Below are 42497 nucleotides of genomic sequence, written 5' to 3'. Positions count from 1 at the left end.
GCTGTCGGTAAAGCGGGACTGCTTCATGGAACCTCCTCGGGAAAGACTACGAGAAAATTCCACCTATGGCGTCAGCTAACTGGCGGGGGGATTACCGAGCTACCGCGATCTGGACGCGCGCAGTGATGCGATCGCGGCCGGGCTGGCGCAGCACGGCATTGTCCGCGGCACGCGCACGGTGGTGATGGTGCGACCGTCGCCGGAGTTCTTCCTGTTGATGTTCGCCCTGTTCAAGGCCGGCGCGGTGCCGGTGCTGGTCGATCCGGGCATCGACAAACGCGCGCTCAAGCAATGCCTGGACGAGGCGCGACCCGAGGCGTTCATCGGCATACCACTGGCGCACATCGCCCGCATCCTGCTGGGCTGGGCGAAGTCCGCCCGCATCCGTATCACCACCGGCGCCCGCGCGTGGCTTGCCGAGGCCACGCTGGCGCAGGTCGAGCGCGAGGGTGCGCAGGCCGGTGCGCAACTGGCCGACACGCAGCCCGACGACGTCGCCGCGATTTTGTTCACCAGCGGCTCGACCGGCGTGCCCAAGGGCGTGGTGTACCGGCACCGGCATTTCGTCGCGCAGGTGGCCATGTTGCGCGACGCGTTCGGCATCGGTGCCGGGGGCGTCGACCTGCCGACGTTCCCGCCGTTTGCGCTGTTCGATCCCGCGCTCGGATTGACCTCGGTGATCCCGGACATGGACCCGACCCGGCCGGCGCGGGCTGATCCGCGCAAACTGCACGACGCCATCGCGCGCTTCGGTGTCGACCAGCTGTTCGGCTCGCCGGCGTTGATGGCAGTGCTGGCCAACTTCGGCGCGCCGCTGCCGGGCGTGAAGCGCGTGACGTCCGCGGGTGCGCCGGTGCCGTCGGACGTGGTCGCGAAGATGCGATCGCTGCTGCCGGAGGACGCGCAGTTCTGGACGCCGTACGGTGCCACCGAATGCCTGCCGGTAGCGGTGATCGAAGGCCGCGAGCTGCAGGCCACGCGCGCGGCCACCGAACACGGTGCCGGCACCTGCGTTGGCCACGCGGTCGCGCCGAATGTCGTGCGCATCATTGCGATCACCGACGCGCCGATCGCGGAGTGGAGCGACGCGGTTGAAGTGGGCGAAGGCGTCGTCGGCGAGATCACGGTCGCTGGCCCCACCGCCACCGACAGCTACTTCAACCGCGACGCGCAGACGGGCGCAGCGAAGATCCGCGAGTGCACCGCCGACGGCGAACGCATCGTGCACCGCATGGGCGATGTCGGTTATGCCGACGCGCAGGGGCGCTTGTGGTTCTGCGGTCGCAAGTCGCACCGTGTCGAAACCGTCGACGGGCCGCTGTACACCGAGCAGGTCGAGCCGGTGTTCAACACACACCGCGCGGTGCGACGCACCGCACTGGTCGGGGTGGGTGCGCTGGGCCGGCAGACGGCAGTGCTGTGCGTGGAACTGGCGGCCGGCGTGCCCGGGCGGGAGTGGCCGCGCATCGAGCGCGAGCTGCGCGCGCTGGGCGCTGCACATGACCACACGGCAGGTGTCGCACACTTCGTCCGGCACCGGGGGTTTCCGGTCGACATCCGCCACAACGCCAAGATCGGTCGTGAAAAACTCGCGGCCTGGGTCGAGAAGAAGGGAGTGCCTGCATGAAGGTCCTGGTCACCGGCGGCGGCGGTTTCCTCGGTCAGGCTCTGTGCCGCGGCCTGCGCGAACGCGGGCACGAAGTGGTCAGCTTCAATCGCGGCCGCTACGCCGCACTCGATGCGATCGGTGTCGCGCAGGTGCAGGGCGACTTGGCCCAGCGCGACGCAGTGATCGCCGCCGCGCAAGGTTGCGAGGCGGTCTTCCACAACGCCGCCAAGGCCGGCGCCTGGGGCAACTACGACAGTTACCACCGCGCCAACGTGGTCGGCACGCAGAACGTCATCGACGCCTGTCGCGCGCGTGCCATCGGCAAGCTGGTCTACACCTCCACGCCCAGCGTCACCCATCGCGCCACCCACCCGGTGGAAGGCGGTACCGCCGACACGGTGCCTTACGGCGAACACCTCAAGGCGCCGTATGCGGCCACCAAGCTGATCGCGGAGAAAGCCGTGCTGGCCGCCAACAGCGCGCAATTGGCCACGGTCGCGCTGCGCCCGCGCCTGATCTGGGGCGTGGGCGACAACCAGTTGCTGCCGCGCCTGGTCGAGCGCGCCCAGGCCGGTCGCCTGCGTTTCGTCGGTGACGGCGAGAACAAGATGGACTCGACCTATGTCGACAATGCCGCGCAAGCGCATTTCGACGCGTTCGCGCACCTCGCGCCGGGCGCCGCGTGTGCCGGGCGCGCCTATTTCATCAGCAACGGCGAGCCCAGGACCGCGCGCGAGACCGTCAACGGCCTGCTCGCAGCGGTCGGCGCGCCGCTGGTGACCCGGACGGTGCCGTTCGCCGTGGCCTACGCCGCGGGCGTGATCTGCGAAGGCCTGTGGCATGCGCTGCCGTTGCGCGGCGAGCCACCGATGACGCGCTTCCTCGCCGAGCAACTGGTGACCACGCACTGGTACGATATGGCGCCGGCTCGGCGCGATTTCGGCTACGTGCCGCGGGTGTCCTTTCAACAAGGGCTCACCCGGCTGCAGGCGGCCTGGGCGCGGCGCGAGACCGGTACCGGCTGACGCAGCGCAAGCGGCCCGGACTGAGCGACAGCCCGGCCGTTGCGTGCTGTGCCGGGTCGGCCCTCGGGGGGAGGCTACAATGCGCCATGCCTGCTCCGACTCCCTCCGCGTTCTCCGCCTTGAAACCGCTGGCCGGGCGCGCGCTCGAGGCCGCGCTCAACCGCGCGCTCGCGCTCGACCCCGAGACCCAGGGCAGCCTGCGCGCGCTCGACGGTCGTCGCGTCGCCCTGCGCGTGGCGTCGCCGCCGCTGGCGTTGCAGGTGCGCGTGGCCGGCGAGCGGCTCGAGGTCGGACCGGTTGATGACACGGTCGAGCCCGACCTGTCGGTGCGCAGCACGCTGGGCGGCCTGATTTCGCAGCTTCCTTTCCTGCGCAACGACGATGCGCCGCCGGTGGGCAAGTTGCGCATCGAGGGCGATGCCGATCTCGCACGGCGCCTGCAGAAGCTGGCCGAGCGTTTCGATCCGGATTGGCAGCAGCCGTTCGCGCAGGTGTTCGGCGACGTGCTCGGCGTGCAGATCGCCAACGCCCTGGCCGGCGGCCTGCGCCATGCGCGCGATGCCGCCGGCGCGTTCGCCGTCAACGCCGCCGAATACGTCACCGAGGAGTCGCGCGACGTGGTGCCGCGCGACGAACTCAATGCCTTTCACGACGATGTCGACGCCCTGCGCGACGACGTCGAGCGCCTGGGCGCCCGCGTCGCCGGTCTGAAGCACGCGACCGCCGCCAGCCGCGCGCCCACGGAGGGCTCCGCATGAGGTCGGCGTTGCGGGCTTGGCGCATCGGTCGGGTATTGCTGCGCTACCGCCTCGATGACCTGCTCGACGACACCCCGGTCGAGCCCTGGCTGAAGCTGGCGCGCCCGTTCGTGCCGCGCGCCTCGGCGCAGATCGCGGCGATGTCGCCGGGCGCGCGCCTGCGTTTGGCGCTGCAGGAGCTGGGGCCGATCTTCGTCAAGTTCGGCCAGATCCTGTCCACGCGTCGCGACCTGGTGCCACCGGACGTGGCGACCGAGCTGGCCTTGCTGCAGGACCGGGTCGCCCCGTTCGACGGACAGGCCGCGCGCGCGATCGTCGAGCGCGCCTTGGCACGTCCGGTCAGCGAGGCGTTCGAGTGGTTCGACACCGAGCCCTTGGCCTCGGCTTCGATTGCGCAGGTGCACGCGGCGGTGCTGTCCGGTGGGCGCGAGGTCGTGGTCAAGGTGCTGCGTCCGGACATCGAAAAGCAGATCGCCGGCGACATCGCCCTGCTGAAGACGATTGCCGGCGTGGTCGACCGCACTCACCCCAGTGCCGACAAGATCCGCCCGCGCGAGATCGTCAACGAGATCGAGAACACGCTCGCCGCCGAACTCGACCTGCAGCGCGAGGGCGGCAATGCCAGCGTGCTGCGCCGGTTCTGGCTCGACAGCGACGACCTGTACGTGCCGGAAGTGATCTGGTCGCACACCGCCGAGCGCGCGCTGACACTGGAGCGCGTGCGCGGCATCCCGTCCGACGACATCGCCGCGCTCGACGCCGCCGGCATCGACCGTCACGCACTCGCCGCCAAGGGCGTGCGCGTGTTCTACACCCAGGTGTTCCGCGACAACTTCTTCCACGCCGATGCGCACGCCGGCAACATCTGGGTCGACAGCGACCCGGCGCGGCGCAGCAATCCGCGCTTCATCGCGCTCGATTTCGGCATCATGGGCCAGCTCTCCGACGAGGATCAGTACTACCTCGCCGAGAACTTCATGGCGATCTTCAACCGCGACTACCGCCGCATCGCCGAACTGCACGTGCAGGCCGGCTGGATGCCGGCGCACATCCGCATCGATGAACTCGAGGCGGCGACGCGTTCGGTGTGCGAGCCGTACTTCACTCGGCCGCTCAGCGAGATCTCGCTGGCCGAAGTGCTGATCAAGCTGTTCCGCACCGCGCAGCGCTACGAACTGACGTTGCAGCCGCAACTCATCCTGCTGCAGAAGACCCTGCTCAACATCGAAGGCGTCGGTCGCCTGCTCGATCCCAAGCTCGACATCTGGGCGGTGGCGCGGCCGGTGCTTTCGAGGATCCTGGTCGAGCGCTACAGCCCGCAGCGCCTGGTCAGTGAGTTCCGCAAGCGCCTGCCCGAATTCGTCACCCACGCGCCGGAGATGCCGCACCTGTTGCACGCCTGGCTGACGCAGCAGGTTGAAGGCAGGCATGAACTGAGCCTGCGCTCGCGCGATTTGAGCGAACTCACCCATGTCGTGAAGGACGCGCATCGCCGCACCGTGGCCGCGATCCTCGGCACCGGCCTGCTGATCGTGGCCGCAGTGCTGTACGGCCTGGAAGCCGGCGGCCCGCGCGTGTGGTCGGTGCCAGCCTCGGCCTGGATCGCCGGGCTGGGCGGGATCTGGGCGCTGCTCGCGGCGTGGCCACGGCGGCGCTGAGTCATGGACCTGCCTGAAGCCGTCGCGCCGCTGCCGGCGCTGGACGTGCTGTACCTCGATGACGTGCTGGCGGTGGTCAACAAGCCGGCCGGGCTGATGGTGCACGACAGCGCACTGGCGCGCGGCGAAACCGATTTCGCCGCCGACCGCCTGCGCGAACAGTTCGGAAAACCCATTTTCCTGGTGCACCGGCTTGACCGGGCCACCAGCGGCTGCCTGTTGCTCGCATTCGATCGCGACACCGCGTCGGCGCTGGGCAAGGTGCTGATGTCGCGCGAGGTCGAGAAAGACTACTGGGCGGTGTGCCGCGGCTGGCCCGATGAAGCCTTCACGGTCGACCACGACCTCGACGGCGGGCCCGGCAAGTCGCTGAAGAAACCGGCATTGACCCGCTTCACCCGGCTGGCGACGTGCGAACTGGCGTTGCCGTCGGCCGGGTTCGAGACCTCACGTTATGCGCTGCTGCGCGCGCAGCCCGAGACCGGCCGCTTCCGCCAGATCCGCCGCCACCTCAAGCACATCTCGCATCACCTGATCGGCGACACCAGCCACGGCGACGGCCGCCACAACCGCCAGTTCCGCATGCTCGGCGTGCACCGCATGCTGCTGCACGCGCAGCGGCTGGCGTTCGTGCATCCGCGCAGCGGCGCGCGCGTGGAAGTGCATGCGCCGCTGGATGCGGAGTTCGCGCGGGCGCTGGCGTTGTTCGGTGACGTGCCCGCGCCGTCGCCGGCGATCATGCCCGACGTACCGGCACGGCAAGGGCAATAGCGAGCGCCCGCAGCATCTGCGGCCTTCAGGCGATGATCTGCGAGTGCCCCGCCCCCTACAATCGCGGCATGCTGCAGATCACCGACACATTGACGATTCCCGATGCCGAGCTGGTCGAGCGCTTCGTGCGTTCGGCCGGGCCGGGCGGGCAGAACGTCAACAAGGTCGCGACCGCGGTCGAGCTGCGCTTCGACCTGGCCGGATCAAAGTCGCTGCCCGAGCCGGTGCGCGCGCGCCTGCTGGCCAAGCGCGACCGTCGCATCACCGACGACGGCGTGCTGGTGCTCAGCGCGCAGCGTTTCCGCACCCAGGAGCGCAACCGCGAGGACGCGCGTGAACGGTTGGCGGCGTTCATCACCTCCGGCCTGGCCGCGCCCAAGCCCCGGGTGGCGACCAAGCCCACGCGCGGATCGAAAGAGCGCCGACTGGGCGCCAAGCGCGAACGCAGCACGGTCAAGCGCAACCGCGCGACCCGGGACTGGGATTGATCCACGGCGGGATGGTCAGCGCCGAGTACGCGCCCGATGCGGCAGGGATTGATCCGCCCGCCACGATCAAGCAAGGTCGCACGACACCGCCCGCCGGGATCCGCGAAGAGGACGCATGACCACACCCGCCACCGACGACCTCGTGCTGCCGCTGCCACCGAACGCGCCACGGGTGCGGCCCAATGCCTTCACCCGTTGGCTCGGCCGCACCCTCCTGCGTCTGGGTGGCTGGCGCATGGTCGGCGAGTTTCCGGACATCCCCAAGCTGGTGTTGATCGGCGCACCGCATTCGTCCAACTGGGACGGGATCTGGGGCTTGCTGGTGAAGATGGCGCTCGGCCTGGACATCAAGATCCTCGGCAAGGATGCGCTGTTCAAGGTGCCGGTGATGGCGCACTTCCTGCACCGGTTGGGGGTGATCCCGATCGACCGCAGTGCCGCCCACGGCGTGGTGGGACAGATGACCGCGACGATCCGTGACGCGGACCGGCTGTGGCTCGGGATCGCGCCGGAAGGCACGCGCAGGAAGGTCGAGCGCTGGAAGACCGGCTTCTGGAAGATCGCCCACGGCGCCAACGTGCCGGTGCTGCCGGCCTATTTCCATTACCCCGACAAGGTCATCGGCATCGGCCCGCCGTTCCACCTGAGCGACGACATGGCCGCCGACATTACCCGCATCCGTGCCTGGTACCGGCCGTGGAAGGGCAAGAACCACGACGTGTAGGGCGGGTTTCAACCCGCCGCTTTCCAGGCTGCCGGTGGGCGGGACGCGCGTGTGCTTCCAAACAGCGGCGGGTTGAAACCCGGCCTACCGGTCCGACTGGCCGGTGGCGTCGTAGTCGCCGCGCTCGAACAGCGCCGGCTGGATCAGTTCGGTGAAGGCCCGCGCCTGCGGTGACAAATACTTGCCCTTGCGCACCACCACGCCGTAGCTGCGCGAGGGGAAGTACTCGGCCAGTGAACGCGCCGCCAGGCGCTCGCGGTCGGCCTCGGTCAGGCAGATCGCGGTGACGATGCTGATCCCCAGGCCCATCGCCACGTACTGCTTGATCACCTCCCAGCCGCCGACCTCGAGCGCGACCGTGTACGGGACGCGGTTCTGCTGGAACACCAGGTCGACCATGCGGTAAGTGGTCAGGCGCTGCGGCGGCAGGATCAGGCCGTACGGCGACAGGTCCTGCAGGCTCAGGTCGGGCTTGCTCGCCAGCGGGTGGTCACGCGGCGTGATCAGCATCGGCTCGAACCGGTACACCGGCGCGTAGCTGAGGTCGCCGGGCACGTCGAGCATCGACCCCACGGCCAGGTCGACCGCGTCCGAGCGCAGCAGGTCGAGGCCGCCGGCGCCGGTGACGTTGTGCAGGCTCAGGCGCACCTCGGGGTGGGCGGCGCGGAAGGCTTCGACGATCTTCGGCAGCAGGTAGAGGATGGTCGAGCTGCCGGCGGCGACGTTGAGCTCGCCCGCGTCGAGCCCGCGTATGCGCTCGCGGAACACCCCGTCGAGCCCGTCCAGGCCCTCGACCAGTGGCCGGGCCAGCTCGTACAGCTCCTGGCCCTCGCGGGTCAGGGCCAGGCGACGGCCGCTGCGTTCGAGCAGGCGCGCCCCCAGTTCGCGTTCCAGTGCCTGCAACTGCAGGGTCACGGCCGGCTGACTCAGGTACAGCGCCTCGGCCGCGCGCGACACCGAGCCCAGCCGCGCGGTCTGGCAGAACGCCCGCAAGGGCTTCAGGCGGTCGCCTTTGTAGGCAAAGCGGGGGCTGCTGGCGGGGGTCCGGGGCAATCGGTTTCAATGTGTATAAGTTTTACAAATGATATGCATTGAAAAAACTTGATTGTCAAATACCACACGTGTCCGCATGGTGCTTCGCAAGCCGTAAGGCGAATTACAGACGGGAGCATGGGCATGTCGGCAGTGGTGTCACGAGTGCAGGACCTGGGCGGCGGTACGCCGGAGCGAATCGAGCTGGGCGCGCACGTCCCCGGCCAGGAGCAGCTGCTGACCCCGGCCGCGCTGGCGTTCCTGATCGGCTTGCACCGGCGCTTCGAGCCGGCCCGCCAGGCCCGCCTGGCCGCCCGCCGCGAGCGCCAGCGGTTTTTCGATGCCGGCGGCCTGCCGGACTTCCGCGCCGACACCGCCGCGATCCGCGCCGGCGACTGGCAGGTCGCGCCGCTGCCGGCCGCGCTGCTCGACCGCCGCGTCGAGATCACCGGCCCGGTCGACCCGAAGATGGTCATCAACGCGCTGAACTCGGGCGCCAACTGCTTCATGGCCGACTTCGAGGACAGCACCGCGCCGACCTGGGGCAACCTGATCACCGGTCAGCGCGCGCTGAAACAGGCCGTTGCCGGCACGCTGGAGTTCACCGCGCCGGCCGCCAACGGCACGCCCGGCAAGCACTACGCGCTGAAGCCGTTCGCGCAGCAGGCCGTACTGATGGTGCGGCCGCGCGGCTGGCACCTGGACGAGAAGCACGTGCGGGTCGACGGCGCGCCGATGTCCGCCAGCCTGTTCGACCTGGGCCTGTTCGCTTTCCACAACGCGGGGGCGCTGACGACGTTCGACCGCGGACCCTATTTCTATCTGCCCAAGCTGCAATCGATGGAAGAAGCGCAGCTGTGGAACGACGTGCTCGATCACGTCGAGCAGGCATTGCACCTCACGCCCGGCCAGATCAAGGTCACCGTGCTGATCGAGACGTTGCCGGCGGTATTCGAGATGGACGAGATCCTGCACGCGCTGCGCACGCGCATCGCCGGGCTCAACTGCGGCCGCTGGGACTACGTGTTCTCGTACATCAAGACCTTCCGCAAGCACCGCGACAAGGTGCTGCCCGAGCGCGGCCAGGTGACGATGACGCAGCCGTTCCTGCGTGCGTATTCGGAGCTGCTGATCCAGACCTGCCACCGTCGCGGCGCGCATGCGATGGGCGGCATGGCCGCGCAGATCCCGATCAGCGGCGATGACGCAGCCAATGAAACCGCGATGGCCAAGGTCCGCGCCGACAAGCTGCGCGAGGTCACCGCCGGCCACGACGGCACTTGGGTCGCGCACCCGGCGCTGATTCCGCTGGCGCGCGAGATCTTCGACGAGCGCATGCCCACGCCGAACCAGCGCCATGTGCTGCGCGAGGACGTGCTGGTGGTGCAGGCCGACCTGATCAAACCCTCGCTTGGCACGATCACCCGCGCCGGTTTCGAGGGCAACGTCGAGGTCTGCGTGCGTTACCTCGCGGCCTGGCTCGACGGCAACGGCTGCGTGCCGATCCATTGGCTGATGGAAGACGCCGCCACCGCCGAGATCGCGCGCACCCAGCTGTGGCAGTGGCTGCACAGCGATGGATTGCACCTCGACGACGGCACGCAAGTCGACTTCGCCCTGCTCGAACGCGCCTTGATCGGCCTGCCGAGCAAGTTGGCCGACCGCATGAAGCTGCCCGGCGCCAGCCGCATCAACGAGGCGATCGGGATGCTCGACCGCCTCACTCACGCCGATGACCTGGCCGAATTCCTGACCCTGCCCGCGTACGCGCGCCTTGATTGAGACGAGACGCAAAACACCGCCCCTGCCTCTGCCGTTGTTGTTGCTGTTGTTCGTCATTCCCGCGAAGGCTGGAATCCAGTGCCTCGGTTCTTGCATGTGCCAGGCAACGGCGAAAGACGCTGGATTCCCGCTTTCGCGGGAATGACGGAATCGAATCCCCAGACCATCCAACAAATACTCAACAGGATCCGCCGCCATGACCGCACTGCCGAACGCCGACCAACTCCGCCACGACTGGGCCAGCAACCCGCGTTGGGCCGGCATCACCCGTCCGTATTCGGCCGAAGATGTGGTGCGCCTGCGCGGCACCGTGCCGGTCGAGCACACCATCGCCAAGCTCGGTGCGGCCAAGCTGTGGAACTTGCTGCACACGCAGGATTTCGTCAACGCGCTCGGCGCGCTGACCGGCAACCAGGCCATGCAGCAGGTCAAGGCCGGGCTCAAGGCGATCTACCTGAGTGGCTGGCAGGTCGCCGCCGACGCCAACATCGCCGGCGAGATGTACCCGGACCAGTCGTTGTACCCGGCCAACTCGGTGCCGCAGGTCGTGCGCCGCATCAACAACACGCTGCTGCGCGCCGACCAGATCCAGTGCGCCGAAGGCACCGGCGAGATCGACTTCCTGCAGCCGATCGTGGCCGACGCCGAGGCCGGCTTCGGCGGCGTGCTCAATGCGTTCGAGTTGATGAAGGGCATGATCGAGGCCGGCGCCTCGGGCGTGCACTTCGAGGACCAGCTCGCCTCGGTCAAGAAGTGCGGCCACATGGGTGGCAAGGTGCTGGTGCCGACGCGCGAAGCCGTGGAAAAGCTGGTCGCCGCGCGCCTGGCCGCCGACGTCATGGGCGTGCCGACGCTGATCGTCGCGCGCACCGACGCCGAGGCCGCCGACCTGCTGACCGCCGACATCGACCCCAACGACCAGCCGTTCACCACCGGCGAGCGCACCACCGAGGGCTTCTACAAGACCAAGAACGGCCTCGACCAGGCGATCAGCCGCGGCCTGGCCTACGCGCCGTACGCCGACCTGGTCTGGTGCGAGACCGGCAAGCCCGACCTGGAGTTCGCGCGCAAGTTTGCCGAGGCGATCCACGCCAAGTTCCCCGGCAAGCTGCTCGCCTACAACTGCTCGCCGAGCTTCAACTGGAAGAAGAACCTCGACGACGCCACCATCGCCCGGTTCCAGAAGGAAATCGCGAGCTACGGTTACAAGTTCCAGTTCATCACCCTGGCCGGTTTCCACAGCCTCAACTACGGCATGTTCAACCTGGCCCACGGTTACGCGCGCCGCCAGATGAGCGCCTTCGTCGAGCTGCAGGAGGCCGAGTTCGCCGCCGCCGATCGCGGTTTCACCGCGGTCAAGCACCAGCGTGAGGTCGGCACCGGCTACTTCGATGCGGTGACCCAGACCATCCAGGGCGGCCAGTCCTCGACCGTCGCGCTCAAGGGCTCGACCGAAGAGGAGCAGTTCCACGACAAGGTGGCGGCCTGAGTGCCCGCAGGACGGGAGCCGGGGTCATCAAGTCCCGGCGCCCGGCCGCCTTTGCGATTAGCACATGACAATATTTCTGGCTAGTACTATGTTTGGCTTCATTTTTTACGAAGCCAAGGGGCAATGTCATGCGCAGTATGTTGTTGCTGTTGCTTGCGATGTGTTCGGCTGTGGCCGCGGCGTCCGAGCGCGAGCCGCCAGTGATCCCCGACATCCTGCAGAACCAGGAACAGATCCGCGACGACGCCAAGGCCGGTGAAGGCATCTACAAGGACATGCCCGAGCGCACGCGCGACGACCTGCTCTCACGGTCGACGCAGTTGAGCACCCTGCTGGAAGGCAAGCAGTGGACCGAGCTGAACGACGAGCAGCAGATCGAGGTCTTCAATTCGCTGGAGTGGATCAACGCGGCGGTGATGAAGGCCGAGGACGAACGCCTCGTATGCGAACAGAAAAAGCGGCCCGGCAGCAACCTGACCTTCAAGGTCTGCAAAACCGTTGCAATGCGGCGCAGGGAGAGCGAGGGCGCGAAGAAGATGGTCGACTCGCTCGGGCAGTGCACTGTCGGCAGCGTCTGCGGCCGCGGACAATAAATTCGGACCGCCCTAGGCGGTAGAGGCAGCCGAGGGCGGCTTGGCCGCCCTGCATCGGTTCCTGCGTTAGCTTCCCTGTTCAGGTGCTATCCTCCTGCTTCTCCACGGACCGGGGGTCGTGGGATGAACCGCGATAACGCAGGGCCGGCCTCGGTCTGCGAATTAACCAAATCTGGCAGTCCCAGCGCGGCGCCGTCCGATGTGGCGACGGCCGTGCTTACCGATGCCGAATACGAACTGTTCGCCGAGCTCGGGCGGCCGCGCCGTGTCGATGCCGGCCAGGTGCTGTTCCGTCGTGGCGAACTCGGTACCACCTTGTTCGTGATCGCGCGCGGTGCAATCGATCTCGACTTTGGCGAGGATCTCGTCAGCAAGCGTCTGGGGCCCTGCGAATTCTTTGGCGAACTCGGCCTGTTGATCGGCGACCACGCCCGCAGCGCCGATGCCATCGCCGCCAGCGACGGCCTGCTGATCGAGTTGCGTCATGAGGAATTCGAACGCCTGGTCGAGCGCGATCCCGGCTTGACCTCGCACTTCCTGCGTCGCGCGATCCTGCGCGTTGTGCTCAACGAGCAGGGCCTGATCCGGCGTCTGCGTCGTCGCAACCAGGACCTGCAGGCCGCGCTCGACAGCCTGTACGCGACCACGCACCAGCTCAACCAGACCGAAGAGCTGATCCGCACCGACGAACTCACCGGCCTCTACAACCGTCGCGGCCTGACCTTGCACCTGCAGGAATGCCGCACGATCGGTGCGGTGCAGGGCATGGGCCTGCTGCTGATCGACTGCGACCGCTTCAAGCAGGTCAACGACGAGCACGGCCACCTGGCCGGTGATCGCGTACTGCAAAGCGTGGCCAGCATCCTGCGTTCGGTGGTCGGCCCCGACGACATCGCCTGCCGTCTCGGTGGCGACGAGTTCTGCCTGCTGGTGTCGGCCGGGCACCGCGATGACGTGATGCGTTTCGCCGAGTTCATCGTCACCACGGCGCAGGGTCTGATGCACGTACCGCGCCATGGCGATGCGGTGCAGCCGCCACTGATCTGCCCGGTCAGTGTGGGCGCCTGCCTGGTCGACCTGGGGGCGGACTGGAACGACTGGTACGCTCGCGCCGACGCTGCGCTCTATCAGGCCAAGCGCTCGGGCGGTAACCGAGCGCAGTGGCAGGATGCGGGACTGGTGCCGGTCTGAGCGCACATGCAGATGGAGGCCTCACGATGAACGAGATGAGTCACCGCGCCCCCGTCGATGTGCCGCAACTGCGCACGCTGCTGCTGACCGACCTGTGCGACTCGACCTCGCTGGTCGAACGCCTCGGTGACGGGCCCGCCGCCGAGCTGTTCCGCGAGCATGATCGGCTGGTGCTGAAGTTGCAGCAGCAATGGCGCGGGCGACTGATCGATCGCTCGGACGGGCTGCTGCTGCTGTTCGAGCGTCCGATCGATGGCCTCGGTTTCGCGCTCGATTACGTGCGCGGCCTGCGCGAGCTCGGAAAATCGCGCAAGCTTGAGCTGAAGGCCCGCGCCGGCCTGCACGTCGGCGAAGTGCTGACCTGGCGCAACAGCGACGAGGCCGTGAGGGTCGGTGCCAAGCCGCTCGAAGTCGAAGGTCTGGCCAAGCCGATGGCCGCGCGCCTGATGGCAATGGCGCGGCCTGGGCAGATCCTGCTCTCGGCCGTGGCCGAACCGCTCGCCCACCGCGCCGCGCGCGAACTCGGCGAACGCGGTCAGCACCTGCTGTGGAAGTCGCACGGCCGCTGGCGCTTCAAGGGCGTGCCCGACGCGCAGCACATCTACGAAGTCGGCGAGCCCGGCATCGCCCCGCTGCGTGCGCCGCCCAACACGGCCAAGGTCTGGCGCGACATCCCGTTGTGGCGCCGCCCGGCGGCTTTGGCGGCCGAGGTGGCGGTGCTGGCCGTGATCGGCGTCGGCGTGTGGTTCATGACCCGGCCGCAGCCGGCCATCGCCTTCAACCAGCGTGACTGGGTGGTGGTGGCGGACCTGCGCAACCTGACCGGCCAGGCGGTGCTCGACGATTCACTGGAGCAGGCGTTTCGCATCAGCCTGGAACAGTCGCGGTACGTCAACGTGCTCAGCGACCTGAAGGCCCGTGACACGCTTGCACGGATGCAGCGCAAGCCCGACACCGTGCTCGATCGCACCATCGCTTCCGAGATTGCGCTGCGTGACGGCGCGCGCGCGGTGATCCTGCCGACGGTGGCGGAAGTCGGCGGCCGCGTGCGTGTCAGCGCCGAGGTGATCGATCCGCATACGCAAACCACGGTATTCGCCGAGACGGCTGACGGCACTGGTGCGGTCTCGGCGCTGGGTTCGATCGATACCGTTACCGCTGCATTGCGCGAAAAGCTGGGCGAGGCGATCCAGGCAATCGAACAGGATTCCAAGCCGCTGCCCCAGGTCACCACGCGGAATCTGGATGCGTTGAAAGCCTATGCATTGGGTAATCAGGCGATTGCACAACGGCTCTATGACGAGGCTGCGCAGTATTTCGAGGCCGCGGTCCGGCTGGATGCGAAGTTCGCGCTGGCCCATGTCGGACTGGTGCGCATCCATGCCTCGGATGTCGACTGGAAGCGTGCCAGGCTTTATCTGGATCGGGCCCTGCAGGCGAAGGAACATCTGACCCGCAGGGACCTGCTGTACCTGGACGCCTGGGAAGCCGAATTGGGCCCGCGATCGGACCTGCTGGCGCCGGCCAAGTGGAAGATGCTGGCCACGATGTATCCGGATTTCCATGCGGGTCACTACAACTATGCATGGGGCTCTTTCTATGCCAGTCGCTTCGACGAGGCGCTGAAGCATGCGCGCGCGGCGGCGGCTCCGCAGAACCCATTGCGAAGTCGCAGTCATGAATTGATTGGCCGGGTGTACCTGGCCCAAGGGCAGCACGCCGAGGCCCTGGTGGAGCTGAAGCGGGCTGAGGCCATCGGGGCATACGGTCCCAGCCGGCGGCGTGCCGCCGCGCTGGCCGCCATGAAGCGATTCGACGAGGCCGAAGCGGTGCTCGCCAGCATGCCGCCTTCGCCATTGCGCGGCATCTCCCTGACCAACCAGCTCGAATCCATCGCGATCCTGGTTGACCAGGGTCGACTGGATGCGGCAGCAGACCGGTCGCGCCGTGCCGCGACCGAGGCCGGAGAGCACAGCCGGCTGCTGGCCACCGAATTTGCGCTTATCCGGGAAACCGTGGATCACCTGCGCGGGAAGCGCGTCCTGGGCTCGACCGGAGAGGTGTATAGACGTGCCCTGGAGGGCGTGCGGGACGTCAACAATGACGTGGACCGTGAAGAGCAGGCATTCATCGCACTGTCGGCGGCCTATCTGGCGCAACGAGGCGGTGATGCGACGCTGGGGCAGCAGGCCATTCGGGATTTTGCCCCTCTCGTGGCCGGGCTCGGTGACCCCAACACCTCCAGTCTTTACGTCATCGTGCAGGCTGGGCAAGCCCGCCTCGCAAAGCAGCCGCAGGCGGCCATCGATCTGCTCAAGGCAGAACTGGACGGCAGCGAGCTGTTCCAGCTCCATGTTGCGCTTCGGGATGCATATGCCGCTGCGGGACAGGGCGACGAAGTTGCCCGGCAGGCGGATTGGCTGCAATCACACCGGGGTCTTGCCTACATCGAGGCTGCAGGCTCGCAGGTCTTGCAGGCGATGAACGTCTCGGATACGGCGCTGCGTTCCCGCTGATGGTGCTTGCCGTGACGCAGCGCGTGCAGGGCTGATCACCGCCGCGGACCCGGCAGGGCGGTGCCCTGCCGGAGATGCGCGTCAGGCGAGATGGTCGATGTTGCCTGCGTCGAAGCGGTGTGGATCGGTATGCGAGCCCTTGGAGGTCAAGGTTTCGCGCAGCGTGTCACGGGCACCGCCGATCTGTTCCTTCGAGGCAATCTCGACCGTGGTCATGCACGCAAATGCATTGGACGAGTAGTCGCCCCCGCTGGCCATGAGGTCCAGTGCCGGGACATGGCCGGCCTGGGCCAAGGCGGCGGTAGGATCACGCTGGAAAAGATCGCGGAAGTCGTCGTCGGAACTCAGCAGGTCGAGCAGCTTGTCGGCCACGTCGGTTTCCAGCGGTTGATGGGACGGAATCTTGTTGGCAGTCATGGCGAATCCCCTGGCAAGGCCGAATGGTCGGCAGCCGAGCCTACGCCAGTCCCTCGATCTGTCGCAATCTGTCCCAAGGACTGCCGTGAGGCGGTCACCCAACGTCCCGGTGAGGAAGTGCATGCGCGTGCGTCGTTGTTCATTGCTGTTCCTGGAGCCCCGGGAGGAGGTGGCCTTCAGCCTCGACTCCCTCTGCCAGGGGGGTGCTGGGCTGCAGCGCAGCCAGCGCTGGCTGGCGATTGCCCCGCATCTTGAGGAGGACATGGAAGTGACTGTGGCAGAGCGTGAGCTTCTCGGTATGGTCAGCCCAAGCGAGTGGGTCCAGCGCGACACGCTCTCCCTGGACGCCGACCGTCTGGTCGCGCTCGGCTTACTGGTGAGCGATCAGCCCGAACAAGCCGCCAACCGTGAGCGTGATGAGTCGCTGCGGGCAGCGCACTGGTGGCCTGCCGCGGCACTGATGCACCGGCGCAGTCGCTGGCAGGGCATCGACAGTGCGGCGGCAATGGAGCGCAACGGCACGGTGACTGCGGCCGACCTGCGGCACAAGCTGGGTCCGCCTCCGCCACCTGTGCTGGTGCGCAATTCCGGATCGCCCAGACTCGAGCTCTCGCGAGAGCCGCAGGATGAGTTCGATGCGTTGCTGTCGCGACGCACCACCTGTCGCAATTTCAACTCTGCACGGGCACTGCCGCGTGTGTTGTTCTCGCGCATGTTGCAGCGTGTCTTCGCCGCCCAGGCCTTGGTCAAGATCGAGGAAGACACTGCATTCCTCAAGCGAACCAGCCCGTCTTCGGGATGCTTGCACTCCATTGGCGCCTACCTGTTGGTGCAGCACGTTGAAGACATGGCGCCGGGGCTCTACCACTACCACCCCTTGGACCATGCCCTTGAGCCGATGCAGGGCCCGCCGCAACCGCTCGCTGAATTGGCGACACGGCTTTTGGCGGGGCAATATTGGTTCGCCAATGCACATGTCCTGGTGATGCTGGCCGCGCGGTACACGCGTGGTTTCTGGAAATACCGCCAGCACGCCAAGGCGTATCGCGCCGTCCTGCTCGACATCGGTCATTTGTCACAGACGCTCTATCTTTCTGCCACTGATCTGGGATTGGGGGCGTTCGTGACTTCGGCCGTAAACGAGATCGATATCGAACAGGCATTGGGGCTGGACCCCTTGGCCGAAGGTCCCCTGGCGGTATGCGGCTTCGGCTGGCGGGGGCCGCGAATGGAGACCAGCGAATTCGACCCGCTGGGTCGCGTGTGGCCGCGCAACGCTTGAAGAACCAGGTGCATGTCCATCCATTGTGGCAATGCTGCAGTCGCGATGATCCTGGTGTGTGGTCAGGTGGCGATGCAGTTACCTCGATCGGCACGTCGATAGCCGATCGCTTCGGTCAGGTGCGCGGTAAGGATCTGCGGTCGCTCGTCGAGGTCGGCGATGGTGCGGGCGACGCGCAGGATGCGGTGCATCGAGCGCGCCGACAGCTGCAGGGCGTCGACCGCGCGCTCGAGCAGGGCCTGGTCGGGCGCGCTGAGGCGGCAGGTGGTCATGGTCTCGGCCTGGCCCAGTTGCGCGTTGGGCTTGCCGGTTCGGCTGTGTTGCAGTTCGCGTGCCTGCACGACACGGGCGCGGACCGCGCTCGTGCACTCCCCGTCGGGCGCGTCGGGGCGCAATTCGGTCGGTGGCAGACGCGGCACTTCGACGTGCAGGTCGATGCGGTCGAGCAGGGGACCGGAGATGCGCGCGCGGTAGCGGCGGATCGCCTCGTCGCCGCAGCGGCAACGGCCGCTGGCGTCGCCGGCCCAGCCGCAGGGGCAGGGGTTCATGGCCGCCACCAACTGGAAGCGGGCCGGGAATTCCGCGCTGCGCGCCGCCCGCGACACGGTGACCACGCCGGATTCGAGCGGCTCGCGTAATACCTCGAGTGCTCGCCGGTCCCACTCGGGCAACTCGTCCAGAAACAGCACGCCGCGATGCGCCAGCGAGATTTCGCCCGGGCGCGGTTCGGAACCGCCGCCGACCAGGGCGACGGCGCTGGCGGTGTGGTGCGGGGCGCGGAACGGGCGCTCGCGCCAGCGCATCGGGTCGAGGCCGCGGCCACTGACCGAGGCGATCGCGGCCGATTCCAGTGCCTCCGCTTCCGAGGATTCCGGCAGCAGGCCAGGCAGGCGCGAGGCGAGCAGGGTCTTGCCGCAGCCGGGTGGGCCGATCAGCAACAGGTGGTGACCGCCAGCAGCGGCAATCTCAAGCGCGCGGCGGGCCTGGGCCTGTCCGCGCACGTCGGACAGGTCCGGGCCGTGCGCGGGCAATGGCGGCACGGCCTCGGCCCGCGGCAGCGCCTTGCGGCCGTCGAGCATGGCGCAGACCTCGAGCAGGGTGCGCGCCGTGCAGGCTTCGACCTGGCTGGACAGCGCCGCCTCGGCACCGTTGCCGGCCGGCACGATCAGCCGGCGTCCGGCCTGGGCCGTCGCCAGCGCGGCCGGCAGCACGCCGTCGACGGCGCGCAGCTCGCCGGTAAGGCCGAGTTCGCCGAGAAACTCGTACTCGTTCAGGGCCTGCAGCGGGATCTGCCCACTCGCGGCGAGGATGCCGAGCGCGATCGGCAGGTCAAAGCGGCCGCCGTCCTTGGGCAGGTCGGCCGGCGCCAGATTGACCGTGATACGCCGTGCCGGGAATTCAAACTGGGCGCACTGGATCGCCGCACGCACGCGGTCCTTGGCCTCGCGCACGGCGGCCTCGGGCAGGCCGACGATCGACATGGCCGGCAGGCCGCCGCCCAGGTGGACCTCGACCCGCACCGCGGGCGCGTGCACGCCCGATCGCGCACGGCTGTGCACGAGCGCCAGGTTCATGGCGGTGTCGGCTTAGTGGCGCGGACTGCCGAGCTGAGTTTCCAGCTCGGCGACGGTGCGTTGCAGCTCGTCCAGTTTCTCGCGCGTGCGCAGCAGCACCGCGCGCTGCACCTCGAACTCCTCGCGGGTGACGAGGTCGAGCTTGGCCAGGCCGGACTGCAGCACCGCCTTGAAGTTCTGCTGCAGCTCTTCGCGACTTTCGCGCAGACCCGGCGGGACCAGGGTGCTGAGGCGGCGGGCGAGGTCGTCGATGTGGTTGAGGTCGATCATGAGGGCATCCTTCGGCAGTGGGGGCAGCTTGGCGAACTGTCCGGGCCGTCGCCGTCGGTGGCGGCCGTGTTGCACTGTCGGGAAAATCTTAAAGCACGTGGGCGATCACTGTAGCGCACGACCGGCGTGGCGGCGTGACCTTCGCGTTATCCTCGCGCGGGAAAAACGGACCTTACCGGAGACGATGCAATGAAGATGGTCATGGCGGTGATCAAGCCGTTCAAGCTCGATGACGTGCGCGAGGCGCTGGCCGAGGCTGGCGTGGCCGGCATCACCGCGACCGAGGTCAAGGGCTTCGGTCGGCAGAAGGGGCACACCGAGCTCTACCGCGGCGCCGAATACGTGGTCGACTTCCTGCCCAAGATCAAGCTCGAGGTGGCCGTTACCGACGACCAGGCCGAGGCCGTGGTCGAAGCGATCATGAAGGCCGCCGGCACCGGCAAGATCGGTGACGGCAAGATCTTCGTCTGGGACCTGGAGCGGGCGGTGCGGATCCGCACGGGCGAGATGGATGGGGATGCGTTGTAGCCAGAAAGATTTCCGGAAAGATTTCCCAATTTCGGGGGCCGTACGTGAAGTCCAGAGGGTTAAGCACGCCACGCGGCCATCGCGAGCGGTGAAGCCATCCAGTCGATCTGATCGACGCGCCGCCGTAGCCGGTGGTTCATCGCTGGCATTGGCCCGCCGTGATGGCGAAGGTTTTACGCCTCACACCGAGGAAGGCATGGAGGATTTACGCCACTCCAGTCGAGCATGACCTACCCGCGCACCCTGTCGCGGATGGACGAATGCCGTGTCGATACTGATTCTTCGGGGGCCGCACCCGGCCGCCGCGGTGAGTGCAGACGTGCTCGCCGCCCTGATGGCGCGCAGCTATGGCCTGGGCAAGACGCTGCTCGTGCAGACCTGTGCCAACGTGCGCGAGCTGGTGGAACGCTTGCGCGGAGCGGACGAGCGCACCACCGAGCTGGTGCTGCTCGATCCCGGTGAACTGGCGCTGCAACTGGACGCTGGATCCGACACGGGGTTGCGCGGCGCACTCGACGCACTGGCCGCGCCCTATATCGAGGTGCACGACGACAGTGCGACGGCGCTGGAGCCACGCCTGCAACCGCTGCACATGCCGTTGGCTACCGTGATCATCAATCGCAATCTGGCCGAGGGTTACCGGCTCGCGCTCGGGATTGCACTGCGCCGCCTGGGCAGGCAAGACACCGCCAGCCCGTGTGCTTAAAATTGGCGCCGGTGTGCAATGTTGGGTTGCCACGGCGCTTTGCGCGTGACCCATCCTGCAAAGCGTCCCGGTGCGCTGCGCTTACCCGCTACGTGAGCTGCGTGAGCCAACAAAAAGCCCCGCCGAAGCGGGGCTTGGTGATGTCGCGATAGACGCGGCTTATTCGCCCAGCGCTGCGTTCACGAACGGCGGCAGCACGGCCGCGCCCTGGTGCGTCTGCGCGGTGTAATAGAGGGTGTCGAACGCCTTGGCCTGCGCGTCGGCGGCGCGGAAGTCGAAGCCCTGACCCTTGCGCGCCAGCGTGCAGCTCCACCAGCCGGTCGGGTAGCACGGCTGCGGGAACGGCAGCGTCTGGAACGTGGTGAAGCCGGCTTTGCCCATCTCGGCGCGCATCTCCTTGATGAGGTCGAGCAGCATCAGTGGCGACTCGGATTGCTGCACGAGGATGCCGTCGTCCTTGAGCGCGCGGAAGCAGCTCTCGAAGAAGGCCTTGTTGAACAGGCCTTCGGCCGGACCGACCGGGTCGGTCGAGTCGACGATGACCACGTCGAGCGAGTTTGGCGCGATGTTTTGCATGTAGGCGATGCCGTCATCGAACAGCAGCGTCGCACGCGGATCATGGTTGGATTCGCACAGTTCCGGGAACCACTTCTCGGCCATGCGCGTGACCTGCTCGTCGATGTCGCACTGCACCGCGCTTTCCACGCCCGGGTGCTTGAGCACCTCGCGCAGCGTGCCGCAGTCACCGCCGCCGATGATGACGACGTTCTTCGGCGCGGCGTGGGTGAACAGCGCCGGGTGCGACATCATCTCGTGATAGAAGAAGTTGTCCTTGGTGGTCAGCATCATCGCGCCGTCGATGAGCATCAGGTTGCCCCAGTCGGTGCTCTCGAAGATCTCGATTTTCTGGAACGGCGACTGCACCTCGTCGAGCTTCTGGGTGATGCGGTAGCCGATGGCCGAGCCGGTCGGTTCGAAGTTCTCGTAATGCCAGGAGGTGTTGCTGCTCATGCCGGTTCGTCCCAGGGAGGTGGCCGCGTCCCGAAGCTGTCCGTCGTCGATGACAGACCGGGAGCTGGCGGGAGATTAGGGGGCGGCATTGTAGCGGACCGGCCGTGACGCGTCGGGTGGGGGCGAGGCGGACTACTCGGGGCGCGCGCCGAACTCTAGATGGCGGGGCGCCGGACCTGCGTGCCGAGATCGAGTGGCTGCGCGATCAGGCCGGCGAGCCGCCGCTGCAGGGCATCATCATCGACTCCAAAGCCGCGGCAGCGCCGGTTTACGGCGGCCGTTGACGGGCGCGACGAGCGCCGGGCCGGGGGGCGGTAGAATGCGCGTCCCCCACCTCCCCCGGTAGCCCGCCGATGTCCGACTGGTCGCTCGATCAGGCCCGCAAGACCTACTCGATCCCGCATTGGTCGGAAGGCTATTTCGACGTCAACGCGGCCGGGCAGATCGCGGTGCGCCCGCGCGGCGCGCAGGGCCCGGCGGTGTCGCTGCCGCAGGTGGTCGACGCCGCCCGCGCCAACGGCGCCAAGCTGCCGCTGCTGGTGCGCTTTCCCGACATCCTCGGCGACCGCCTGGGCAAGCTGCAGGCGGCGTTCGCCCAGGCCCAGGCCGATTGGGATTACGCCGGCGGCTACACCGCGGTCTACCCGATCAAGGTCAACCAGCACTTCGGCGTGGCCGGCACGCTGGCCTCGCACCACGGCGAGGGCTTCGGTCTGGAGGCCGGCAGCAAGCCCGAGCTGATGGCGGTGCTGGCGCTGTCGCGGCCCGGCGGCGTGATCGTCTGCAACGGCTACAAGGACCGCGAGTACATCCGCCTGGCGCTGATCGGCCGCAAGCTCGGCATGCAGACCTTCATCGTCATCGAGAAGCCGTCCGAGCTGGCACTGGTGATGGAAGAGGCGCGCGCGCTGGACGTGCAGCCGGGCCTGGGCGTGCGCATGCGCCTGGCCAGTCTCGGCGCCGGCAAGTGGCAGAACAGCGGCGGTGACAAGGCCAAGTTCGGCCTCAGCCCGCGCCAGGTGCTGGACCTGTGGAAGTCGTTGCGCGACACCGGCATGACCGATTGCCTGCAGCTGCTGCACTTCCACATGGGCTCGCAGATCTCCAACGTGCGCGACATCGCCAGCGGCATGCGCGAGGCGACGCGTTATTTCGTCGAGTTGTCCAAGCTCGGCGCCAACGTGCGCTACATGGACGTCGGTGGCGGCCTCGGCATCGACTACGAGGGCACGCGCTCGCGTGGCTACTGCTCGATCAACTACGGCGTGCACCAGTACGCCGGCACCATCGTGCAGCCGTTGGCCGAGGCCTGCGTCGAGCACGGCCTCGCCCCGCCGCGCATCATCACCGAGTGCGGCCGCGCCATGACCGCGCACCACGCGGTGCTGGTCGCCAACGTGTCCGAGGTCGAGGAGGCGCCGGAGGGCCGCATCCCCGACGTCCACGACGACGAACCGGCGGTGATCCGCCACCTGCGCGAGATCCACGCCGAGCTCGACGCGCGTCCGGCGGTCGAGCTGTTCCACGAGGCCCAGCATCACCACAGCGAGGGCCTGTCGCTGTACGCGCTGGGCCAGCTCGACCTGGTTCACCGCGCGCGCATTGACGACCTGTTCTACGCGATCGCGCACGAGGTGCGCGCGCGCCTGAGTTACGAGGAAAAGAGCCACCGCGAGCTGCTGGACGAGCTCAACGACCGCCTGGTCGACAAGTATTTCGTCAACTTCAGCGTGTTCGAGTCGATCCCCGACGTGTGGGCGATCGACCAGGTGTTTCCGATCGTGCCGATCGAGCGCCTCGACGAGGCGCCGCAACGCCGCGGCGTGATCGCCGACATGACCTGCGACTCCGACGGCACGGTCAAGACCTACGTCGAGAACGAGGGCCTGGACACCTCGCTGCCGCTGCACGCCGTGCAATCGGGGGAGAGCTACCGCATCGCCTTCTTCCTGGTCGGCGCGTACCAGGAAATCCTCGGCGACATCCACAACCTGTTCGGCGACACCGACGCGATCGAGGTGCGGGTCAACGGTGCTGCCGACGGCTACCAATTGACCCAGCAGCGCCGCGGCGACACCACCGACGTGATGCTCGACTACGTCGGCTACCGGCTTGCCGACCTGCGCGCGGCGTACCGCGACAAGGTCGCGGCGGCGCAGCTGCCGGCTGACGAAGCGGCGCGCCTGAACGCGGCGCTGGAGGCCGGCCTGACCGGCTACACCTACCTCGACGACGCGCCGTTGGCGTAAGCGGTCGGGCCCGAAGTCCGCGCGGATCGCGCGGGTTTGCCGCGATCGCCGCATCGGGCGGTGGATCGCGTTTCACGGTATGGGGCGGTGGCTGTTGCCGCCGACCGCATGCCTCCTAGCGGAAGACGAAGATGAAAGTTGGATTGATCGGCCTGGGCGCGATGGGCGCGCCGATGGCGCGTTACGTGCACGCCAAGGGGCTGCTGACCGCGGTCGGCAACCGCACTCAGAGCAAGGCCGATGCCCTGGCCGCGGAACTGGGAGTGCGCGCGGCGCGTTCGGCGGCGAACTTCGCCGACTGCGACGTCGTCGTGCTGTGCGTGTCGCTCGACGCCGACGTGCTCGAGAACGTGGCGGCGCTGGCCGACGTGCTCAAGCCCGGTGCGATCGTGGTTGACCATTCGACCGTGGCGGTCGAGACCGCGCGCCGCGCCGCGGCCATGCTGGCGGTGCACAACATCGCGTTCCTGGACGCGCCGGTGTCCGGCGGGGCCGAGGGCGCGCGCAACGGCAAGTTGTCGGTGATGGTCGGCGGCGACGCCGAAGTGCTCGCACGCGCGACGCCGGTGATCGACAGCTACGCCGCGCGCATCACCCACATGGGCGCCACCGGCGCCGGCCAGGCGACCAAGGCGGTCAACCAGGTGCTGGTCGCGGGCATCAACGAGGCGGTGTGCGAGGGCCTGGCGCTCGGCGAGAAGCTCGGCCTCGACCCGGACCGGCTGCTGCCGACGCTGCTGGCCGGCGCCGCCAGCAACTGGTTCCTCGACAAGCGCGGCGCGACCATGCTGCGCGACGAGTTCGCGCCCGGCTTCAAGTGCGTGCACATGCTCAAGGACCTGCGCATCGTGCAGGCGATCGCGCGTGACAGCGGCGTGCGGGCGACCACCATCGAACAGGCGCTGGCCGATTACGCCGAGCTGATCGAGCGCGGCCACGGTGAGGCGGATACCTCGGCGCTGATCACGCTCAAACGCGGCTGAGGCCTGCCGGTGCGGTCGCAGGCAGCCTGCGGCCGCACGAGCGGCGTCGGATTACCCCTGCGACGCGGCCATCGCCGGATGACGTCCGGCCCAACGCTCGCCGAGCCAGGCGCCGAGCCAGGCCAGGCCCAGCGTCAACACGATCGCCAGGGCGTTGTACTTCAGCAACGTCGGCAGCGTGACCGGCTCACCGGGCATCGGGCTGAGCGCGAGCACGAACAGGGTCATCAACCAGAGCACGGCCATCAGTGCCACCGCGATGGTGCGGAAGCGCCGGCGCGCGATGGCGGCGCCAACGGCCATCGCCGTCAACACGCCGAGCAGGTCGAACAGCGGCAGCTCGCCCAGCGGCGTCATCCACGCCTGGTTGAGGCGCGCAGCGAACAGGTGCGCGGCCAGGCCGAACAGCAACAGCGTGCCCAGTGCCCCGACGCAACCCCACAAAATGCGCTTGTCCATGCGTTCCCCTCGCAAGAGGCCGCGAGTCTAGCGTGAGGGAGCACGCCTGCGCGGTGACCGCGGTCGCGGCTTACTTCGTCACCCGCCGGTAGTCGCCGTCGAGGCCGGCCGACGGGCCGCCGCAGCCGGTGCCGGAGCCGCTGACGTTGATCAGGTCCGGGGCGAACATGAGCTTGAGCCGGCAATTGCCGGCGACAAAATCGGCGGCGCCGACGCGGGGGGCAATCTCGCCGGTGAGCGGGGCCGCGCCCGGTCGGGCCTGGCCGCGCAGGCTGTAACGGCCGCTGCCGAGCGCCGCGACGGTCAGCTCGGCCGCGGCGCCGGTGGACTCACGGCGGTAGGTGCCCGGCGCCACCAGCGCGGGCGGGGCGCTGGCGATGGCGCGGTCGAGTTGGCGCAGGCGTTCGCGGTAGGCCGATTGCAGGCAGCCGGCGGAGGTGCAGGCGTCGCGGCGGTCGTGCAGCCAGCGGTTCTGCTCCGTGCGCAGCAGGTCGGGGCTGTCGCTGGCAGCCAGTGCCTGTTCGTAGCGCTGGCCGAGCTGCTCGTCGAGCCGGCCCAGCGCCGGCTCGAAGCAGATCGCGCGTTCGGCCCAGGACACCGCCTTGGTGCAATCGAAGCCGGCAGCCTCGGCGGCGGCGGGGGCCAGCAGTGGGCACAACAGGAGCAAAGCGGGAAACACCTTCATCGTGGATTCTCCATGCGTCGGCGCGGTGCGCCTGGATGGTGGTTCCTCGACAGTCCCCTCGCTGCGAGTCGGTTGAGTTTAGGCAACGCTGACTAGATCAGCGTTTCAGATCAGCGTTGTCCTATTTGACCTTGATCGCCATCGCCGGCAGGCCGCCGCTGGCGAGCTTGCGCTTGGCCTCGGCGAGGTCGCTGGCGGTGCCGTAGGGGCCCATGCGCACGCGGTAAACGGTCTTGCCGCCGATGCTGGCGGCCTCGACCCGGGCGCCGAGGCCGAGCATCGCGATCCGCGCCTTCATCTCCTCGGCCTGACCCGAGGCCTGGAAGGCGCCGGCCTGCAGCAGGTAGCGCGTGCCGTCATCGGCCGGTGCTGCGGTGGCGGCCGCAGCGACGGTGGCGGCGGCCGGCGTGGTCGCCGCGGCGGTATCGACCGGTTTCGGCAGCGTCGTCGTGGGCGTGGTCTGCACCGGGGCCGACGGCGTGGCCGCGGCCGGCTTCGGTGACGGAGCCTGGCGCTGCGCCTCGGCGCGCTCGCTGGCGGCCAGCTCGGCGTCGCTCATCGGCACTTCCTTGCCCGGCAGCAGGGTGTAGAAGTCGTAGTCGGTGTCCTTGCCGGCTGCGGCGTCGGTCGCGGCCTTGGGCTTGGCGGGCGTTGCAGCCTCGCTCGTGTCGTTGGCCACCGCCTCGTCCTCGCTGGCCACGGCCGGTGCCGGCTCCGCGTCCGGGTTCGGCTGCGGACGGAAGAAACCGTCGCCGTTGGACTTGAGGTACTTCGGCGCGACCAGCACCACGACGATGGTGAGCACGATGCCCAGCACCATCCAGGCCCAGCCGGGCAGGCCGCTGCTGCTGCCGTTGTTGCGTCGCGCCTGCGACTTGCCACGCTTTGCCGCCACTTACATCACCTCGGGGGCGCTGACGCCCAGCAGTTCGAGACCATTGGCCAATACCTGTTTCGTCGCCATCGCCAGCACCAGGCGCGCGTTGCGCGTGGCGGCGGCGTCGACCAGGAACTGGTGGTCGTTGTAGTACGTCTGGAAGGTCTGTGCCAGCTCGAGCAGGTAGGCGGCGACCTGGTGCGGCTCGAGGTCGCGGCCGGCGCTCTCGACCACGTCCGGGTAGCGCAGCAGCGTCACCACCAGTTCGTGCGCGGCCTCGTCGCTGAGGTCGAGCGGCTGGGCCAGGCCATCGGCCTGGTCGTACGACAGCCCGCGCTCCTTCATCTGGCGCAGCAGGCCGCACATGCGCGCGTGCGAAACCTGCACGTAGTAGACCGGGTTGTCGAGCGACTGCGACCGCGCCAGGTCGATGTCGAAGGTCAGCTGCGAATCGGGCTTGCGCGCGACCAGGAACCAGCGCGTGGCGTCGCGGCCGGCCTCGTCGACCAGGTCGCGCAGGGTCAGGTAGCTGCCGGCGCGCTTGGACAGTTTCACTTCCTCGCCGCCGCGCATCACCGTGACCATCTGGTGCAGCACGTACTCCGGCCAGCCGTGCGGGATGCCCAGGTCGAGCGCCTGCAGGCCGGCGCGCACGCGGGCCAGCGAACCGTGGTGGTCGGCGCCCAGTTCGGTGATCGCGCGGGTGTAGCCGCGCTGCCACTTGCTCAGGTGGTAGGCGACGTCCGGCACGAAGTAGGTGTAGCTGCCGTCGGACTTGCGCATCACGCGGTCCTTGTCGTCGCCGAAGTCGGTGCTGCGCAGCCACAGCGCACCGCCTTCCTCGTAGGTGTGGCCGTGGGCGACCAGCTCGCGCACGGTCTCCTCGACCTTGCCGTCGTTGTAGAGCGAGCTTTCGAGGAAGTACACGTCGAAGCCGACGCCGTAGGCGGCGAGGTCGCCGTTCTGTTCGTTGCGCAGGTAGGCCACGGCGAAGCGACGGATTTTGTCGAGATCGTTCGCGTCGCGGTCGTCGGCGTTCTTCGCGCCGGTCACGACGTGGTCCTCGAACGCGACCGTGTCGCCGCGCAGGTAGGCCTGGGCGACATCGGCGATGTAGTCGCCGCGGTAGCCGTGCTCGGGCCAGCCGGCGTCGTCGGGCGTGATGCCCTGCGCGCGCGCCTGCACCGACAGCGCGAGGTTCTCGATCTGCACGCCGGCGTCGTTGTAGTAGAACTCGCGCGCCACGTCCCAGCCGTTGGCGTCGAGCACGCGCGCGATGCAGTCGCCGATCACCGCCGCGCGGCCGTGGCCGACGTGCAGCGGGCCGGTCGGGTTGGCCGAGACGTACTCGACGCCGGCGCGCTGGCCGCGGCCGCTGTCGTTGCGGCCGTAGCGCTCGCCCTGCGCGAACACGCCGCCGAGTTGGTGGCGCCAGGCGGACTCGGCAACATGGAAGTTGATGAAGCCCGGGCCGGCGATCTCGACCTTGCCGATATCGGCGTTGGTCGGCAGCGCATCGAGCAGCGCCTGCGCGATCGCGCGCGGGTTGGACTTGGATGGCTTGGCCAGCAGCATCGCCGCGTTGGTCGAGAAGTCGCCCTGCGCGCGCGACTTCGGGCGTTCGATCACGAACTCGGGCGTGGCAAGGTCGGCCGGGATCGTGCCGGCAGCGCGCAACGCATCGATGGCCTGCGCGACGAGCGCGCGGAGAGTGGCTTTCACGGAGTTTCTGCGGGTATTGCGGAAGCGGGGATTGTACGCGAGGGCAGGCGTGGCGCCGGTTGCCCTTGTAGGAGCGGCTTTGGCCGCGATTGGAAGTCGTCCGCGCGACCGGGCGTCCGGTCGCGGCTAAAGCCGCTCCCACGAAACCGTGCATCGCGCGCACGAGCTCACACCCAGCCCCGCGCCGCCAGCGACACCGGCGGGCCGTCGGCAATGACGAAATGGTCGAGCAGGCGCAGGTCGACCAGCGCCAACGCCTGCTTCAGGCGTGCGGTCACGGCGCGGTCGGCGGCGCTGGGCTCGGGATTTCCGCTCGGGTGGTTGTGGCCGACGATCACCGCCGCGGCGTTGTGCGCCAGCGCGCGCCGCACCACCTCGCGCGGGTGCACTTCGGCGCCGTCGATCGTGCCCTGGAACAGCTCCTCGAACGCCAGCGCGCGGTGGCGGCTGTCGAGGAACAGCGCGGCGAACACTTCGTGCGGACGCCCGCGCAGGCGCTGGGCGAAATAACGGCCTGCGGCCTGCGGGTCGCTGAGCGCGGCGCCGCGCTCCAGGTCGGCCGACAGCTGGCGTTGACCCAGTTCCAGCGCCGCGGCCAGGGCGCAGGCGCGCGCCGGGCCGAGCCCGGGCAGCGTGGCCAGCTGCGCCGGCGTGCGTTCGAGCAGGGCGCGCAAGGGGCCATGGCCTTGCAGCAGCTCGCGCGCGGTGGCGACCGCATCGCGGCCGCGCAGGCCGGAGCCGAGGAAGATCGCCAGCAGTTCCGCGTCCGACAGGGCGCCGGCGCCGCGCGCCAGCAGTTTCTCGCGCGGGCGTTCGGCAGCGGGCCAGTCGCGGATGTGCAGGGTTCGATGGGGCATGGCGGCGTCCTTGCCGGGGGAAGTAGTGGGTGGCCGGCATGGGCGCGGAGGGGAGGCCGCGCCGGGTTCATCGCCATCACGCGGGCCGGCCACCCACTGCGTGCATTGCACGCCCGGGGCGCAACCGCCGCCAGCGGCCGGCGCCGCGCCATCGGGTAAGCTAAACGTCGATTTCGCAGTAGGGATTTTCCTAAGAGCATGGCCGACGCCCGACCCTTGCGCGCACGCAGGATCCTGCTCTGCGTCTGCGGTGGCATTGCCGCCTACAAGGCCGCCGAACTGGTGCGGCGCCTGCGCGATGCCGGGGCCGAGGTGACCGTGGCGATGACCGACAACGCCCAGCACTTTGTCGGCACGCCGACCTTCCAGGCCGTGTCCGGGCGGCCGGTGCGGACCTCGCTGTGGGACGCGGCCGCCGAGGCGGCGATGGGGCACATCGAGCTGGCGCGCTGGGCCGACCAGGTGGTGGTCGCGCCGGCCACGGCCAACACCCTGGCCAAGCTCGCCCACGGCCTGGCCGACGACCTGGTCAGCACCCTGTGCCTGGCCACCACCGCGCCGATCACGGTGGCCCCGGCGATGAACCACCGCATGTGGCTGCATCCGGCCACGCAGGCCAACCTCGCCACGCTGCGCGCGCGCGGCGTCGAGGTGGTCGGGCCCAACGACGGCCCGTTGGCCGAGGGCGAGTCCGGCCCGGGCCGCATGAGCGAGCCGGCCGAGATTGTGGCGGCGCTGGCGCAGGCCCTCGCATGAGCGCCGCTGCCTCGCTGGCCGGCCGCCGCATCGTGGTCAGCGCCGGCCCGACCTTTGAAGACATCGACCCGGTGCGTTTCATCGGCAACCGCAGCAGCGGCAAGATGGGCTTTGCCGTCGCCCAGGCCGCGGCGCGGCGCGGCGCGCAGGTGCTGCTGGTGGCCGGGCCGGTGGCGCTGCCGACGCCGGACGGCGTCGAGCGCGTCGACGTGCGCTCGGCTGCGCAGATGCGCGACGCGGTGATGGCGGCGCTGCCCTGCGAGGTCTACATCGGCGCCGCCGCGGTCGCCGATTTCGCCCCGGCGCAGGTCGCCGGCAACAAGATCAAGAAGCAGGCCGGCCAGGACACGCTGACGCTGACGCTGCTGCGCACGCCCGACATCCTGGCCGAAGTGGCCGTGCATGCGTCGCGGCCGCGGCTGGTGGTCGGTTTTGCCGCCGAGACCGACCACGTCGAAGCCTACGCGCGCGGCAAGCTGGAGAAGAAGCGGCTCGACCTGATCGCCGCCAACCGCGTCGGCCTGGCCGGCAGCGGCTTTGAAAGCGACGACAACGCGCTGACCGTGTACGGCGTCGACGGCTTCGCACGCGCGCTGGGTCCGGCGCCGAAGACGCAGCTGGCCGATCTCCTGCTGGACCTCATCGCCGAGCGCCTCTGACCGCATGCACCACACCCTCGAAATCAAAGTCATCGACCCGCGCTTCGGCGACGAATGGCCGCTGCCGGCCTACGCCACCACCGCCAGTGCCGGCCTCGACCTGCGCGCCGCGCTCGACACGACGCTGCTGCTGCAGCCCGGTGACACCGCACTGGTGCCCTCGGGCCTGGCGATCCACCTCGGCGATCCGACCCTGTGCGCGGTGATCCTGCCGCGTTCCGGGCTCGGCCATAAGCACGGCATCGTGCTCGGCAACGGCACTGGCCTGATCGACGCCGATTACCAGGGGCCTTTGCTGATCAGCGTCTGGAATCGCGGCCGCGAGGCTTTTACGATGCAGCCCGGGGATCGCATCGCCCAACTCGTCATCCTGCCGATCGTGCGGGCGACGCTGCAGGTGGTCGACGAGTTTGAAACCAGCGCGCGTGGGGCCGGTGGCTTCGGCCACACCGGCGTGCGCTGACAGGGGGAAGGGTTCATGAAAAGTGTCGACAAGGAACAGCTGCAGGCCTCGGCCGCGCAGCTCAAGGCGCTGCTGCCGGTGATCATCGGCGTGTGCGCGCTGCTGGCGGCGTGGTTCGCCTGGAGCGGCTGGCAACTGCACAGCGACAACGCGCGCCGCGCCGCGATCACCCAGGTCCGAGACAGCGCGGTGCTGGCCGCGCAGCAGGGCATCGCGGCCGAGCGCAAGCGCATGACCGAACAACTGGCGGCGCCGGCGCTGCAGGCGGCACTGGCCGCTGGCGACCTGGCCGCGGCCGGGCAGCAGCTCGGCCAGGGCTGGCCGGGCGCGGCCGATGCCGCGGTGCTGGCACCGGACCTGAGCGTCGAGTACGCGGCGTTGCCCAAGAGCGGCTACGGCCGGCTCGCGGTACTCGAGGCCGCGCTGGCCGCCGACCAGCCGGTGGCCGCGATCGTCCGCCATGCCGGGGACTCGCAGTTCGCGCTGGCGGCGCCGGCGCGTCACGGCGATGCCGTGATCGGCGTGGCCTACGTGCGGCTGCCGCTGCAGAAGATCAGCGCCGGGATCGAGCAGGCCGCGATCGCCGACGACAGCTACCTGGCGCTGCGCCAGCGCGGTTTCAGCGCGGCCGAGCGCGGCGACAGCGCGCTCGCCAACGGTGCCGAGGCGCTGGCGGCCAAGGTGCCGGGCAGCGACCTGCGCATCGCCGCGGCGGTGCCGGACGTCGCCGGTGGCCCGTTCGGCCTGGATGCGCTGGGCTGCTTCATCGCGGCCGGCGTGTTCCTCCTGCTGACCTGGCTGGCCTGGCGCGCGCCGCGCTTCAAGCGCCGCGGCGGCGAGGAGGTCGCCGAGGAAGGCGAGGTTCAGACCTTGGCTGAGACCATGGAGCAGGTTCCTCTTCCAGTGAAAATCGCCCCCGTGATCGAAGCCAAGCCCACCGCCGCCTCCCAGTCCGTCGCGATCGATCGCGGCATCTTCCGCGCCTACGACATCCGCGGCGTGGTCGGGCAGTCGCTCGACGCCGGCGTGGCCGAGTTGATCGGCCACGCGATCGGCTCGCTGATGCACGAGCAGGGCTTGACCGAAATAGTGGTCGGCCGCGACGGCCGCCTGTCCGGACCGGCGCTGGTCGAGGGCCTGATCGCCGGCCTGCGCAAGGCCGGCCGCAACGTCATCGACATCGGCCTGGCGCCGACGCCGCTGGTCTACTTCGGCGCCTACCACCTGCGCGCCGGCTCGTGCGTGTCGGTCACCGGCAGCCACAACCCGCCCGACTACAACGGCTTCAAGATCGTGGTCGGCGGCGCGACCCTGTCCGGCGACGCCATCACCGACCTGTACGCGCGCATCGCCGACGACCGCCTGCACCTGGGCGACCTGGGCACCTTGACGCAGCGCGACATCTCCGAGGACTACGTCCAGCGCATCGCCTCCGACGTGCAGATCGACCGCCCGCTGCGGGTGGTGGTCGACGCCGGCAACGGCGTCGCCGGCGAAGTCGGCCCGCGCGTGCTGGCCGCGATCGGCGCCGAGGTCACGCCGCTGTACTGCGACATCGACGGCACCTTCCCCAACCACCACCCGGACCCGAGCGAGCCGCACAACCTCATCGACCTGATGAAGATGGTGCAGCGCCTGGAAGCCGACGTCGGCATCGCCTTCGACGGCGACGGCGACCGCCTCGGCGTGGTCACCCGCGACGGCCAGAACATCTTCCCGGACCGCCTGCTGATGCTGTTCGCGGCCGACGTGCTCGAGCGCAACCCGGGCGCGATGATCATCTACGACGTCAAGTGCACCGGCCGCCTGCCGGGTTACATCCTGCGCCACGGCGGCAGCCCGCTGATGTGGAAGACCGGGCACTCGCTGATCAAGGGCAAGATGCGCGAGACCGACGCCGAACTGGCTGGCGAGATGAGCGGCCACTTCTTCTTCAAGGAGCGCTGGTACGGCTTCGACGACGGCATCTACGCCGCCGCGCGCCTGCTCGAGATCCTGGCCGCGCAGCCGCGCAGCCCGAGCGAAACGCTGGCGGCGCTGCCCGACGGCGTGTCGACGCCGGAGATCAAGGTCGACGCGCCCGACGGCGACCCGCACAGTTTCGTCGAGCGCTTCCGCGACCAGGCCCGCTTCGAGGGCGCGCGCCTGTCGACCATCGACGGCCTGCGCGTTGACTTTGCCGACGGCTGGGGCCTGGTGCGTGCGTCCAATACCACGCCGGTGCTGGTGATGCGCTTCGACGCCGACAGCGCCGAGGCGCTGGCGCGGATCAAGGCCGACTTCCGGGCGCAGCTGCTGGCGATCAAGCCGGATCTGGTGCTGCCGTTCTGATTGGGATTAACGGCGGTCGCAGCTACGTTTTCCAGCTGCACGAGATCTACCAAGACCCGAAGGGCGGCGTGCATGGATGCACGCCGTTTTCCGACCGAGGCAGGATGCCGAGTCGGAAAATCCCCTCAGCACCTCGTTTATGGGGCTGATTTGTCGAGGAAAGCCCTTCCTTTGGGTTACTTTTCTTTGGGCCAGCAAAGAAAAGTGACCCGGCCGCGTTAGCGGACGGAAGCCCTTGCTTCAGGGTTTGATCTCTCGTACTTGCGCTCTGTCTGGAGGCAGAGAGACGGTGTGCAGCAGCTAATTCAGCTGCCTGCGGTGCTCGCCGGCTTCTTCAGCGCGTGATAACGCACCAGCGCCGCCGCCTGCGCCTCGTCGATGGCCTCGCGCTGCAGCTGTTGCTGGCCCAGCAGCGCCTGCTGGTGCAGCAGCTGATCGTGCTGGCCGCGGATGTTGTCGGCCATCGCCTTGGGCACCGGCTTGCTGGCCAGTTCGTTCTCGCCGGCGCGACTGAGCAGGCTGACCAGGCTCTGGCGGCGGCCCTCGACGCCCAGGCGCGAGGCCTTGACGGTCTCGTCCATCACCGCGATGCGCTCGGCGAAGGCGCGGCGCAGGTCGGCCTCGGTGGCGTAGGACTCGGCCATGGCGCGGTCGCGCAGGGCGGCGGCTTGGGCGGCAAGCGCAACCTGGCGCGCGGCCTGGGTCTGCGCGGCGGTGGCGGCACGTTCTTCGGCGGTGAGGGCGCGGTCGACCCGGGCGGTGGCCAGGCCGCTCTTGGCGTTGATCTCGGTGCGCGCGCTGTCGACGGCATGCGCCGGCAGCGCGTCGCCGCAGACCTTGCGGCCGTTCTCGTTCCAGCAATAGAGCTTCTTGGTCGCGGCCGGGCCCTTCTGCGCAGTCGCCGCGCCCGAAGCCGTGGCGACCAGCAGTGCGCAGGCCAGCAGTGAGAGGGTCTTGTTCATGTCGCGCCTTGCCTGCATTTCATCCCGATCCGGCAACAGCTGATGCAAAACTCGCGCCAGTACGGCCGACGGTGGTGTGCCGGCTCAGGCCGATGCGTCGCTGCCGTAGGCCGCGCGGTAGGCGAGCAGGCGTTCGCGCTGGTCCGCCAGTGCCGCGCTGTCGCCGGTGAAGGCGAGCAGGTCGGCGAGCGTGGCGACCGCGATCACCGGCAGGCCGTGGTCGCTTGCGACCGTTTGTGCCGCAGAGCGTCGGGTTGTGGCCGGCGCGCCGTCGCCACCGGCGGCTTCCTGGCGGTCGAGCGCGATCACGATGCCGGCGGCGCTGCCACCGGCGTCGGCGATGATGGCCAGCGCCTCGCGGATCGCGGTGCCGGCGGTGATCACGTCGTCGACGATCAGCACGCGGCGGCCGGCCAGCGGCGCACCGATCAGGCTGCCGCCCTCGCCGTGGGCCTTGGCCTCCTTGCGGTTGAACGCCAGCGGCAGGTCGCGGCCACGCCGCGCGTACTCGCAGGCCAGCGCGGTCGCCAGCGGGATGCCCTTGTAGGCCGGGCCGAACAACAGGTCGAACGCGACGCCGTGGGCATCGACCGCATCGGCGTAGCAGCCGGCCAGCTCGGCCAGCGCCGCGCCGGAGTCGAAGCGGCCGGCGTTGAAGAAGTACGGGCTCTGTCGCCCGGACTTGAGGGTGAAGTCGCCGAAACGCAGGGCGTCGGCGCGCAGGGCGAGTTGCAGGAAGCGGGTGCGGTGGTCGGTCATCGTTCCGGGTCGGGTGGGGCCTGCGGCTGCAGGTGATGGAGCATCAGGTGCTGCGGGCCGGCGCTGCCGCCGCGGTAGAGCTCGTCGGTGTCGACGAAGCCGGCCTTGCGGTAGGCGGCGAGGGCGGCGAGGTTGCTGCAGTTGACGGTCAGCACCAGCAACGCGCGGTCAGGGTGGCGCCGGCGCAGGTCGGCGCAGCAGGCGGCCATCGCCTGCGTGCCGTAGCCGCGGCCCTGCTGGCTCTGGTCGATCACGAACGCGCGCAGGCCGACGCTGGGTCGCTCGAACGCGCGCCCGGCGACCGCATTGGGGGCGAAGTCGAGGCGGTAGAAGCCGATCACGGCCCCGTCGGCCCACACCGCCATCGCCTCGCTCATCGGGTCGCGCAGGCTGTCACCGAGGTTGAAGGTGATATCGCCGACAAAACGGTACTGGTCCTGCGCCACGCGCAGGCCGCGCACCGCGCGCACGCTGGCATCGTCCTCGATGCGGGCGACATGGACGGTGGCGGTGACGGCGGACATGGCCGGCATGATAGGCCACCGCGTCCGGGCTATGATCGCCCGCACACCGTCGTGGAGTGCGCATGCGCATCATCAGCTTCAACGCCAACGGCCTGCGCTCGGCGGCCACCAAGGGGTTTTTCGACTGGTTCCGCGCGCAGGACGCCGACGTGCTGTGCGTGCAGGAGACCAAGGCGCAGGAGCACCAGCTCGGTGACGCCGCGTTCCGACCGGATGGCTACAAGGCCTGGTTCAAGGACGCCAGCACCAAGAAAGGCTACAGCGGCGTGGCGATCTACAGCCGCCGCGAGCCCGACGAGGTGCGCGCCGCGCTGGGCTGGGCGCCGTTCGATGACGAGGGCCGCTACATCGAGGCGCGCTTCGGCAACCTCAGCGTGGTCTCGTTCTACATCCCGTCCGGCTCCTCGGGCGAGTTGCGCCAAGGCTTCAAATTCGAGGTCATGGACTGGCTCAAGCCGCGTCTGGACGAATGGCTGGCCAGCGGCCGCGACTACGTGCTGTGCGGCGACTGGAACATCGTGCGCAGTGCGCTCGACATCAAGAACTGGAAGTCGAACCAGAAGAACTCCGGCTGCCTGCCGCCCGAGCGCGACTGGCTCAACGGGTTGTGCATCGATGACAGCGGCTGGGTCGACACCTACCGCGCGCTGCACGTCGACGGCCAGGACTACACCTGGTGGAGCAATCGTGGCGCCGCGCGCGCCAACAACGTCGGCTGGCGCATCGACTATCAGCTGGCGACACCGTCGCTGCGCGAGCGCCTGAAGGCCTGTGCGATCGCGCGTGACCCGCGCTTCTCCGACCACGCCCCCTTCACCGTTGACTATGACCTCTGAGGTCGCCACCCCGGCCGCACCCGCCGAGCCCGCGCGCTCCGGCTGGCGTCAGGTGCTGGCCAATCTGCGCCAGCCCAAGGTGCTGGTGATGCTGCTGCTGGGCTTCAGCTCGGGCATTCCGCTCTACCTGGTCGGCAACACCCTCGGTTTCTGGATGCGCGAGAACGGCATCGAGCTGTCGACGATTGGTTTTCTGTCGTGGGTCGGGCTGGCGTATTCGCTGAAGTTCCTGTGGGCGCCGCTGATCGACAAGTGTGATGCGCCGCTGCTGGGCCGCTGGCTCGGCCGGCGCCGTGGCTGGATGCTGCTGTCGCAACTGGTGGTGGCCGCGGCCCTGATCGGCATGGCGCTGGTGCAGCCGCGCGAGGGCCAGCTGGTGCTGGCGGGCGTCGTGCTCGACCAGCTCGTCGTGTTCGGCGTGCTGGCGCTGGTGGTGGCGTTCGCCTCGTCGACCCAGGACATCGTCATCGACGCCTGGCGCATCGAAAGCGCCGACAGCAACGAGCAGCAGGGGCTGCTCACCTCGACCGCGGCGCTGGGCTACCGCGGCGCGCTGCTGGTCACCGATGCGCTGATCCTGATTCTGGCCGCGCAAGCCGGCTGGTCGCTGTCGTACCAGGTGATGGCGGCGCTGATGGGCGTGGGCGTGCTCGCCGTGCTGCTGGCGCGCGAGCCGTCGGCGAGCGTGCAGGCCGCGGCCCAGCCGCATCCGGCGCTGTTCACGCCGCAGGGGTTGTTCGATGCGGTGGTCGGGCCGTTCGTCGCGTTCTTCCGCCAGCACGGCAGTTGGGCGCTGCTGATGCTGCTGACGATCAGCCTGTACCGCCTGCCCGATTTCGTGATGGGGCCGATGGCCAACCCGTTCTACGCCGACCTGGGCATCGCCAAGGAAACCGTCGGCGCGGTGCGCGGTTCGTTCGGACTGGTCGCGACGATCGTCGGCATTGCCGCCGCCGGCCTGTGCGCGGTCCGGTTCGGCTTCATCCCGACGCTGCTGGCCGGCGCGGTGCTCGGTCCGGGTTCGAACCTGGCCTTCGCCTACCTCGCCCTGCACGGCGCCGACGCCGGCGTGTTCACCGCGGCGATGGCGATCGACAACGTCTGCAACGGTTTCGCCGGTGTGGCGCTGGTCGGCTACATGTCGAGCCTGACCAACATCGGCTACACCGCCACCCAGTACGCCTTGCTCAGCTCGTTCTACGCGTTGCTGGGCAAGCTGCTGAAGGGTCTGTCCGGGGTCGCGGTCGAACAACTGGAAGTGGGTCGCAGCTTGCTCGAGGCCTATTCGCTATTCTTCGTCGGCACGGCGCTGGTCGGCGTTCCCGCCCTGTTGCTGTGCTTGCTGCTGGCGGTACGCAAACCCGCCGATCGAACAAGTATCCCCCGTACTTGATCACGGAAGAACTGGCATGACCGACATCATCCTGCACGACCTTGCCCCGGTACTGCTGGACCGCATCAAGCGCGTGGCGACCACGCGCGGCTGGAGCCTGCAGGAAACGCTGATGCACCTGCTCGAGCACGGCCTGTTCGCCTGCGAGGCCGAGCTGGTGGGGCGTTTCAGCGACACCGACGCCGACGCGTTGCAGGCGGCAATCTCCGCGCTCGAGGGCGTTCCCAGCGACCCGGGCTTCTCGCTGATCGGCCGCATCGAGACGCCGGCAGCCACGCAGCCGCCGGCCTGGGAATACCCCGAGCCCAGCCCGGTCGACCTCGACCTGCTGGCCGCGGTCGGACAGGGGCGCACCGACTAGTTTCAGGCGGCCGCATAGACCGCACCGAGCACGCGCGGACCGCGCGCGCCGGTGACGCTGGGCAGGTTGCCGGGCAGGCCGGCCAGGGTCTGCCGCGCCAGCCAGGCGAAACCCATCGCTTCGACGAAATCCGGGTCGACGCCGTACCGCGCAGTCGATTCCAGCACCGTCTCCGGCCACTGCGCGGCAATGCGTTCGAGCAGGCGTGCGTTGCGCACGCCGCCACCGCAGGCCAGCACGCGCCGCGTCTGCGGCTGCTGCGCGCGCAAGGCGTCGGCGACGGTGACTGCGCTGAGTTCGAGCAGGGTCGCCTGCACGTCCGCGGGCGCCTCGCCGCCGCGCAGGCGCGCCTGCAGCCAGTCGAGGTGGAACTGCTCGCGGCCGGTGCTCTTCGGCGGCGGCAGCACGAACCAGGGCTCGTCGAGCAATCGCGCCAGCAGTTCGGCATCGAGCCGGCCCTGTGCCGCGAACGCGCCGTCGGCGTCGAACGCCCGGCCGGTGTGGCGCAGGCACCAGGCGTCCATCAGGCAGTTGGCCGGGCCGGTGTCGAAGCCGCGCACCGCACCCGTCGCCGGCAGCAGGGTGACGTTGGCGATGCCGCCGAGGTTGAGCACCGCCCGGTCCTCGGCGGCGCTGTGCAGCAGCGTGGCGTGCAGCGCCGGCAGCAGCGGCGCGCCGTGGCCACCGGCAGCGACGTCGCGGCGGCGGAAATCGGCGACTGTCGCTATCCCGCTGCGCTCGGCGATGACGTTGCCGTCGCCGAGCTGCCAGGTGAAGGGGTGCTGGCCGTCGTGGCGCGCGCCGTCGGGGCGGTGGCGCACGGTCTGGCCGTGCGAGCCGATCGCGCGCACCTGCGCCGGTGCGACGCCGGCTTCGTCGAGCAGTTGCCGCGTCGCCTCGGCGAAGGCCTCGGCCACCTGCACGTCGAGCGTGCCCAGTTCCTCCAGCGAACGCGCATCGCCGCCCTGGCCGAGCTCGACCAGGCGCGTGCGCAGTGCGTCCTGCCAGGGGTAGGTGCGGCCCAGCAGCAACTCGCACTGCGGGGCGACGGCGACGCCGGCGTCGTCGAAACGCACCAGCGCGGCGTCGATGCCGTCGGCGCTGGTGCCGGAGATCAGGCCGACGAACAGCCCCGCATCAGGCGCGGCCACGTCCGGCTCAGGCCTTGCTCTTGTTGGCCGTGGTCTTGGGCTTCTTGGCGCCGTTCGGGGCCGGCGGCGGAGCGTCGACGTCGGCGTAGATGATGTTCTCGACCTTCTGGATCCGCGCCAGCGCCACGCTGGTCTGGGCACGGAACTGCGTCAGCGCGGCGCCCGACAGCGGCTCCGGCGGCGGCATGGTGATCGACAGCGGGTTGCGGTGCACGCCGTTGACGCGGAATTCGTAGTGCAGGTGCGGCCCGGTCGACATGCCGGTGCTGCCGACGTAGCCGATCACCGTACCCTGGCCGATGCGCTGGCCGGCGCGGATCTTGCCGATGCGCGACATGTGGCCGTACAGGGTGGTGTAGCCGCGGCCGTGGTCGAGCACCACCGCGTTGCCGTAGCCGCCCTGCCAGCCGGCCGATTTCACCCGTGCATCGCCGGCGGCCATGATCGGCGTGCCGGTACGCGCGGCGTAGTCGACGCCCTTGTGCATGCGCGTGCGGCCCAGCACCGGGTGCCGGCGGGTGCCGAAGTTCGAGGTCAGCCGCGCGTACGGGATCGGCATGCGGATGAAGCTCTTCTTCAGCGGGCGGCCGTCGCCGGTGAAGTACTCGGCCTTGCCGGCGCGCTCGAAGCGGAAGCCGGTGTGCAGCTTGCCGTCGGTGGTGAAGGTCGCCGCCAGCACCGGGCCGGTGCGCAGCAGCTCGCCTTCGCGCCAGATCTGCTCGACCACCACGCTGAAGCGGTCGTTGGCGCCGACGTCCTCGTTGAAGTCGATGTCGTACTTGAAGATCTCGTCGGTCAACGTGTTGATGTTGTTGCCGGACAGGCCGAGCTTGCGCGCCGAGCGGAACAGCGACTTGCCGACCTTGCCGCTGATCACCACGGTGCGGGTCTCGGTCGGACGCACGATCACCTTCTGCGTGATCGTGTCACCGGCCAGGCTGACCTCGATGCGGTGGCTGTCGTCGCGGTCGTAGCGGAACGTGCGCAGCTCGCCGTTGACGGGCAGGTCGAAGGCGAGCTCGGTGCCGGGCTTGAGGCGGGTCAGCGCCTTCTTGTCGTCGGACTGGTCGAGGATGCGGTGCAGGGTCGAGGCCGGCAGGTCGAGCTGCTCGAACACCGCGCCCAGGGTCTGCCCGCGCTGCACGCGCACGATCTGCCAGCTGTCGCCCTGGCTGCCCTTGAGGCGGGTCAGCGGCAGCGGCGGCAGCGCCAGCGCCATCGAGTGGCGCGGCGCGTGTGCGGGTTGCGGGTGGGCGCCGGAAGCGGAGAACCCGGGCACGATCGCGGCCACCAGCATGCCGAGTGTGGCGAACAGGCTCGCGTGCGCCCACTGCCGGCGCGACCAGCGGCCGGTGAATCCGTCGGTGAGATGTCGAGCCAGCACCGGTCGGTGCAGAGCGGCTTCACGCAGGGCCTTGAGGCGTTCGCGCCGGTCTGAACCGGAATCCGATGCTGTCATGTAGATAATCCCTGCGCGCAGGTGTGAAGGCCACGTAGCGGCGTTACCATAGAGACGCGAGCAGTGTGCGTCAAACCCTTGAGCTGAATAGGGTTTTTCATCTCGCGTCGCAGCAATTAGGTTTAACTTCGATTTAACTCCATTCCATGACTGTGATCGCATTCGTGCGGTCACTCCGCGCCGCGAGTCCGACCTTTGTCCGCCCAGACCCCCGCCTCCGTCCAAGAAGCCCTCGACCTGATCGGCCGCGGCGCCGACGAAATCCTCAAGCGCGACGAACTGGAGGCCCGGCTCGGCGCGTCCATGAAAGCCGGCGGCCGTCCGCTGCGCATCAAGGCCGGTTTCGACCCGACCGCCCCCGACCTGCACCTGGGTCACACCGTCCTGCTCAACAAGATGCGGCAGTTCCAGGACCTCGGCCACCAGGTGATCTTCCTGGTCGGCGACTTCACCGGAATGATCGGCGACCCCAGCGGCAAGAACATCACCCGCAAGCCGCTCACCCGCGAGGACGTGCTGGCCAATGCCGAAACCTACTCCGAGCAGGTGTTCAAGGTGCTCGACCAGGCGCGTACCGAGGTCCGCTTCAACTCCGAGTGGTTTGGGCAGATGGGCGCGGCGGACATGATCCGGCTTGCCGCCCAGCACACCGTGGCGCGCATGCTCGAGCGCGACGACTTCGCCAAGCGCTACGCCGCCCAGCAGTCGATCGCGATCCACGAGTTCCTGTATCCGCTCGTGCAGGGTTACGACTCGGTGGCGCTGAAGGCCGACGTCGAGCTCGGCGGCACCGACCAGAAATTCAACCTGCTGATGGGCCGCGGCCTGCAGGAGCACCATGGCCAACCGCCGCAGATCGTGCTGACCATGCCGCTGCTCGAGGGCCTGGACGGCGTCAACAAGATGTCCAAGTCGCTGGGCAACTACATCGGCATCAACGAGCCGGCGATCGACATCGTCACCAAGACCATGAAGATCGACGACACACTGATGTGGCGCTGGATCGAGCTGCTCAGCTTCGAGATCTCGTTGAGCGAGGTCGTCGCGCTCAAGCGCGACATCGCCAGCGGCCAGCTCAATCCGCGCGACCTCAAGCTGCGCCTGGCGCGCGAGCTGGCCGCGCGTTTCCACGGTGGCGCCGCCGCCGAGCAGGCACTCGCCGGTTGGAACGCCGCGGTGCGCGGCGAGGGCGATACCGCGTCATTGCCACTGGTGGATGTCGTCGTGCCGGCCGAGGGTCTGCGCATCGCCGCGTTGTTGACCGCGGCAGGACTGACGCCAAGCAATTCCGAAGCCAATCGCAAGCTCAAGGAGCATGCGGTGCGCATCGACAGCGAGATCATCGAGGACGCGCAGCGGGTGTTTGCGCCGGGTTTTGAAGGGGTTCTTGCAGTCGGCAAGCGCACGTTCGCACGCGTGCGCCTGGTGGTTGGCTGAGCGGTTTCGAAAATAACGACAAATAAATCGATCAACCCCTTTTCAAATCAATTGTGCGTGTGCACAATGCGCGCCCCGCCGAGGTGAAGTTGACCGAAGCGGGGCGCGGTTGAAGCGGCGATTTCGAAGGCGGTTGACGGTTTCGAAAGG

General features: G+C 68.8%; 37 protein-coding genes and 2 pseudogenes. 24 read left to right on the top strand and 15 right to left on the bottom strand.

Going from position 1 to position 42497, the window contains the following annotated elements:
* Positions 1 to 97: 97 nt before the first annotated feature.
* The 7 genes and pseudogenes from oleC to ACFOLC_RS15505 all read left to right on the top strand — a co-directional run.
* Positions 98 to 1627 (top strand): annotated as a pseudogene (oleC, locus tag ACFOLC_RS15535) (olefin beta-lactone synthetase); the annotation flags it as partial.
* A complete protein-coding gene (gene oleD, locus ACFOLC_RS15530) occupies positions 1624 to 2634 on the top strand; it encodes a 2-alkyl-3-oxoalkanoate reductase (protein WP_386760175.1) in 1011 nt (336 codons plus the stop codon). The pseudogene oleC and the gene oleD, both read left to right, overlap by 4 nt.
* 86 nt (positions 2635 to 2720) lie before the next feature.
* A complete protein-coding gene (locus ACFOLC_RS15525; RefSeq protein WP_386760174.1) occupies positions 2721 to 3392 on the top strand; it encodes a ubiquinone biosynthesis accessory factor UbiJ in 672 nt (223 codons plus the stop codon).
* On the top strand, positions 3389 to 5050 hold the full coding sequence (ubiB, locus tag ACFOLC_RS15520) for a ubiquinone biosynthesis regulatory protein kinase UbiB (protein ID WP_386760173.1): 1662 nt from the start codon (positions 3389 to 3391) through the stop codon (positions 5048 to 5050). The genes ACFOLC_RS15525 and ubiB overlap by 4 nt, the downstream gene beginning before the upstream one ends.
* Before the next feature lie 3 nt (positions 5051 to 5053).
* Positions 5054 to 5821 (top strand): pseudouridine synthase, encoded by a 768-nt coding sequence (locus ACFOLC_RS15515; RefSeq protein WP_386760172.1) that lies wholly within the window; start codon positions 5054 to 5056, stop codon positions 5819 to 5821.
* A 68-nt stretch (positions 5822 to 5889) separates the two neighbouring features.
* Positions 5890 to 6309 (top strand): alternative ribosome rescue aminoacyl-tRNA hydrolase ArfB, encoded by a 420-nt coding sequence (arfB, locus tag ACFOLC_RS15510; protein ID WP_386760171.1) that lies wholly within the window; start codon positions 5890 to 5892, stop codon positions 6307 to 6309.
* Positions 6310 to 6424: 115 nt separating this feature from the next.
* The gene (locus tag ACFOLC_RS15505; protein WP_386760170.1) at positions 6425 to 7033 is read left to right on the top strand and encodes a lysophospholipid acyltransferase family protein; all 609 of its coding nucleotides are present in this window, start codon (positions 6425 to 6427) and stop codon (positions 7031 to 7033) included.
* An 84-nt stretch (positions 7034 to 7117) separates the two neighbouring features.
* Here the strand turns inward: ACFOLC_RS15505 and ACFOLC_RS15500 are convergent, their stop codons facing one another.
* On the bottom strand, positions 7118 to 8086 hold the full coding sequence (locus ACFOLC_RS15500; protein ID WP_386760169.1) for a LysR family transcriptional regulator: 969 nt from the start codon (positions 8084 to 8086) through the stop codon (positions 7118 to 7120).
* Between the two features lie 123 nt (positions 8087 to 8209).
* Here ACFOLC_RS15500 and aceB point away from each other — a divergent pair, with 123 nt between their 5' ends.
* The 5 genes from aceB to ACFOLC_RS15475 all read left to right on the top strand — a co-directional run bounded on the left by aceB (position 8210) and on the right by ACFOLC_RS15475 (position 15636).
* Complete coding sequence (aceB, locus tag ACFOLC_RS15495) at positions 8210 to 9847, top strand: malate synthase A (protein ID WP_386760168.1); 1638 nt, start codon at positions 8210 to 8212, stop codon at positions 9845 to 9847.
* A 196-nt stretch (positions 9848 to 10043) separates the two neighbouring features.
* Positions 10044 to 11336: an isocitrate lyase gene (gene aceA, locus ACFOLC_RS15490; protein WP_386760167.1), complete on the top strand. Its 1293-nt coding sequence runs from the start codon at positions 10044 to 10046 to the stop codon at positions 11334 to 11336.
* 128 nt (positions 11337 to 11464) lie between these two features.
* A complete protein-coding gene (locus tag ACFOLC_RS15485; protein WP_386760166.1) occupies positions 11465 to 11929 on the top strand; it encodes a hypothetical protein in 465 nt (154 codons plus the stop codon).
* 123 nt (positions 11930 to 12052) lie between these two features.
* Positions 12053 to 13120 (top strand): GGDEF domain-containing protein, encoded by a 1068-nt coding sequence (locus ACFOLC_RS15480; protein ID WP_386760165.1) that lies wholly within the window; start codon positions 12053 to 12055, stop codon positions 13118 to 13120.
* Positions 13121 to 13146: 26 nt separating this feature from the next.
* Positions 13147 to 15636: a putative peptide modification system cyclase gene (locus tag ACFOLC_RS15475; protein WP_386760164.1), complete on the top strand. Its 2490-nt coding sequence runs from the start codon at positions 13147 to 13149 to the stop codon at positions 15634 to 15636.
* An 81-nt stretch (positions 15637 to 15717) separates the two neighbouring features.
* Here the strand turns inward: ACFOLC_RS15475 and ACFOLC_RS15470 are convergent, their stop codons facing one another.
* A complete protein-coding gene (locus ACFOLC_RS15470) occupies positions 15718 to 16053 on the bottom strand; it encodes an NHLP-related RiPP peptide (RefSeq protein ID WP_386760163.1) in 336 nt (111 codons plus the stop codon).
* Between the two features lie 121 nt (positions 16054 to 16174).
* Here ACFOLC_RS15470 and ACFOLC_RS15465 point away from each other — a divergent pair, with 121 nt between their 5' ends.
* Entirely contained in the window at positions 16175 to 17335 is a 1161-nt protein-coding gene (locus tag ACFOLC_RS15465) for a putative peptide maturation dehydrogenase (protein WP_386760162.1), read from the top strand.
* 62 nt (positions 17336 to 17397) lie between these two features.
* Here ACFOLC_RS15465 and ACFOLC_RS15460 read toward each other — a convergent pair whose 3' ends face one another.
* Positions 17398 to 18909 (bottom strand): YifB family Mg chelatase-like AAA ATPase, encoded by a 1512-nt coding sequence (locus ACFOLC_RS15460; RefSeq protein WP_386760161.1) that lies wholly within the window; start codon positions 18907 to 18909, stop codon positions 17398 to 17400.
* Between the two features lie 12 nt (positions 18910 to 18921).
* Positions 18922 to 19179 carry a ubiquinone biosynthesis accessory factor UbiK gene (gene ubiK, locus ACFOLC_RS15455; protein WP_386760160.1) on the bottom strand — a complete coding sequence of 86 codons (258 nt, stop codon included), beginning with the start codon at positions 19177 to 19179 and terminating at the stop codon, positions 18922 to 18924.
* 189 nt (positions 19180 to 19368) lie between these two features.
* On the opposite strand from ubiK, the gene ACFOLC_RS15450 reads away from it, so the two are divergent.
* Both ACFOLC_RS15450 and ACFOLC_RS15445 read left to right on the top strand, forming a co-directional pair.
* Positions 19369 to 19707, top strand: coding sequence for a P-II family nitrogen regulator (locus ACFOLC_RS15450; protein WP_386760159.1), 339 nt, complete (start codon positions 19369 to 19371; stop codon positions 19705 to 19707).
* A gap of 265 nt (positions 19708 to 19972) precedes the next feature.
* Complete coding sequence (locus ACFOLC_RS15445) at positions 19973 to 20413, top strand: hypothetical protein (protein ID WP_386760158.1); 441 nt, start codon at positions 19973 to 19975, stop codon at positions 20411 to 20413.
* 159 nt (positions 20414 to 20572) lie between these two features.
* Here the strand turns inward: ACFOLC_RS15445 and speE are convergent, their stop codons facing one another.
* The gene (gene speE / locus ACFOLC_RS15440) at positions 20573 to 21424 is read right to left on the bottom strand and encodes a polyamine aminopropyltransferase (protein ID WP_386760157.1); all 852 of its coding nucleotides are present in this window, start codon (positions 21422 to 21424) and stop codon (positions 20573 to 20575) included.
* Between the two features lie 353 nt (positions 21425 to 21777).
* On the opposite strand from speE, the gene speA reads away from it, so the two are divergent.
* Positions 21778 to 23673: an arginine decarboxylase gene (gene speA, locus ACFOLC_RS15435; RefSeq protein WP_386760156.1), complete on the top strand. Its 1896-nt coding sequence runs from the start codon at positions 21778 to 21780 to the stop codon at positions 23671 to 23673.
* 131 nt (positions 23674 to 23804) lie between these two features.
* A complete protein-coding gene (locus tag ACFOLC_RS15430; RefSeq protein WP_386760155.1) occupies positions 23805 to 24656 on the top strand; it encodes an NAD(P)-dependent oxidoreductase in 852 nt (283 codons plus the stop codon).
* Between the two features lie 51 nt (positions 24657 to 24707).
* On the opposite strand, the gene ACFOLC_RS15425 is transcribed toward ACFOLC_RS15430, so the two are convergent.
* From ACFOLC_RS15425 to radC, 5 genes are all read right to left on the bottom strand, one after another.
* Entirely contained in the window at positions 24708 to 25115 is a 408-nt protein-coding gene (locus ACFOLC_RS15425) for a hypothetical protein (RefSeq protein WP_386760154.1), read from the bottom strand.
* Positions 25116 to 25185: 70 nt separating this feature from the next.
* Positions 25186 to 25800: a lysozyme inhibitor LprI family protein gene (locus tag ACFOLC_RS15420; RefSeq protein WP_386760153.1), complete on the bottom strand. Its 615-nt coding sequence runs from the start codon at positions 25798 to 25800 to the stop codon at positions 25186 to 25188.
* Between the two features lie 121 nt (positions 25801 to 25921).
* Positions 25922 to 26695 (bottom strand): SPOR domain-containing protein, encoded by a 774-nt coding sequence (locus ACFOLC_RS15415; RefSeq protein WP_386760152.1) that lies wholly within the window; start codon positions 26693 to 26695, stop codon positions 25922 to 25924.
* Positions 26696 to 28399, bottom strand: coding sequence for an arginine--tRNA ligase (argS, locus tag ACFOLC_RS15410; protein ID WP_386760151.1), 1704 nt, complete (start codon positions 28397 to 28399; stop codon positions 26696 to 26698). It lies immediately after the preceding gene.
* 167 nt (positions 28400 to 28566) lie between these two features.
* Positions 28567 to 29241: a RadC family protein gene (gene radC / locus ACFOLC_RS15405; RefSeq protein ID WP_449284302.1), complete on the bottom strand. Its 675-nt coding sequence runs from the start codon at positions 29239 to 29241 to the stop codon at positions 28567 to 28569.
* Positions 29242 to 29454: 213 nt separating this feature from the next.
* On the opposite strand from radC, the pseudogene coaBC reads away from it, so the two are divergent.
* From coaBC to ACFOLC_RS15390, 3 genes and pseudogenes are all read left to right on the top strand, one after another.
* Positions 29455 to 30671 (top strand): annotated as a pseudogene (coaBC, locus tag ACFOLC_RS15400) (bifunctional phosphopantothenoylcysteine decarboxylase/phosphopantothenate--cysteine ligase CoaBC).
* Between the two features lie 4 nt (positions 30672 to 30675).
* Positions 30676 to 31134: a dUTP diphosphatase gene (gene dut / locus ACFOLC_RS15395; RefSeq protein ID WP_386760149.1), complete on the top strand. Its 459-nt coding sequence runs from the start codon at positions 30676 to 30678 to the stop codon at positions 31132 to 31134.
* Between the two features lie 15 nt (positions 31135 to 31149).
* Positions 31150 to 33465, top strand: a complete 2316-nt coding sequence (locus ACFOLC_RS15390; RefSeq protein WP_386760148.1) for a phosphomannomutase/phosphoglucomutase — start codon at positions 31150 to 31152, stop codon at positions 33463 to 33465.
* Between the two features lie 305 nt (positions 33466 to 33770).
* Here the strand turns inward: ACFOLC_RS15390 and ACFOLC_RS15385 are convergent, their stop codons facing one another.
* The 3 genes from ACFOLC_RS15385 to ACFOLC_RS15375 form a co-directional block, all read right to left on the bottom strand.
* On the bottom strand, positions 33771 to 34427 hold the full coding sequence (locus tag ACFOLC_RS15385; protein ID WP_386760147.1) for a hypothetical protein: 657 nt from the start codon (positions 34425 to 34427) through the stop codon (positions 33771 to 33773).
* 84 nt (positions 34428 to 34511) lie between these two features.
* A complete protein-coding gene (pyrE, locus tag ACFOLC_RS15380; protein WP_386760146.1) occupies positions 34512 to 35186 on the bottom strand; it encodes an orotate phosphoribosyltransferase in 675 nt (224 codons plus the stop codon).
* A complete protein-coding gene (locus ACFOLC_RS15375; RefSeq protein ID WP_386760145.1) occupies positions 35183 to 35710 on the bottom strand; it encodes a GNAT family N-acetyltransferase in 528 nt (175 codons plus the stop codon). Before ACFOLC_RS15375 ends, pyrE begins: the two co-directional genes overlap by 4 nt.
* A 62-nt stretch (positions 35711 to 35772) precedes the next feature.
* Here ACFOLC_RS15375 and ACFOLC_RS15370 point away from each other — a divergent pair, with 62 nt between their 5' ends.
* The 3 genes from ACFOLC_RS15370 to ACFOLC_RS15360 are packed head-to-tail and all read left to right on the top strand — an operon-like array spanning position 35773 to position 38300.
* The gene (locus tag ACFOLC_RS15370) at positions 35773 to 36546 is read left to right on the top strand and encodes an exodeoxyribonuclease III (RefSeq protein WP_386760144.1); all 774 of its coding nucleotides are present in this window, start codon (positions 35773 to 35775) and stop codon (positions 36544 to 36546) included.
* Positions 36536 to 37939 carry an AmpG family muropeptide MFS transporter gene (locus ACFOLC_RS15365; RefSeq protein WP_386760143.1) on the top strand — a complete coding sequence of 468 codons (1404 nt, stop codon included), beginning with the start codon at positions 36536 to 36538 and terminating at the stop codon, positions 37937 to 37939. Before ACFOLC_RS15370 ends, ACFOLC_RS15365 begins: the two co-directional genes overlap by 11 nt.
* 16 nt (positions 37940 to 37955) lie before the next feature.
* Positions 37956 to 38300 (top strand): hypothetical protein, encoded by a 345-nt coding sequence (locus ACFOLC_RS15360; RefSeq protein WP_386760142.1) that lies wholly within the window; start codon positions 37956 to 37958, stop codon positions 38298 to 38300.
* Between the two features lie 2 nt (positions 38301 to 38302).
* On the opposite strand, the gene ACFOLC_RS15355 is transcribed toward ACFOLC_RS15360, so the two are convergent.
* On the bottom strand, positions 38303 to 39451 hold the full coding sequence (locus ACFOLC_RS15355) for an anhydro-N-acetylmuramic acid kinase (RefSeq protein WP_386760141.1): 1149 nt from the start codon (positions 39449 to 39451) through the stop codon (positions 38303 to 38305).
* Between the two features lie 7 nt (positions 39452 to 39458).
* Positions 39459 to 40910, bottom strand: coding sequence for a M23 family metallopeptidase (locus tag ACFOLC_RS15350; protein ID WP_386760140.1), 1452 nt, complete (start codon positions 40908 to 40910; stop codon positions 39459 to 39461).
* A gap of 195 nt (positions 40911 to 41105) precedes the next feature.
* On the opposite strand from ACFOLC_RS15350, the gene tyrS reads away from it, so the two are divergent.
* On the top strand, positions 41106 to 42347 hold the full coding sequence (tyrS, locus tag ACFOLC_RS15345; RefSeq protein WP_386760139.1) for a tyrosine--tRNA ligase: 1242 nt from the start codon (positions 41106 to 41108) through the stop codon (positions 42345 to 42347).
* Positions 42348 to 42497 lie beyond the last annotated feature (150 nt).

Origin of the sequence: Lysobacter cavernae (assembly GCF_042648505.1) — a bacterium.
Lineage (GTDB): Bacteria > Pseudomonadota > Gammaproteobacteria > Xanthomonadales > Xanthomonadaceae > Lysobacter_L > Lysobacter_L cavernae.
Note: the sequence above shows the minus strand (reverse complement) of the source record. Positions and strands in the feature narration are given on the sequence as shown.

Coding starts and splice junctions, on each gene's coding strand:
- ubiB (WP_386760173.1), top strand. CDS start 3,389: ATGAGGTCGGCGTTGCGGGCTTGGCGCATCGGTCGGGTATTGCTGCGC.
- ACFOLC_RS15505 (WP_386760170.1), top strand. CDS start 6,425: ATGACCACACCCGCCACCGACGACCTCGTGCTGCCGCTGCCACCGAAC.
- ACFOLC_RS15480 (WP_386760165.1), top strand. CDS start 12,053: ATGAACCGCGATAACGCAGGGCCGGCCTCGGTCTGCGAATTAACCAAA.
- ubiK (WP_386760160.1), bottom strand. CDS start 19,179: ATGATCGACCTCAACCACATCGACGACCTCGCCCGCCGCCTCAGCACC.
- ACFOLC_RS15460 (WP_386760161.1), bottom strand. CDS start 18,909: ATGAACCTGGCGCTCGTGCACAGCCGTGCGCGATCGGGCGTGCACGCG.
- ACFOLC_RS15515 (WP_386760172.1), top strand. CDS start 5,054: ATGGACCTGCCTGAAGCCGTCGCGCCGCTGCCGGCGCTGGACGTGCTG.
- aceA (WP_386760167.1), top strand. CDS start 10,044: ATGACCGCACTGCCGAACGCCGACCAACTCCGCCACGACTGGGCCAGC.
- ACFOLC_RS15485 (WP_386760166.1), top strand. CDS start 11,465: ATGCGCAGTATGTTGTTGCTGTTGCTTGCGATGTGTTCGGCTGTGGCC.
- ACFOLC_RS15425 (WP_386760154.1), bottom strand. CDS start 25,115: ATGGACAAGCGCATTTTGTGGGGTTGCGTCGGGGCACTGGGCACGCTG.
- pyrE (WP_386760146.1), bottom strand. CDS start 35,186: ATGACCGACCACCGCACCCGCTTCCTGCAACTCGCCCTGCGCGCCGAC.
- ACFOLC_RS15370 (WP_386760144.1), top strand. CDS start 35,773: ATGCGCATCATCAGCTTCAACGCCAACGGCCTGCGCTCGGCGGCCACC.
- oleD (WP_386760175.1), top strand. CDS start 1,624: ATGAAGGTCCTGGTCACCGGCGGCGGCGGTTTCCTCGGTCAGGCTCTG.
- ACFOLC_RS15475 (WP_386760164.1), top strand. CDS start 13,147: ATGAACGAGATGAGTCACCGCGCCCCCGTCGATGTGCCGCAACTGCGC.
- ACFOLC_RS15375 (WP_386760145.1), bottom strand. CDS start 35,710: ATGTCCGCCGTCACCGCCACCGTCCATGTCGCCCGCATCGAGGACGAT.
- ACFOLC_RS15450 (WP_386760159.1), top strand. CDS start 19,369: ATGAAGATGGTCATGGCGGTGATCAAGCCGTTCAAGCTCGATGACGTG.
- ACFOLC_RS15525 (WP_386760174.1), top strand. CDS start 2,721: ATGCCTGCTCCGACTCCCTCCGCGTTCTCCGCCTTGAAACCGCTGGCC.
- arfB (WP_386760171.1), top strand. CDS start 5,890: ATGCTGCAGATCACCGACACATTGACGATTCCCGATGCCGAGCTGGTC.
- speA (WP_386760156.1), top strand. CDS start 21,778: ATGTCCGACTGGTCGCTCGATCAGGCCCGCAAGACCTACTCGATCCCG.
- ACFOLC_RS15360 (WP_386760142.1), top strand. CDS start 37,956: ATGACCGACATCATCCTGCACGACCTTGCCCCGGTACTGCTGGACCGC.
- dut (WP_386760149.1), top strand. CDS start 30,676: ATGCACCACACCCTCGAAATCAAAGTCATCGACCCGCGCTTCGGCGAC.
- ACFOLC_RS15385 (WP_386760147.1), bottom strand. CDS start 34,427: ATGAACAAGACCCTCTCACTGCTGGCCTGCGCACTGCTGGTCGCCACG.
- ACFOLC_RS15350 (WP_386760140.1), bottom strand. CDS start 40,910: ATGACAGCATCGGATTCCGGTTCAGACCGGCGCGAACGCCTCAAGGCC.
- ACFOLC_RS15390 (WP_386760148.1), top strand. CDS start 31,150: ATGAAAAGTGTCGACAAGGAACAGCTGCAGGCCTCGGCCGCGCAGCTC.
- ACFOLC_RS15430 (WP_386760155.1), top strand. CDS start 23,805: ATGAAAGTTGGATTGATCGGCCTGGGCGCGATGGGCGCGCCGATGGCG.
- ACFOLC_RS15365 (WP_386760143.1), top strand. CDS start 36,536: ATGACCTCTGAGGTCGCCACCCCGGCCGCACCCGCCGAGCCCGCGCGC.
- ACFOLC_RS15420 (WP_386760153.1), bottom strand. CDS start 25,800: ATGAAGGTGTTTCCCGCTTTGCTCCTGTTGTGCCCACTGCTGGCCCCC.
- ACFOLC_RS15465 (WP_386760162.1), top strand. CDS start 16,175: ATGCGCGTGCGTCGTTGTTCATTGCTGTTCCTGGAGCCCCGGGAGGAG.
- aceB (WP_386760168.1), top strand. CDS start 8,210: ATGTCGGCAGTGGTGTCACGAGTGCAGGACCTGGGCGGCGGTACGCCG.
- speE (WP_386760157.1), bottom strand. CDS start 21,424: ATGAGCAGCAACACCTCCTGGCATTACGAGAACTTCGAACCGACCGGC.
- ACFOLC_RS15470 (WP_386760163.1), bottom strand. CDS start 16,053: ATGACTGCCAACAAGATTCCGTCCCATCAACCGCTGGAAACCGACGTG.